Source organism: Psychrobacter sp. T6-6, assembly GCF_052258185.1.
In the GTDB taxonomy this organism is placed as follows: domain Bacteria; phylum Pseudomonadota; class Gammaproteobacteria; order Pseudomonadales; family Moraxellaceae; genus Psychrobacter.
Map to the genome: position 1 here is coordinate 399,582 of NZ_JBQQEX010000001.1, position 57,671 is coordinate 457,252.

The window sequence follows — 57,671 nt, forward strand, 5'->3', positions numbered from 1 at the left end:
TTGGTGCTCGATGAGCCAACCAATGATTTAGATATGGCAACGCTTGAGCTGCTAGAAGAGTCTGTAGCCAGCTTTGGCGGTACGATATTGCTGATCAGCCATGATCGCTCATTCATGGATAATGTTGTCACCTCTACATGGGTGTTTGGCGAAGATGAAGACGGTAAAGGTGTGGTCAATGAGTATGTTGGTGGCTACCAAGAGTATTTGGTGCAAAAAAACCGCGAAGAAGCCGCGCGTGCGGCAAAAGCACCAACCAATAATGTCACTAGCAAAAAAACAGCACATAAATCTGGCACAGATACCAAGCCAAATAAAGCTACTAAGAAGCTAAATTTTAATGAACAGCGCGAGCTGGATAACTTACCAAAAGAAATCGCGGCGCTCGAGACTGAACAAGCTCAGTTGCAAGAAAAACTGGCTGATGGGTCTTGGTTCAATACCGATGTAGATGCTGCGACTGCCGCAAGTGAGCGTTTATTAACGATCGAAGATGAGATGATGGTTAAGCTTGAACGCTGGAGCGAACTAGAAGGTTAGCAACTCGCTATCTGTCTTTGTTTAGGTGTGCCTTATTTAAGCTGCAGGCTATAATCAATAGCCTGCTGCAATAGATAGACAGGTATTTATATCTAGATAAAGATGATGACTGTCATGATAAAAACATCACCACTTCATTATATGTAGTGGTGATGTCTATTTTATAATGATTTACAAAACAGTTAGGTAGTGAAAGTTAGTGAACATTGCCTTGATTTCAAGTATCATTCGCTGTTGCTAAAAATCCTTATTAATTATAAGGTCATCGCACTCACAATCCTGATCAAAACAAAGTCGACGTTACACATTGATAATCCAGCTGTTTTGGTTTGATTGTCATATTCAACCTTATAATATGTCCTATCAAGGTTGCTTTATTTTTAACGCAATAATTTATTTTATCACCGAAATAGCTTAGAATAGCAACAATTAGCAAAATTAGGCACAGCTAAAGTGGCTTGATATTGTATATTTTCTAAGCCACAAACCCAGTGTGGGATAATCCCATTTCATTCACCTGGAGGAAGTATTAATGAGCCAAGCCGAAGGCGTTAATGTACAACGCCGTAGAGTTCTTATTGCCTCAACTGCCGCAATTGGTGCAGCTGGGGTAGCTGCCGTGGCGACACCTTTTGTCCGTTCTTGGTACCCAAGCGCTAAAGCTGAGGCTGCAGGGGCTGCAGTAACCCAAGATATTGGTTCTATCGAAGATGGACAAATGATCGTTGTCAAATATCGTGGCAAACCTATTTATGTGGTTAAACGCACAGAAGACATGGTCGCAGGACTAGAATCAGTCAAACCTTTATTATCTGATCCTGAGTCTGATGCGTCTCTACAGCCAGAATATTGCAAAAACCCTACTCGCTCTTTAGAACCAACCGTATTGGTTGTCGAAGGCGTTTGTACCCATTTAGGCTGTGCACCAAACTACCGTCCTGATGTGGGCGCGGTTGATTTAGGTGGTAATGATTGGTATGGCGGATTTTTCTGTCCGTGCCACGGGTCAAAATATGACTTAGCAGGCCGCGTATACAGTGGCGTTCCTGCACCGCTTAATTTACCCGTTCCAGAATATGGTATGGATGGTACCATTTTGACGGTTGGGGAGGCTTAACATGAGTATAGGTAAAAAGTTAATGCACTGGGTGGACGCGCGTTTTCCGGCGACTGAAACCTATGAATACCATATGTCGAAGTACTACGCACCAAAGAACTTCAACTTTTGGTACTTCTTTGGCGTGCTATCGATGATTGTATTAGTCAACCAATTGGTAACTGGTATATGGCTGACGATGATGTACAACCCAAGTGCCGAAGGGGCATTTGCGTCTGTTGAATACATCATGCGTGACGTAAAAGGCGGTTGGCTCATTCGCTATATGCACTCAACTGGCGCCTCTGCGTTTTTCGTAGTTGTATACCTGCATATGTTTAGAGCCTTGCTATACGGTTCATATCAAAAACCTCGTGAGCTTATCTGGCTCATCGGTATGGGTATTTACCTAGCATTGATGGCTGAAGGTTTCTTCGGTTACCTACTACCGTGGGGCAACATGTCATTTTGGGGTGCACAGGTTATCTTGAACCTACCTGCAGCGCTGCCAGTGATTGGTGACGGTCTTGCTGAATGGGTACGTGGTGACTATATCATCTCTGGTATCACCCTAAACCGCTTCTTTGCTCTACATGTTGTTGCTATTCCGCTAGTCCTAGTAGGTTTAGTATTTATGCACATTGTAGCGCTACATCATGTGGGTTCAAACAACCCTGATGGCATCGACATCAAGAAACTAAAAGACAAAAACGGTGTGCCACTGGACGGTATCGAATTCCATCCTTACTACACTGTGCATGACATGGTTGGTATCGTTGTATTCTTTATCTGCTTCTTTGCAGTGGTGTTCTTCTTCCCAGAAGGCGGCGGCTTCTTCCTTGAGCCACCAAACTTTGAAACGGCAAACTCACTGAAAACGCCAGCGCACATTGCACCAGTATGGTACTACACACCATTTTATGCCATCTTGCGTGCAGTTCCAGATAAGCTTGGCGGTGTGATTGCGATGGGTGCGGCTATTGCGGTATTGTTCTTAATGCCTTGGCTAGATAGATCTCCTGTTCGCTCAATGCGCTACAAAGGTATCTTGTCTAAGATTGCCCTGACTATCTTTGCTATTAGCTTTGTTGTATTGGGTTACTTGGGTGCGACACCTGCAACGCCAACAGCAACGTTGATGTCTCGTATATTCACGGTTCTATATTTCTTGTTTTTCTTACTGATGCCGTTCTACACTGCTATCGAGAAGTGTAAACAGCCACCAGAACGCGTCACCGGAGGTCACTAATGAACACGCTAATTAAATCCCTAGCTGGTCTAGGCTTAGGCGCGGCATTGACCTTAACTGCTGGTACTGCCCAAGCAGCTGGTGGTGGATGTGGTACGTTCACCAATGCTGAAGGTGTTGACGAGCATTTGGCCTGTAGCACTGCCCCTATTGATTTTACTAATAAGGGCTCGTTACAGAACGGTGCAAAGATCTTTATGAACTACTGCGCTGGGTGTCACTCAGCAAAGTATGTTCGTCATTCGCGCATTGCCAAAGATTTAGAGATACCACCTGAGTTGGTCGAAAAATATCTGATGGTTACCACTGATCAAATCGGTGACCATATCGATGCTGAGATCGATCCTGAAGTTCAAGCATCTTGGTTTGGTGCAGCGCCTCCTGATTTATCACTTGAGACGCGACTGCGCGGCGATGACTGGGTATACACATACCTACTATCGTTCTATGAAGATCCAAGTCGTCCTTGGGGCGCTAATAACTTAGTACTGGCAAATGCTGCTATGCCTCATGTATTGCACAATATGCAAGAAGAGCTAAGCCAAGAAGAATTTGAATCTGAAGTTGGTGACTTGGTCAACTTTATGGCGTGGATGGGTGAGCCTGCTCGTCATGATCGTCAAGTTATCGGTTTCTTTGTGATTTTATTCTTATTAGTGTTGCTCATCCCAGTATACTTGTTGAATAAAGAATTCTGGAAAGACGTCAAATAAGTCATCGTCGATAGATATTTTTTAGAAATAAAAAAGGCACTACTTCGGTAGTGCTTTTTTATGCCTTGATAGTGAGCCCAAATGCCAGATAAGCTGAAAAATAAGCCTCTTAGAGGTAATGTTTACGTACACTACCTTGATAAACAGAGCGAGTTTGTTTACGATGACAGCCTTCACTCTTAACATTAGGCTTTCATGATTGATGCGAATGACATTCCAAGTAGTCAGCTAATTCTGTATGCTGATGACGGCTACGACAGTCATGTGGTACGCCTGTTACTTGAAGAAAAAAAGCTCGCTTATTACTTGTCTCGTCTGCATTCTGAGCGCCCTGAAGATTTGACTGAGCTTAACCCTTATCATACCTTGCCTGTATTACAGCAGCGTGAGATCGCTCTTTATGAAACCAACGTGATCTTTGAATATCTTGAAGAGCGCTATCATACTAATAAACTGCTCCCTGATACGCCGCAAGAGCGTGCACAGTTTCGTCAGCTGGCTTGGCGCATTCAACGTGATTGGCTCGTACTTGGCAAGCGCTTATTGACACATCCAGATAGCTTTAATAAAGCGCAAGCTGGTGCTGCCAAAAAGCAACTGAGCGATTCGTTGATTACTTTATCGCCTTTGTTTGCTCATAAACCTTATTTTATGGCTGATGAGTTTGGCTGGTGTGATGTACTGTTAGCACCGTTGTTATGGCGGTTGGATGAGATGGGTATCGAGTTGCCACGTGCGATCAGCCGTCCATTGTTTGAGTATCAAACGAGAGTCTTTGAACGTAGTAGCTTTCAAAAAAGTGTTAAGTAGAATTTGTCATTTGACAAAACTCTAAGAAATATATTTTTCAATTATCAAAAATCATTATTATAGGAAATCATTAGATGAGCGAAAACACCTCTATCACACCGACCCGTCCTTATATGGTACGCGCATTGTATCAATGGATAGAAGACAACGCTTTGACGCCTTATTTAATGGTAGATGCCACTGCCGATAATGTTCAGATACCCACAGAACATGTACAGGACGGTCGCATCGTACTCAACATTGCCAGTCGCGCGACAGGTAACATGAGTATGGAAAATGATTACATACATTTTAGCGCTCGTTTTGGCGGCGTTTCTCAAGAGATTTGGGTACCACTCACTGCGGTAATGGGTATATACGCCAAAGAAAACTCACAAGGAATGTTTTTTGACCCTAAAGAGTATGATGACTATGTACCAGAAGATGACTCAGTGCCAACAGCCAGCCAAAGCCCTACAAAAGCTCCGAAACCGAAGCGTGATAATAAAGCAGGGTTAAAATTATTGAAGTAGTTGGAGCACCATATCTATTCTTTTTGACATAAGAAAAGCCAGCCATAATTAATATGACTGGCTTTTTTGTTGCCTATTTAAAGGCTTAAGCTCTTGATATGATGCATAGAATCTGACTGTCTAGGTTCTTGGCAGTGTCACGCCACGCTGACCTTGGTATTTACCGCCACGGTCTTTATAACTGGTCTCGCAGACGTCATTAGCATCGCTTTGGAAGAACAGCATCTGCGCCACCCCTTCACCGGCATAAATACGGGCTGGAAGGTTGGTCGTATTACTAAATTCGAGCGTCACATGCCCTTCCCATTCAGGCTCAAGCGGCGTGACATTGACGATAATACCGCAGCGTGCATAAGTCGACTTACCTAGGCAGATAGTCAGTACATCACGCGGAATACGGAAGTATTCCATCGTGCGCGCTAACGCAAATGAGTTTGGTGGAATAATACATTCATCACCGACGATATCGATAAAGCTTTTTTCGTCAAAGTTTTTAGGATCGACAACGACTGAGTGTACGTTAGTAAAAACTTTGAACTCAGGGGCACAGCGTACATCGTAGCCATAGCTTGAGGTGCCGTAGCTTACTAAACGCTCACCTGCATCATTAAAGCGCACTTGACCTGGCTCGTATGGCTCAATCATGCCATGCTCTTCAGCCATTTTACGAATCCAGCGGTCAGACTTGATAGACATTGTTGTTCCTTAGCAAATATTTAATAGCGACGATTATACGGAATTGACAGCTAGATTTATAGCGTGATGGCTGCTTTATCCTATATTGGTTTTAAACTGACTAAGTAACCAACACCCTATCTTATTATTACCTACTAGAAAATTCGCTTATCATCGACAGGTTTTGCAAATTTATTGATATTGGTTTCGATGTTTTTGGCGATGTCCAGATAATAACTCGCAAACTCATCATTAGCCAATACGCTTGGCTCGCCTTTATCTACTTGTGCACGGATACCACTGGCAAGCGGTAATTGACCCAATAATGGCACATGGTACTGCTCAGCGATAAACTCACCGCCGCCAATACCAAAGATCGCTTCGGTATGATTGCAATTACTACAGGTATGTAGTGCCATGTTCTCGACCACACCCAGCACAGGTATGTTGGTTTTGTTAAACATCTCCACACCTTTTTGTGCATCTAGTAATGCAACGTGCTGCGGTGTTGTCACAATCACTGCTCCCGTGACTGGGATACGCTGTGCCAATGTCAGCTGTATATCGCCTGTACCTGGTGGCATGTCAATCACCAAGTAATCTAGCTGTGGCCAGTTGGTTTGATTATACAGCTGCATCAGTGCGCCTGTGGCTTTTGGTCCACGCCATGCAACAGGCGTGCTGTCTCCATCGAGCAGACTGCCAATAGAAAGCATAGCCATGCCATGCGCATCGACTGGCACAAATTGCTCGTTCTCTAGCTGCGGCTTTACATCAGCGACGCCCAGCATCGTTGGCATACTAGGGCCATAAATATCCGCATCGAGCACACCCACGCGATTGCCGAGCTTTTGTAGTGCTAGTGCGATATTGACCGTTGTCGTTGATTTACCAACGCCGCCCTTACCTGATGCCACAACGATAATATGGCGAATACGAGGGTGCGCGGCCAATGAGGCTTGGGTAGGTGCAGCCTTAGTGATCGGCGGCTCAGCATTGTTAGCATTACTATTAGCATTAGACGTCGGCTTGGACTGTGATTCCATCGCGTTCGTTGTCTTCGGCATTTGCTTTGGCAAGCTTGAGCCTGCCCCTTTTTCTGGCGCGGGTAGACGCACATTCATATGAATCGTAGTAATACCGTGCGGATGTAACAGTTGTCCAAGCTCCTGCTGAATAGCTTCAGGGTTGCTGTCTTGCGGTAGACGCAAGTCTAAGGTGAGTGCTTCGCCATCACGCTCAAGCCCTGTAACCATCGTTGCGATACTGACGGTGCCTATCTCATATCCTAGTAGGACTTTGTCAACGGCGCTATCACGCTCTGCCTGCTGCTCAGGCGTTTCAGTTTTTGTGGGTTTTTTCTTCATAAAATTAAACATAGCTATTATTGTTGCCTATAAAAGTGGGTGGGCTTAGTGAACGGCTTATCTTATATCTTAGCGCATCTGTTGATGCGATAGCGTCGATGAGCATTTAACCAAACCTTCTATCGTGACAGTGTAGCTGAATTGGACGCATAAAAAAACCACAACGCCAGTAGGTCTGACATTGTGGTTTGTTCTATTATAATAGGCGCAATATCTGTCTATTAATTCATAAACCAGCCATGACTGACAACGATAGATTGTCCTGTAAACACATTACTGGGAAACGCCGCTAAGAATAGTGCCAACTGAGCAATATCCTCTACCGTCGTGAACTCTTTATCGACGGTATTCACCAGCATGATATCGTTGATGACCGACTCTTCACTAATGCCCTTTTCGGCGGCCTGCTCTGGAATTTGTTTTTCGACCAAAGGTGTTTTAACGAACCCGGGACAGATCACATGCGAGCGCACATTATGCTCTGCGCCTTCTTTGGCCAATACGCGGCACAGTCCTAGCAGGCCGTGCTTGGCAGTGACGTAAGTTGCTTTATAAAGTGACGCTTCATGCGAGTGTACTGAGCCCATGAAGATGACCGTGCCGCCCTTATTGCCTTTATACATGTGCTTAATCGCGGCTTTAGTGGTCAAAAAAGCGCCATCTAAGTGAATAGCGAGCATTTTTTTCCAGTCATCAAACGTCATTTTATGGATAGGATCGATAATCTGGATACCAGCATTAGACACCAAAATATCAATAGCGCCAAAGGTATCAACCAATTTCTGTACATCTTCGTTTACCGCATCTTCAGAGGTCACATCCATCGCAATCGCAAGAGCACGCCCGCCACCTGCTTCAATGGCATCAACCGTTTGCTCTGCTGCTTCAAGATTGATATCGGCAATACCGACAGCCGCGCCTGCTTTTGCATAAGTCTCAGCGATATCACGACCGATACCACTTGCAGAGCCAGTGATTAATGCCACTTTACCTGTCAAATCCTGCTGTAATTAGGTGGCCATATAGGTTCCTTATTATGATCTATAAATATTAGGAGATAAATCCTATTGAGCAATGCTAACTGGCGTTTTTTCTTGTAGCTCGTCAAAGCTAACACCATCTGCTAATTCAACCAATTTTAGGCCACTGTCAGTAACGTCTAATACGGCAAGCTCAGTGATGATACGATCAACCACGCCCTTACCCGTTAATGGTAGCTCACAGTTGGCTAAGATTTTTGGATCGCCATGCTTATTGACCTGTTCCATCAATACAATCACACGCTGTACGCCTGCGACCAAATCCATCGCACCGCCCATGCCTTTGACCATTTTTTTGGGAATCATCCAGTTAGCAAGGTCACCTTGTTCTGAGACTTCCATGGCGCCTAATATCGCCAAGTTGACATGACCACCGCGAATCATCGAAAAGGACTCTGAACTACTAAAATAACTGGCCCCTGCTTCTGCGGTCACGGTTTGCTTGCCCGCATTAATCAAGTCTGCATCGACGGCATCTAATGTAGGGAACTCACCAATACCCAGCAAGCCGTTCTCTGATTGTAGCCATACGTCTACGCCTTCAGGAATATAGTTAGCGACTAGCGTTGGTAGACCAATGCCTAAGTTGACATAATAGCCGTCTTGTAGCTCTTTTGCCGCGCGCTGCGCCATTTGTTCTCTTGTCCATGCCATGCTGGTTTCCTTATTTTTTTACGATATTCTATTGCTATTCATCTAAATCGTTAGCTATCTAAACAATTAGCTATCTAAACAATTAGCTATCTAAGTTATTATCAATCTAAAAACTGACGATAAGTCTCAACCATGATTTTATCTAAGCGCCTTCTACCGCTTTAGTCGTGGTTTTTTCGATACGTTTTTCAGGGCTAGCATTCAATACAATACGTTGCACAAAGATACCGGGCAGATGCACTTCATCTGGATCAAACGTGCCTGTCTCGACGATTTCTTCGACTTCGACGATGGTGATTTTTCCCGCCATCGCGCAGTCTGGGTTGAAGTTGCGAGCGGTCTTATTAAATATCAAGTTACCGGCTTTATCAGCCTTTTGTGCTTTGATGAGTGCCACATCCGCACGCAGTGAATGCTCTAATACATAAGTACGACCATCAAAATCACGCGTTTCTTTACCTTCGGCAACTAATGTGCCCACACCAGTCGCTGTATAGAATGCAGGAATACCCGCACCACCTGAGCGTAGCTTTTCGGCCAATGTACCTTGCGGGGTTAGCTCAACTTCTAACTCGCCTGCCAAGTACTGGCGTTCGAACTCTTTGTTTTCACCAACGTATGATGAAATCATTTTCTTGATTTGGCGGGTCTGTAGTAGCAGACCAAGTCCAAAATCATCGACGCCAGCGTTGTTGCTGATACAGGTCAACTCTTTAACGCCACTATCACGTAGTGCTTCGATCAATGCTTCTGGAATGCCGCATAGACCAAAACCACCGATAGCGAGTGTTTGCCCATCTTTAACAATACCGCTTAGTGCCTCTTCAGCACTGTTATATACTTTTGATTGACTCATGCTTATCTCCTTGCAAGTCTGTTTTTGTTATTAACGTCCATTATCTATCATGATTTATTTATTGTGCCAATCAATAGCGCATTGACTGTTTTAAGTTTAAATCAATACATTTTATATCGATATATCATGTATAAAATACTTATGCTAACTTAACATATTATTTTCGTAGCGCCTAGTTGCTTAGTGATTAGAAAATAACCCCAAGAGGACGCGAGTCAACAAAGTATTCCTTATCCTTCAGTAATATCTCAACTGGATTTATGTTTAATAAAATATAATAAATAAGATTTTTTGATTAATTTCTTACCTATATTAATAAGCGCGACATACTCGCTGTCTTAATTTTGCCAAGGAGGGCTATCATGTTTAGTACGCTAGCTATTGTCATTACCCTATTATTACTCATGTTTTTTGCTTATCGCGGTTATTCTGTGCTGATCTTAGCACCGATTATGGCGACGCTAGCAGTCTTACTATCAGGTGATTTTTTAAACACCATCCCCGCTTATACCGATGTCTTTATGGGCGCGTTAAGTGGGTTCTTACTCAAATTCTTCCCTATATTCTTGCTAGGGTCACTGTTTGGGCGTTTGATGGCAGACTCTGGTGCGGCAACTGCCATCGCCAATACCGTCGTCGAAAAGCTCGGTGCCAGCAAGGCCATTCTTGCGGTGATTTTGGTCTGTGCTATTTTGACCTATGGCGGCGTCTCGTTGTTCGTTGTGGCTTTTGCTATTTATCCAATCGCCAAGGACTTGTTCAGAGCAGCCGATATTCCAAAACGTTTGATTCCAGCAGCGATTGCCCTAGGGTCATTTACATTTACAACGACTGCACTGCCAGGCACGCCAGCCATCCAAAACGCTATTCCAATTCCTTACTACAACACCAACGTATTTGCCACGCCTATTTTGGGTATCATTGGCGGTACGATCATGTTTATCTGTGGTTGGTTGTGGCTTCAGTCACGTGCGAGGAAAGCAAATGCAGCGGGGGGAAGGTTATGGTCAGCATGATGAAGAGGATGTAGGCGGCGTTGGAGCGGCTGCAAAAGAAGCTGAGATATTAAACACTCATCACACTTCATTCACCGTTGCCATGATTCCGCTGATATTGGTCATTGGCTTGAACGCTATATTGACCTATGTGGTTTTCCCATCGATAGATTTCAGTAGCCTAAAAACTCAATTCCCAGATGGGTTTTTTATGGCTGGTTTATGACCATCAACATGCGGTGTAAACCTATCGTTCATGGCTAATAAATGCCTGCCAGATGAGAAGTAATTACCAAGGAATATCACAAAATTATCTGAATTACGGTATCATAGGCACACTTTTTGAATTTTTATTATTTTTAGAAGTTTTTAGCATTAACGATGTCGCATCTATGAGCGATGAGCCGCTTAAGATGTTCGATAACTAACCCGTTTATATAAAAATATAGGTGATTTTGTGCGTGAGATTCTAGTAACCAGTGCGCTGCCCTACGCCAATGGCTATATCCATTTGGGGCATCTTGTAGAATATATTCAGACCGACATTTGGGTACGTGCGATGAAAGCGCAAGGCCATCAGGTCACCTATGTCTGCGCGGATGACGCACACGGTACGGCAATCATGCTCAAAGCAGAAGCCAATGGCGTCACGCCAGAAGAGCAAATTGCCTCAGTCAAAGCCTCACATGAAGCAGATTTTTCAAAGTTTCTAATCGATTTTGACAACTATCACACCACCCACTCAGACGAAAACAAAGAATTCTCTGAGCTGATTTATCGTCGCCTCAATGACGCAGGTCATATCAGTACCAAAGATGTCGAGCAGCTGTTTGATCCTGAAAAGCAATTGTTTCTAGCGGATCGCTTTGTCAAAGGTATTTGTCCTGAGTGCGACTCACCAGATCAGTATGGCGATAACTGCGAAGTCTGCGGTACGACTTATGATGCTACTGAGCTAAAAGATCCCTACTCAACCTTATCTGATGCAACGCCTGTCCTCAAAACCTCCAAGCACTACTTCTTTGATTTGCCAGAATTTGAGCAGTTCCTAAAAGATTGGACACGCAGTGACAATCGCTTGCAAACCTCAGTCGCTAACAAACTGCAAGAATGGTTTGATGCAGGACTTGCCAGCTGGGACATCTCACGTGATGCGCCCTATTTTGGTTTTCAAATTCCAGATACGCCAAGCGATGAGCCAGACAAATACTTTTATGTATGGCTAGATGCGCCAGTTGGCTACATGGCAAGCTTCAAGAACTTGTGTGACAAGCGCGCAGGCACGGAGCAAGCGCTTGATTTTGACCGTTACTGGGCACAAGAAAACGAGCACAAAACCGAAGTCTATCACTTCATTGGTAAAGACATCGTTTACTTCCATGCCTTATTTTGGCCAGCGATGCTAGCGGGTAGCGAATTGCGTACGCCGACTGGCGTCTTTGCCCATGGCTTCTTGATGGTCAATGGCGAAAAAATGAGTAAGTCACGCGGTACTTTTATTAAGGCCGAAACTTACGCTGAGCACTTACATCCTGAATATCTGCGTTATTATTTCGCCAGCAAACTGTCTGATAAAGTTGAAGATATCAACTTAGATTTACAAGACTTTATGCAAAAGGTCAATTCTGATTTGGTTGGTAAAGTCGTCAATATAGCAAGCCGTAGTGCAGGATTTTTGGTTAAGAAATACGACGGTATGCTGTCAGAGGTTTGCGTCGAGTCAGCGCTGTTAGAAGACATCACCAAAACGGGCGATGAGATTGCTGCGGCTTATGAAAATCGTGAGTTCTCACGTGCTATGCGTTTAATTATGCAATGTGCGGACAAAGCAAACGAATATATCGATGCCAAAAAACCATGGTCATTAGCGAAGTTGGAGGGTACTGAGCAAGAAGTTCAAGACGTCTGCTCGGTTGCTATTAATATCTTCCGTCAATTGATGGTCTATCTTGTCCCAGTCTTGCCTGAGCTGACTAATAATGCCAAAGAGTTTTTGAACATTGATGATTTAAGCTTTGCCAGTCGTAATGAGTGGTTATTAGGTCATAAAATTAATAAGTTCAAACCGTTGATGCAACGTATCGAAGAAAAAGATATTGAAGCCATGATAGAAGACTCCAAAGCATCATTGGCTCAAACAGACGCACCTGCCGCGACTGAAAGTAGCAAGGCTGGCGCAAAAGACAAAGCGGCTGCGACAGATGCTGATACCGAGCAAACGGACTACATTGGCATCGAAGATTTCGCCAAAATTGAGATGAAAGTGGCACATGTTTTAGAATGCAACCATGTAGAAGGCGCAGACAAGTTACTACAGTTCACGCTAGACGTTGGTGAAGACAAGCCACGTAACGTATTCAGTGGTATTCGCAAGTTTTATGAGCCTGAGCAATTGATCAATAAGAAAGTCATTTGCGTGACCAACCTTGCCCCGCGTAAGATGAAATTTGGCATCTCAGAGGGCATGGTACTATCAACGGGTAATCCAAAAACTCAGCTAACGGTCGTTACGCTGCCTGATAACTGTGTCATTGGTGATGTGCTCGCATAAAACGTGCGTTTAAATAATGATGTAAGTAATCATTAAAGAACAAAAAATAAAGAACAAAAAAAACGGTCTATTTAGACCGTTTTTTTATGGCTGACTTAAAAGACTAGAGATTGTTGTTATCTATTTGAGATGCTATCTACTTAAAATCTTATCTACTTAAAATATCGATGATCTGCAACGTGTCATTGATTACGGTCACGATATTATTATCTGGCGTACGGATACGAACGTAACGATCATCATAACGATCTAAAATAACAGAACGATCATAATCTCTTCTGTCAATGTTGCCGACTACTCTATAACCGTATTTATCAAGATCACGCTTGAACGAAGCGTTTGGGCTCGCATTACGATAAGCGTTAATATTAGGCTGGGCGTTGCCGTTTTGCTTATAACCTTTACTACTATAAGTAGATTTGCCTTTGGAGTTGCCGTTACCGTGTCCACTATTGTCTTTTGCCATAGCAGGCAGGCAAACTAAAGAAGTGGCCGTAATACCAGCGATAGTCAATAGCTTGAGATTAGCGATATTCATCATGTAATCCTTAAAATAGTTATTTGAAAAATTAGTAGGTAAGCAGTAGAGCGCATCACATATCTATTATTTCAGTACAATGATGATTTGAATGTTATATGCTTTAGCGCATTAGTATTACCGTATGAAAATGAGCTTACATTAACAATGAAGCGGATACGTGATAGATGGGTTGCGTGCATGTAAGCTTTTTATTATCATTTTTTTGAGTATAAAGTTCAGTCAAAAGGCATCGCTTTATGATGACCTCTCTAAAATAAGCCTCTACACTGCTCGTCAACATGTTTACCTGTTACGCCTATGACGAACGCGCTTTAATTTTTTATTGCGATAACTTACATTGCTGTCATAATATAAACATAATAATCGATGGAACGATTACTGTATTTAATGGTTAGCCGGCTATCTTGTTATCGACGTAGCATTGACTCGACTAATCTGCATTCTCCAATATCCTTTTTCAACAATCAAAAAAAGAGCCTGACAGATGGTTTGAGCACTACTACAAGTAGTCACGACCACTCTGATAGCACTCATTTGACTTTTGTGATTGATATAACCTATGAGTTAATCTAATAATGACTATTGCTTCTACTCTACGCTTAAGCCTATATGGCGTTGCTCTTAGTGCCGTTAGCACACTTAGCCTCATCGGCTGTTCAAACTCCTCTACTGATACTGCAGCAACAACTGAAAATAGTAGCGCTACAGACAAACCCGCCAAATCCATTGCGATTACCCAGATTGTTGAGCATCCCTCATTAGATGATATGCGCCGCGGTATCATTGATGAATTGGCAGATAATGGTTATGTCGAAGGTCAAAACCTAACGGTTAATTTTCAAAGTGCGCAAGGTAATACAGCGACAGCCGGACAGATTGCCAAGCAGTTTGCAGGAGATAATCCGGATGCCATCGTGGCAATCTCTACACCATCAGCTCAGTCGATTGTAGCGGCGACCACCACGATTCCTATTATCTATACCGCGGTATCAGACCCACTAGGTGCCAAGCTCATCACCGAAGATGGCAAACCTTTTCAAAGCAATTTGACCGGACTATCAAGTCAGCTCCCTCTAGAGCCGCAGTTAGATTTGTTGCAGCAGATAAAGCCTGACCTAAAAACGATAGGCTATGTCTACAGTCCAGGCGAAGCCAATTCAGTATCATTGCGAGAGAGTCTCAAACAAGCCCTGCCAGCACGAGGTCTGTCGTTATTAGATATTCCTGCCAACCGCCCAACCGATATCGGTATGGCAACACGTAGTTTGCAGGGACGTGCAGATATTATTTATACCTCATTTGACAATAACGTCGCGTCTGCCTTTGAAGCAATGACACAAGCAGCAAATGAGCTAAAGCTACCGATTGTCGCATCTGATGAATTCAGTGTAAAACGCGGCGCCACCACTGCTTTGGGTGTCAACGATTATGACTTTGGACGTACTACAGGCAAAATGGTATATCGTGTATTAAACGGTGAAGCCGTCAATACTATCGAACCTGAAGTCATGAACGATCTGACCTTGTATGTCAGTCCTAAGCACGCTAAAACACAAGGTGCCAACTTGCCGGCAGACTTGTTAAAAAATGCCATCAATGTTGATACTGATACCAAATAAAAAGTATTCAGCTATCCATTAGCACATTCATTATTTATATAGTGTATGGACACACTATTATTTTAGGAGTAAAACCCATGTTGTCTCAAAATCGTTTTGGTCGTTTTAATTTTGGCAAAGCTATCTTATTAGGCGGCGTCTGCACCGCTATCTTGACAGGCTGTAATCAGTCACCCACAGATGATCCAGATACTATTGATGGTGCAGTAGGCGGTGATACGGTAGCGATGAAGACAGTCGCTATCACTGCTATCGTCGAACACCCAGCGCTTGATGATGTGCGTAAAGGGGTCATTGATGAACTGAACGAAGCAGGATTCAAGGACGGCGAAAACCTAACGGTTAACTTCCAAAGCGCGCAGGGTAATACGGCGACTGCAGGACAGATTGCCAAGCAATTCGTCGCTGATGCACCAGATGTTATCGTTGCCATCGCCACACCATCTGCACAATCTGTTGCCGCTTCTACTAGCAGCATTCCACTAGTATTCTCTGCTGTGACTGACCCAGTAGCGGCCAAGCTCGTACCTACTCTAGATGGTTCTGGTACCAATGTCACAGGCGCATCAGACGCCCTACCATATGAGCCACAAATCGAGTTAATGCGTCAAATCATTCCAGAGTTAAAGAACGTCGGTTATGTCTATAGCCCAGGCGAGGTCAACTCGACTATTATCCTAAAGAACCTAAAAGAGAAACTAACGCCGCTAGGTATCAATGTACTCGAAGCGCCAGCACAGCGTAGTAATGATATTGCGATGGCAGCCCGTAGTCTTGAAGGCAAGGTCGATATGATCTATACGTCGACTGATAACAATGTGGTGTCCGCGTACGAGTCACTCTATCAAATCGCAAGAGAAAGCAAAATCCCACTTATCGCATCGGATACCAGCTCAGTTGAGCGCGGTGCAGTTGCGGCATTAGGCGTAGATTACTATGAGCTTGGCCGTGAAACGGGTAAAATCGTCGTGCGTATCTTAAACGGTGAAAAAGCAGGTGCTATCCCTGTTTATACCCCGCAAGCACTGAATCTATATGTCAGCCCAAAACATGCCGAAGAAGAAGGCATCACTTTGTCACAAGCGGTTATCGATAAAGCAAAAGAAGTGGTAGAATAACGCACTTTTATATTTGGCTCAGAGCAGCGGCCGTTATAAGATAGCAATGACGCTTATTAACTGATCGTCTATCTTATGCTTCGATGTTAAATGTTAGACAAGAAACCCAGCTATGAATCAGTAGGCTGGGCTTCTTGTTTCAGTAGCGCCTATTTCAATGAGCTTGTTTCGTATATTGCGGTATTTAGCTTGTGGCTTATCTGGTACTTGTTGAGTAAAATACATTTTATCGCGTCGAATATTGCTGTTGCTTGAATCAGAGCTTTAAACCAAGGTAACTTATGATCGTTGTTAATCGTGACCTGTTTTGGTTTACCCTAACCGCAGATTGCTTAATCTGTTAAATTCACCGCTTAGCTGTTTAGCATGTAGAGGGTTTTGGCCATTGCCACTTACCTATCTTGACCATACGCTAGACACTGGGTTATGACTTACTGATCTCTTATGTCTTTAATTGCTTTTTTTGGTGCGCTTGAAAGTGGTCTGATTTACGGCCTAGTCGCACTCGGTGTGCTGATCTCATTTCGTACACTCGACTTTCCTGACTTGACCGCTGATGGTAGTTTTCCGTTAGGCGGCGCGGTCGCTGGTATCTCTATCGTCGCTGGTATCAACCCGTGGCTCGCCTGTGCTTTTGGTATGTTAGCAGGCTCAGTCGCTGGTATCGTTACCGCATGGCTGCACGTCAAGCTCGGTATTCTGCAACTGCTCGCCAGTATCTTGGTGATGGTCGCTCTATATTCTGTCAACCTACGTATTATGGGTGCGCCAAACCTACCCTTGCTTGGTGAGACGACGGTATTTAGTAGCTTGGTGACTGATGGCAATGGTTATTGGATGCGCTGTCTGATTATCGGTGTCGTCGTGGCGCTCGCGATGTTATTTTTAAACTGGTTTTATAGCACCGAAACTGGGTTATCGATGCGCGCTACTGGCTCAAACTTAAGAATGGCACAGGCGCAAGGCATCAATACCTCATGGATGACCATCATCGGTATGGCAATTTCTAACGGTTTGATTGCCCTAGCAGGTGCACTGTTTGTCCAGACTCAGGGTGGTGCAGATATCTCAATTGGTATCGGTACCATCGTTATCGGTCTAGCAGCGGTCATCATTGGTGAGACCATCATTCCTGCCAAGCGTATTTGGCTGATTACCTTTGCCGTTGTGGTCGGTGCGGTATTGTACAAGCTGTTCATTCAGGTGGCGCTATCGAGCGATACCTTACGTAGTATCGGTTTTGGTCCGCAGGATTTGAACTTGATTACTGCACTACTCGTGGTACTAGCCTTGGTATTGCCAAAAGCGAAAACGAAGTTTTTATCACGAAAGGTTCGCGCCTAATGACAGTTAAAGCAAGTATTAACAGCACTTGCAATGCTTGAAGAGACAATAAGGAATAACGATTATGATGCAAGCCACCGATTTACAGCTGACCTTTAATCCAGGCACACCTATCGAAAACCCTGCCCTACGTGGTATCAGTTTGAATATCGCTGATGGTGAGTTCGTCACTGTCATTGGTACCAATGGCGCAGGTAAATCTACCTTTTTGAACGCAGTAAGCGGTACAACGCGCGTCGATAGTGGCTCAATCTTGCTCAATGGCATTGATGTTACCAAAAAATCCGCCCATCAACGCGCGCACTGGGTTGCACGTGTTTTTCAGGATCCGATGGCTGGTACTTGTGAAGCTCTGACCATTGAAGAAAACATGGCATTGGCTTATAAGCGCGGCGGCAAACGCGGTTTGAAGTTTGCACTTAACCAAGACAACCGTGACTTGTTCCGAGAAAAGTTATCAGTATTGAAATTAGGTCTAGAGAATCGTCTGACAGACCGCATGGGACTGCTCTCTGGTGGTCAACGTCAAGCCGTAAGTTTGCTTATGGCATCATTGCAGCCCTCTAAGATTTTATTGCTTGATGAGCATACAGCAGCCCTCGATCCAAAAACCGCCGCTTTTGTTTTGGAATTGACAGATAAAATCGTCACCGACAACAAACTCACCACCATGATGGTGACGCATTCTATGCAGCAAGCCTTGGCACATGGAACACGCACCGTGATGCTGCACCAAGGGCAAGTGGTCTTAGATGTGTCTGGAGATATTCGTAAAGGTATGACCGTACACGACCTACTAGATATGTTTGAGCAAACACGCGGCGAAAAGGTCGAAGACGACAGTCTAATTTTAAGCTAAAACTTCTCAACTTATAAATTTTAAGTAACGGATATAACTGTTTTAACGCTTCCTGAAACCTTCAAGAGAATTGATTTTTCTTGAAGGTTTTTTGTTATCTATAGTTAATACTCATATGAAGTTTCTATTGACCATTATATAGTTGTTGTCTATCCATGCTTCGCTATTGTCATCTATCTATGAGGTCTGTCATGCGCAAAATTCCTATTTATTCCCACCCTGCTGCTGGTTGGCCTGCGCTGATCTCATCGACTCAAAAACTGATGGACTATCAGACGTTTTTGCGAGGCGGTCTTAGCGTGCTCAAAAGCAACCAACCTCAAGGCGGGTTTGACTGTCCAGGCTGTGCATGGCCTGATCATAAATCGCATAAAGCCATCGATGTTTGTGAAAACGGTATCAAGGTCATTGCTAGTGAGACCATGACGCACAAAGCAGACGCAGAGTTTTTTGCGAAGCATACCGTCACTGAGTTACAGGGATGGTCTGGCTACGAGCTTGAGCATAGTGGTCGTTTATCAGAGCCTGTCTATTATGATACCGCGCAAGATCGCTACGTCCCTATTCCTTGGGAAACGGCTTATAGCTTGATCGCTGAACAACTAGGACAGCTTGATTCACCCGATGAAGCCCTATTTTACACATCAGGGCGCGTGACCAACGAGCCAGCCTTTTTATATCAGTTATTTGTACGCTGTTTTGGTACCAATAATTTACCTGATTGCTCCAATATGTGTCATGAGCCCACATCGGTCATGCTCAGCAAACAGTTAGGTATTGGTAAAGCGACGGTCATGCTAGAAGACTTTGAGCAAGCCAAGCTTATTTTGATGTTTGGGCAAAACCCAGCAACAAACCATCCACGTATGCTGGAGATGCTTGCATACGCACATGAGCAAGGGTGCCGAATCATCTCAATCAATCCGATGCGTGAGCAAGGTTTAAATAAATTTAGAAATCCGCAAAAACCAACGCATATGGCAGCTGGTCAAAGTGCTGACATGGTTGATGATGTCATTCAGATTCAAATCGGCGGGGATGCCGCGCTATTGACGGGCATTGCCAAATGGCTGATTGAAAACGATAGAATCAACCATGACTTTATCACCACTCATACCTCAGGTTTTGAACCGCTAAAACAATGGCTAACAGCGCAAACTTGGGAAGATATCACGCTTGGATGCGGTATCACTCAAACAGATATTGTTAATCTCGCTAAGCTAGTTGCTGACAGTTCAGCGACGATTTGTACTTGGGGCATGGGCATCACCCAACACGTGCAAGGCGATGATAATGTCGCAATGATTACCAATTTACTGCTGCTAATGGGTATGATCGGTATTGATGGTGCAGGCGCCTCTCCCGTTCGTGGTCACTCCAACGTACAGGGCGATCGCACCATGGGTATCCACGAGCGCCCTAGCAAAAGCTTGCTGGACAGTCTTGAGCGTGTCTTCGAGCGCCCTATGCCGCAAGAACATGGCTACGACGTCGTTACAGGTGCCAAAGCGCTTATCGCGGGTAAATTAAAAGTCTTTATGGGTATGGGCGGTAATTACGCGGTAGCAGCCCCTGATACGAGCGCTATAGAACAAGCATTAACCACCACTCAGCTCAATATATTTGTCGGCACTAAGCTTAATGAGACGATGTTATATCCAGGTGCAAATAATATAATTTTGCCTTGCCTAGGTCGTACTGAGCGCATTACAACGACAAAAGGTGAGCAGTTTGCCACAATCGAAGACTCAATGTGCCAAATCGTTCCAACTCAAGGCAAGCTAAAACCCGTGAGCGACACTTTAAAATCTGAAGCACAAATTGTGGCAGATATGGCGGTTCATGTGCTCGGTGCTGATTCATCTATTCCTTGGCTTGCGATGAGTGAAGATTTTAACCTTATTCGCGACTATATTGCCCAAGCTATTAACGGTTTTGAAAACTTCAACCATCGCATTCGCACTTCTGAGCGCGGTTTTCATTTGTATCATGCGGCGCGTCATCGTGTATGGAATACCAAGAGCGGCAAAGCGCAGTTTGAAGTACCGCAGTATCCCATTACTTACGTTGCAGCCCAAATGGAAGATACGCAAAGCATTGATAATGAGAATACAATGCAAAAGGTTTGGCAATTGACCAGTGTCCGTAGTCATGACCAGTTTAATACCATGATATTCGGGTTTAAAGACCGCTATCGCCAAACCAATCGCCGCGATGTGTTGTTTATGCATCCAGATGAGATAAGCCGCTTAGGTTGGCAAAAAGGTGACCATATTATGGTGACTCGCCAACGTGTTAAAGACAGTTCAGGACAATCACGCATACTAGGTCCACTGGTTTTAACGGAGATGGATATTGCCTCTAACGCCGTTGCCGCTTACTATCCTGAATGCAATAACCTGTTCGATTTAAACACACACGCACCAGACTCTCACATCCCAGCGTATAAATCGACGACCGTTATTTTGGAGCGCGTCAATGCAGGTGCTCGAATAGCTGAGCCTGCGTAAATGACTATGATAACTGAAGATAGCGTTGAGCAAAGTGAGTTACCTAGCACCACCGATATGATAAATGGAGCTAATGTGGTTACGACAGATTTATCTGAAGATACTGCAGCGTCCGAGATGCTGCTTGCTCGCAACCACTTAGCGCATAAGCACTATTACTCATTAGATAATGATCGACTTAATAATGGGAATAATGCCTCTCAAGCTTATATCGAATCTCAGACCACCAGTTTGGCCATAGAAGCAGCGGTTTCAATTATCATCAATGGGATTCATTATGCGGTATTGATGGCCAGCCCTTACCAACTAGAGTACTTGGCTGTTGGCTTCTTATTTAGTGAAGGATTAATTCAGCACAGTCACGAGTTACTCGACTGGGAAGTGACTCATCTTACGGATATTGATAGCTACCAAAAGTTTGCTCAGGCTTCAAGAGACGAGAATTTCGAACCATCATCATTTGAGCAAAGCTTACAACAACTTCAAGATTACGATATCTATGTCGTAGAGCTGGTCTTAAGCCAGCGTTGCCATCAACGTATCCAAGCTCAGAAGCGGCAACTAGCAGGGCGTACAGGCTGCGGTATGTGCGGTATCACTGGCCTGACACAGGCATTGCCCGACTTGAGCCACTACTCACAAGCAAATATCCATGTCTCTAAGGCAACCGTGCCAAGCCTTGACTATCTATTGGCATTACGTCAGCAAGTGGATGCCGCACAGCACACACATCAACTAACAGGCGCTGTGCATGCAGCAGCAACGATATACAATGGGCAGTTATACTTGTTTGAGGATGTGGGACGCCACAATGCGCTCGACAAATTAATCGGTTGGCAATTGCGACAAAAAGCAGAGGCTGATTGCGTACTCATGACCTCACGCCTATCGATTGAATTGGTGCAAAAATCTATTCGAAGCCACATACCTTGGCTCATTGGCATGTCAGCACCGACCAGTACCGCCGTACGTGTCGCTGAACATTATGGTCTTGGGTTAGCGGGATTTTTGCGTAACAACCGAGTCACTTACTACTCACGGGTCTGATCACCCACAGATACAAGCAACACCAAAAAGACCACAAGTAATGATAAAGAGATCGCTCATCAGGTTAAGATTTGATGTTTAACACTCCTTTGTTCTTGTATTATCTAATTACAACTAAATCAATAGCAACTCAACCAATTGAAAATAAAGGGTAAATCCATATTAATTAAAAATAACCTTTGTTTGCATGAAAAATGACTTGTAATTTGGCATATTTTTGCTAATATAGTCCACCTTGATTGGCTGGATGGCAGAGTGGTCATGCAGCGGACTGCAACTCCGTTAACGCCGGTTCGATTCCGACTCCAGCCTCCAATTATTTATTAACTTTACGTTAATTTTGGCTTGCATTATTATCCCAACCGATTATAATAGCGACCACTTATCTAGTAACCAGATGGTCTATCAGCTGGTTTACACATTAGATAACACAAGTTTTGCCCGGGTGGTGAAATTGGTAGACACAAGGGATTTAAAATCCCTCGCTAGCAATAGCGTGCCGGTTCAAGTCCGGCTCCGGGTACCATTACATAGTCCTATACTATCTTATAGAACAGCTAAAGCCCCTGATATCAGGGGCTTTGTTGTATTTGGCGCTCTATACTGTCCTGCTACATAGAACTTTATTCAAAAGCTCTATATATCAATACTCCATGCGCAATTGCCATAATAACTAGAGTCGCGGCACAAGCCAAGATATTTAAAAAGCGTTTCAAATATTCTCACTTGCACCACTACACTCAGCAAAACCTATGTCATGTCATACTTGAGACTTTTAAAGTTATACTGATATCATTGTATAAGAGACCACTATCACATCTCTAGTAGTGCATCACCATAGTCGTCACGTAAGTCTTTTTTCACCATTTTTCCAGCGCCATTAAGCAAAATACTTTCTGTAAAAATAACTTTGTCAGGTATTTGCCAGCTAGCAATCTTGTCTTCATAAAAACTCAGCACTTGTGCCTCGTCGAGCTCTACATTTTCTTCTTTAACCACAATCAATACTGGACGCTCGCCCCATTTTTTGTGTTTTGCAGCAATTGCGGCTGCCATTTTTATCTGTGGATGTGCCACTGCAATGTTTTCAAGTTCTACTGAAGATATCCACTCCCCACCAGATTTGATCAAGTCTTTTGATCGGTCACGAATATTCATATAGCCATCAGCATCAATGGTTGCAATATCACCGGTGTCAAACCAGCCATCTTCCGTGATGGCATCAGGGTTTTCCGTATAGTAGTCGTTGATAATCCAGTGACCTTTGATTTGTAGGCGACCTTGAGAGATGCCATCTTCTTTCACTCTTTTGAGCGGCTCGTCAGTATCTATGAGGCGTAACTGTACGCCATAAGGCGGACGACCTTGAGAATTACGTAATTCGTTAATCTCATCCTTGCTCAGTGATTTATGCTTAGCTTTGATTTGATTCATTGTGCCAAGTGGACTGGTCTCCGTCATACCCCAGCCATGTACCGCATCGCAGTTAAAATCTTCTCTAAAGGTTTTGATTACTGATGGTGGACAGGCAGCGCCACCAACGATAGTACGTGTCATGCTGTCTAGCTTACTTCCTCTGGCTTTAGCAGCGGTCAATAGACTTTGCCAAATTGTTGGGACGCCCAAAGCGACAGTCACGTGATAATCATCAATGAGAGAAACTAGGCTGTCGCCATCAAGATTGGGGCCTGGAAGCATCAAGGAACAACCAGTTAATGCAGCAGCATAAGGAGTGCCCCACGCATTGACATGGAACATAGGTACTACAGGTAGCAAGACATCTTGAGCAGATAGCGCTGAGACATCAGGCATACACAGCGCCATCGCATGAAGTACAGACGATCGATGGGTATACAATATCCCTTTAGGGTTGCCTGTCGTACCTGAGGTGTAGCACAACGAGCTGGCAGTAGACTCATCGAACTGAGGCCACTCAAAGTCAGGAGAGTGATCTGCTAGTAATTCGTCAAAGAATAATACATCAGGCAGTTTTGCGACAACATCATCATCTCGATCACTTAGACAAATAAAGTGTTCAATACCTTTGATATCTTCTTTAATTGCCATAATTAATGGCAAAAAGGTGACATCAAAGAAAAGCACACGATCATCAGCATCATTGATAATGTAGCTTAGCTGCTCAGGGAATAAGCGTGGATTGATGGTATGACAAACCATCCCACTGCCTGAAATGGCGTACCACGCTTCTAGATGACGATGGTTATTCCACGCTAGTGTGGCAAGGCGCTCTGAAGACTTGAGTCCAAGGGCAGATAAGGCATTAGCCAGTCGTTTTGAGTTATCCGAAATACTCTGCCAATTGGTATGAGTCATCTGACCATCTACTTCTTTGGACAAAACCGCCGTATCGCCATGGTAGCGCGCGGCGTGTTCGATAAGACCGCTGATCAGCAATGGCTGATACATCATTTTTCCTAACATAGTACATTCCCTGTAGTTGTTTTAATGTCACCTTACTCTTATGAGTACATCTTCTGATGCTAAAATTAGGCCACAACTAAGAATAATCAGAATTATGGATGATGACAAGCGAATATTATGAGCTGATTAGATAACAAAAGCCTACTACCAAGCATCTAGTGCTCAATTGTTAGAACCATGCCTTTTACTTCTGAGCTCTCCAACAGAGATTCATAAGCTCCCCTGCTGTTAACGCTCTCAACGAGCAATAGTAAAACAAAAAATCCGACCACCTTAAGTGATCGGATTTTTGGTATTTAGTAGTCATGAGCAAAGACAGTAAATGAGTGCTCAACTTGTAATGCCATCAAAATTAAGTATGATGCGACATACTTTTGAGCCGGGCGCTATAGCTACTTTTTCAATTACAAAGATAACAGACGATGCCGAAATGTGTTTGCGTTATTAGCCATTACATACTCTCTTCGACTGGCTAATTTTGCTATTCTTACACACGAACTTGCCACCTTCGCAATGAGACACACCGCCCATTTTACCAGAGCATGGCTTATTCTGAGCATTCGCCTACATGGCGGGTGCCATGAGTAATAACGATACAATAAACGCTGACCACAATTTCATCATAACACCCTCAACAGTTGCGCAATATAATCGAAAATATATCACTACAAATGACTCTCATCAACAACTATCTGACTTATGTCTATTACTCAGAAACCAGCTTCATCTTGTGTCAGTTCACTTATCTCGATTGGCACAGCATAAAGCCACGTCCTATCAGCATTACAATAAAACTGTCCCTCTTCAAAATTTACAATACAAGCTGTAAAATCGTTATCCGCTTGGTCATCTAACGCATCTTCATCGCTTATGTCGCTCACTGCACACCATACTTCTTGGTGACCATTCTTAAGCATTGAACGGGTCAACTCGCTTCCTACAACTCCCCTATCCATAATGATGACTCCTACGATGAATATGATTGTTCAGTTAAACAATTGGGATAATAGGAGCAGCCACCTGAATATATCTTAGAGTTCCGATGTCCTAACTGTTTTATGCGTGCCATTGTTATTCTACATAAACATCATGACATACAATTAACCGTTAAAGAAGCGACTATAATAGTCCAAGCGCATCGTTGAATGACTATAAATGCTGATGCTCAGACCCACAAGGTCCAACTGTTTTAGACAATAACTGCTTACAGTCCTACTTCATCCTGAGTAAGCTCAACTTTTTTAATCGGTACAGCATAGCGCCATAAATTGCCTTGATCACAGACAAACTTATCTTGTTCAAAAGATACGATAGTGACCAATAATTCGTAATACCCATTATCGATAGTTGCCATCGCATGATCGTCATTAACATTGCTCACAGCACACCATACACCGGTATCGCTGCGTTCTAGGATCGCTTGTGTCAACCTACTTCCTTGTAGTTCGATAATCATCTCTAATCCTTAAAATATGACCCGTTGAGTCTCTACTTTACCTATAAATTCACTTTCTGCAATATATTTTTTAGACTCAGAAGTTTTGAATGGGCGTATTAGAGCGCAAATCTCATTACTTAAGATAGAGATTTCGTTGATTAAAATGGTACAACTGACAGGATTTATTAGACCAGAAACTATGCGATTTGATGACTGGATGGCGTGGGAGGGTCGAACTATTTTTGTTAATATTGAGCAGATTTATAATATCCTGTACTACTAGTAATACCAACATTCTATATAGAGCATCATAGGACGAGATAGAAATTAAAACCTAAAAAACAGGCAAAATAAAGGGCTGACAGTCTATGACGGTCAGCCCTTTATCAATGTTTGGTGGAGATGGCGGGAGTTGAACCCGCGTCCGCCAGCATTACGCTCATGAATCTACATGTTTAGTTTCTGTCTTTAATTTTAGTCCGCACCGATCCGACAGTCAGGATGGATTGGACGATTCTCTACTTTTGAACCCAAGCGATTGAGACAATCCCTTGTGGCGAGCCTACATGCGGACGCTTCAACTTAGTTAACCAACTGTAGGTGATCAGCAACTAAGTAAGCAGGGTTTATGCTGCTAGAGCGTAAGTTTCGTCGTTTGCGACTATAACAATATATGTTTGATTAACGAGAGGACATACACTCTCGACATGCATCATTGAGTTTCATCACCAGCGTCGAAGCCAGAACATCCCCAATAAGACTGGCTATTATATAGGAGATATCGGTTATGTTTCAACCTATAAGTAGCCTGCATTACATTACGTTACAGCTTAATAATTTACGCCAAAACAGTGTTTAACCACTGACCAATATTTTGAATCTGCGGCATACAAACTTGATGTGCCATCGGATACGTATTGTAAGACACATTATAGTCCTTTGCTGACAATAACTGCTGTGCTTGCTCACCTAGGATGACAGGCACGACTGGATCATGAGAACCATGCTCAATCAAAATGGGCATGTCTTTGTTCGCGGCACTATACTCAATATTATCATTGGTCGCTAAGTAGGTAGAGAGCGTCATCAAGCCAGCCAAACGTTCTGGATAGCCAAGTGCCACGTGATATGCCACTGCCCCGCCCTGCGAAAACCCTGCAATAACGATATGCTCTGGTAACACGCCGCGCTCTATCTCACGACTGATCAAATCTTGTATCTGCTGAGCAGACTCTTCAATCTGAGCCACATCTACTTTACGCTCCAGACTCATCTCTATGATGTCGTACCATGCTGGCATCACCATGCCGCCATTTACTGTGACTGGGCGTTTAGGTGCATGTGGGAAGATAAAACGTACTGCCATATCATCAGCCAAGCCAAGCTGCGGTACCACTGGCTCAAAATCATGACCGCTAGCACCTAAGCCATGCAGCCAAATCACTGCGCGATCTATCTTTTTTTGAGAGGGATTGTGCTCAACGACGACTGCGTCTAAATAGTTACTCATAGTTATCCTTAATAATGTAGTGAGATATGCCTTAAGCATTTCTATCTTTTTTGCCAAAATAATGTGTGTGTCATTATATGGTCAATATCATCTGTTAGTTTGAGAGTATGGTCAATAGTGCAGCATGAAACAGACCATAGCAAAAATGTGAACTCTAGAAAAAGACACATATGATCTTAAGACCGATAGGTTCAATACTATCAAGCTTGAATACTGTTAACTGTCTATTCTTTAGTACACTTGCCTACAATAGTGTCCGCATTAATGCTAATTTCTTACACGGTTAAGCTTTTACAAGAATACATTGACTTTAGTGCTTTTTAGCAAAACGTTATTTTTTTAATTCCTATCCATATAACCGATGGGATTTTTATAATTTTGCAGGAACATTTTACATGACAATTTCTAATAAATCAGCGCTTGAGCTGAGTAAGCAGACGCCGGCCAAGGTTAATAAGATTAATCTCGCCTTACCTTTAACGCTGATCAGCTCATTATTGATAGTAGGTTGCACTGCCGATAGCCGCTCAATGCTCACATCAAAAGCCCCTTCATCGACGACGCAACCGCAATCGTCTTCACCTATTGCATACACCTATGGCGTGCGTCCGTTTTATCTGATCAATGATATGGACGAGGGACCACTAAAAGAAGAGCTACAGGCCTGCAGAGGGCAACTGCCAAGTAAGACTGACTTCTCTATTGCCCATCGAGGTGCGCCATTACAACTGCCTGAACATACCTATGACAGCTACGTGGCGTCAGCGCAAATGGGTGCTGGCATCTTGGAATGTGATGTGGCGTTTACCAATGATGGGGAGCTTGTCTGTCGTCATGCCCAAAACGATTTGCACACCACTACTAATATTTTGACCACGCCGCTGGCCAAGCAATGTACCGTACCGCCCATCTTAGATGCTAAAGGCAAACTTACCAATGCCGGCAGTATCGAATGCCGCACCTCAGATATTAGCGGTGCTGAGTTTAAAACCTTGACAGGTAAAATGGACGCCGCCAATAAAGAAGCGACCAGCATTAGTGACTATATGAATGCAACCGCGCCTTGGCGAACGGATTTGTACTCACAAAACGGCAAGGTGATGACGTTAAAAGAGCATATTGCATTGGCAAGCCAGCTGGGTATGAAGCACACACCTGAGCTAAAAGCGCCTGCAGTAGCTATGCCGTTTAATGGCTATCGTTTAGATGACTATCGCCAACAGCTGATAGACACTTATAAAGCTGCCAACGTACCTGCAAGCGATGTGTTTGCTCAGTCATTCAATATAGAAGATCTTGATTACTGGATCAAAAAAGAGCCAGCTTATGGCGCCAATGCCGTCTACCTCATTGATGACAGCAACGAGACCGCTGACGATAAAACGTTTGATAAAGATGACGCAACCACTTGGAAGCACTCATTGGCTGATATCAAAGCACGTGGCATCAACACCATTGCACCAGCACTTTGGCTATTAGTCACTACTGACGGTAAGGGAAATATGCAACCATCAGAATACGCAAAACAAGCCAAAGCTAATGGTCTTAAAATCATTACGTGGTCAATAGAGCGTTCAGGACCATTAACTGATGGTGGTGATTGGTACTATAGCGGTCTTGGTGATGCTATCAACAATGATGGTGATATGATGAATTATATTGACGTACTAGCACAAGACGTTGGTGTTCAGGGTATTTTTTCAGATTGGCCTGCTACAGTGAGTTACTATGCCAACTGCAAAGGTCTGAAATAGGTTTTCGCTTAATCTGTTAATAGACAATCACGCTTAATCTTTATTATCAAGGTCAGCTGGTTCATTGAGCTGACCTTTTTTATTGAATGCATTAAGGGAGTAACGTCATAAACGGTTTACTTAGCACCTCCCTTTTCCATTAACTTTTCACATCATTTGACTCATGGCAGCAATAGCAATATACGCTTTTGTGCTACGATAATTTAATAAGCTTATAAGACGATGTAGAGACTATGACCCATATTTTACTAGTAGAAGATGATCCTGCTATTGCCATGTCACTCAAAGTGACTTGCAAGCGTGAAGGCTGGGATATGACATGGTTAGATAATGCCAGTAGTGTGTTACCCATGCTGCACAGTGATGAGGCTCGCGACCTATCAGCGATTATTATGGATGTCGGTCTGCCAGATGGTGATGGCTTGAGTCTGTGCCAACAAATACGTCATGCAACTGATATCGATACGCTAAAAGATTTACCTATCGTGTTTTTGACTGCACGTAGCGATGAGGTCGATCGTATTTTGGGGTTGGAGATGGGCGGTGATGACTATTGTGCCAAGCCCTTTAGTCCACGCGAATTGGTTGCACGCTTAAAGGCTATCTGGCGACGTGAGCAGTTACTGGTTCAGCAGTCTGAATCTTATACAACTAATGACAAAGTTGAAAACACGCCCGCAATCAACCTAACTGGGCAGGCACTGACGTTCGAGAATCAAGCTGGTGTTTGGCACTATCAGCCGCTTAATTACTCATTGAGATGGCAAGAACAAAAGCTTGAGCTTAGTAACACCGAGCGCAAAATCTTACTGTCATTATTACAAGCACCGAACCAAGTGTTTAGTCGTGAGCAACTACTTAATGCAGTAAGCGACTATCCCGATCATCGCTTGGCGCGCACGATTGACAGTCATGTTAAGTCGATTCGTAAGCAGTTGGCGACCGTCGATGCGAGTATCGATGTGATTCACACACATCGCGGACTGGGTTACGCACTATGTCCTGCTTGATAATGGCTTTGAACCTATGAATCATAAAGCCGATAACCGTAGTAATAGTAATAGTGACATCAATCGTGATCACAACATCGACGATGATCAAAGCAATTGGTATGCCAAACTACACCCTATCGGTACAGCGCAGCAAGTCTCTAAACGCAAACGACTGCTCAATCTGAGTATATTCTTTAGGATTTGGTTGGCAGTCGCTTTGGTACTCATTGTCTGCGGTGTTGTTGCCTTTACTCAGTTATTTGGTTACGTCAAGCCCACTGCACAGCAAGTCATTGAAGATACACTACTAGATACCAGTAAATTACTTGCTGCTAGTCTACAAGTGCCTCTATCTACAGGTCAGCTTTATGATGAAGCTTACCAGGCGCAGCTTGATGCTGCGTTTGTTGCTATGTCAACGACTGACGATAGTCTGGGCCCTGTCTACCAGACCAAAAACCATACCAGCTTTCGAGTATATGTGACAGACAGTAGTGGCAAGGTCATTTACGATTCGCTCCCCAAACCTGATAACAACGAAGGACAGAATTACGGACGCTGGAACGATGTCTATCTCACACTAAGAGGTCAGTACGGCGCAAGAAGTACGCTAAAAGATTACCAACAGCATGATGGTTCAGTCATGTATGTGGCTCAGCCCATCAAAAATCCGTCTGGTGACATTATGGGCGTGGTCAGTGTCGGCAAGCCTGTCGCTAGCATATTGCCCTACTTAGACGATACGCGTAATCGCATGCTCATCACCGCGCTATTTATGAGCATCGCAGCCCTTATTCTGGCAGGACTAGTAGCATGGTGGCTCAAACAAAGCATCACCTTAGTCACCCAATATACCAGTGCACTGGCAGAAGACACCAAAAAGCCCTACTTTTATCTCGGTTATGAACTAAATAGCCTAACAGACACAATCGAGTCCATGAAACATCGCTTGGAGAATCGTGCTTACGTCACTGACTATGTGCATACGTTGACGCACGAGCTTAAAAGCCCGCTGACTGCGATACGCGCCAGTGGTGAGCTATTAGAGGATGATGGCATGGATGGAAATGCCCTTGATCATGATGATCGGCAGATGCTTATCGAAACGATAGGTGAACAAAGTATAAAAATGCAGCAGCTTATCGATCGACTGCTATTACTTGCTAAAGTGGAGCAGCCTACCTTTAAGCTCAATCGTCAGCCAACGTCCCTACTGCCATTATTGCAGAGCCTGATAAAAGACAATACAGCTAAACAGCAGCAGCAGAACCTTAAACCTATTGATATCTATATTGATAATGAGCAAGTGACCAACAACATAGACTTGCCAGCAGATATCTTAGCGTCTACTAGCGTGTTCGCTGATGAGTTTTGGTTGATACAAGTGCTACAGAACGTACTAGATAATGCCATTCATTTTGCTGACAGCATTGTTGAGGTTTCTTTGCATGGTACAGCGCGGACGGTAACTATCGACATATTTAATGATGGCAAGCTATTACCGGATTATGCTATCGCAAAAGCTTTCGAGCGTTATTTTAGCTTATCGCATCAGAGCCAACCCACTTACCAAACCACTGAATCAAAACCGGCTACTAACGCTGGTAGTACGCTCAAAAAAGGTACGGGGCTTGGACTGACTTTGGTAAAACAAGTCATCGAACATCATGGTGGTCAAGTCACTATTAACAACACCCATGCCGACAAGAGTAAAGCTAGTGCTAGTAAACTCAGCACTCATCAAAAGCAACGTTATGGCGTTATCGTTAGCATCACCCTGCCATTGGCTTAAAAATAAACATGTACGGCAGTTCATCAATTTTCCATCATGACTGCATATGATTTCTATCTCTTCATTTTACGATAGCGTTATAGGCTGTTGAACAGCCAAATTCGTAAAGCAAATTAGGAGAAGATATCAAATGGCAAAATTACTCACTGACAGCCTTACTATTAGAAATTTAGTAGGTCATAGCCGTTATCATTGTATAGAGATATTATCAAACCAAGGGCTGAGTAGCATTGATTTTGGGCACTGGTTAGCAATTCCCAGTCAGCGGTTATTACTGATCTTTCGGAATCAACAATGTGTGGCTATTGATGCGTATCAATTGGCAGCCTAATACTTTGACAGTTCAAAATGTTTATTATATTTAGATATAATCAATATTATAACGAGCCATAAAAAAGCCCTTTATCGCCTCTAGTAATTAGATACTGAAAGCGATAAAGGGCTAATTACTCTACGACGGAAATACTAGGTGATTGATTGCACTGGTGGTTTCACGTCCGCGTTTTGACCGCGGTGACGCAGATAGTGATCTAGCACTACAATTGCTAGCATCGCCTCTGCGATGGGCGTCGCACGTACACCAACGCATGGGTCATGGCGACCTTTAGTCAGCATATCGACTGCCTCGCCTTGCGTATTGATACTCTTACCAGCCGTGGTAATACTAGACGTTGGTTTTAGCGCAATACTCACACGGATATCTTGCCCTGATGAGATACCGCCCAAGATACCACCTGCATGATTGGCCGCAAACCCATCTGGCGTCAGCTCATCACGAGCACTATGTCCGAATTGACCTGCCACGTCCATACCATCGCCAATCTCAACCCCTTTGACCGCATTGATACTCATCATCGCATGCGCGATATCGGCATCTAAACGATCAAACACTGGCTCACCCAAACCTGCAGGCACACCGCTTGCGATAACTTCAAGGCGCGCGCCGCAGCTGGTTCCTTCACGGCGCAAGTTATCGATCAACGTTTCAAAACGGCCAATCGCTTCTTTATCAGCACAAAAGAACGGATTGCTATTTACAAACGCCCAGTCAATTTGGCTAGGATCTAGAACGTTACTATGCTCGTTACCGATTTGGGTCACGTGACCACGGATTTGTACGCCCAAACGTTCTTGCAAATACTTCTTGGCGATAGCACCAGCCGCCACTCGCATGGCAGTCTCACGCGCTGACGAGCGACCGCCACCACGATAATCACGGAAGCCGTATTTCATACTATAAGTATAGTCAGCATGCCCAGGACGGAAGGTATCCTTGATATCGCTATAGTCTTTTGATTTTTGATTGGTATTACGAATCAATAGACCAATAGACGTCCCTGTGGTTTTGCCCTCGAAAACACCAGAGATGATTTCGACTTCATCAGACTCGCGGCGCTGGGTTGAGTACTTAGACGATCCTGGCTTGCGGCGATCCAAGTCTACTTGCAAATCTTCTGCAGATAACGCCAAACCTGGTGGCACACCGTCAACAATCGCCATAAGGCCTGCGCCATGCGACTCACCGCAAGTGGTAACCGTAAAAACCTGCCCAATACTATTGCCTGCCATAACTATCCTTAAACAAGTAAACGTTACTGATGACTATTTGATCCATCTTTTATGATTAGTGCTTATAATTCTCGAGTACAGATGTCGGTTACGGATATCAGCTGTTATTGTTTAGCGCATTCACTCATACAACCGATATCCATGCAACCTAATGGCTGACTATTGGATACTGTCCAATAGTTGAACAAAAGAGGCAAACAGTTGACGATGTGATACTAGCTCATCATAAGTGATCGCAAACACCCCATGCCCACCATGTGCAAACTTCAACCAATCGAACTGAATTTCAGGATAAGCTTGTTTTAATGCCCACTCGCTATCACCCACCTCACAGATCAACAATCCTTCTGGACTCAGATAATCTGGCGCTTCAAATAAAATGCGATGCACCAAGTCCAAACCATCTTGACCCGCGGCTAGCGCGTGCTCAGGCTCATACAAAAACTCAGGAGGCAAATCTGCCATGATAGCGGCATCGACATATGGCGGATTGGTGACGATAAGCTCATACTGGTTCTCAGCAGGTATCTTAGCAAACAGATCTGACTCAATTACGTTGACTTGATGTCCAAGGTCATGATGATCGACATTGACCATGGCTACTTCTAATGCGCCCTTATCGATATCGACTGCATCAACCAATGCATCGACGAAACGGGTCGCAAGCGCAATGGCGATACAAGCAGAACCAGTGCACAGATCCAAGATACGCTCAGGCTGTGACAACTGCTTCACTTCTAAACCATGGTCATAAAACACCGCTGACTGCTCATTTGGACTAACGCCTAGAGGCTTGGCAAGTTCAGTCACATCAAAGTATGGATGGAACTGCTGGCGAATCAACTCTGCGATTGGCGAGCGAGGGATAAGGACACGCTCATCCACATAAAAAGGCAAATCACAGAAATAAGATAAGTTAATCAGATAACTCAATGGCTTACGTTCAGCGATACGCTCTTCTAATAACCCAAGTACTGCCTGCTTCTCTGACGTGGTCAAACGGCAGTCTAAAATTTGCTCATTGGCTGACCAGTCTAACGATAGCGAATGCAATACGATGGCTGAGGCTTCTGCAAACTCATCTGTAGTGCCTTGCGCGACAACCACATCATAGTTACGCAACTGCGTGACCGAAAAACGAATAAAGTCGCGGATACTTACCAGTTGCTCACGCGCTTCATTCAGCTCTGCTTGTAGGTTAGCAAATTCATCGTGCTCACCAAGAAGTCCAGTCTCTAAATCATACTCCATCTCGCCGTCTAAGCCCTCAGACTCATCGTTAAAGTATTGGTTTTGAAACTCTTCTGCACTCATTGTTTGGTCTTCTGACATATCGCACCTTATGGATTAACTACATAGCGGATTAAATTGCTTTTTGCTAAAAACTGCTTTTTGCTAAAAGTCGGTTTATTAACCAAAAATTTAATCCTACATTATAGACGTAAACACCTAATAGCGCCAATCAGTGTCACTATTACTGCAACAAAAAACAGGGTCAGTATCAGATCATTTGCGTAAGAATCGCGCACCATGCCATACATATATTCGTTAAATTATTACCCAACTGTAGCGAATACGTCAGCAGCTGACGTTTGGCAACCGTTAAATACAAAAACATGTGTCAAAAGTTTGCGATGGCGACAAATTATGCGCATAATAGCCGCATTAGTAGCAACCACAAGTGATTCAACATGATGAAAATAAAGCCTATTATTACTGCTATATCTATTGCCACCATAAGTGCTAGCGTTGCCGCGCTAGCTGCGCCTGCTGATGCTACTCGCACATTGCCAGTACGCACATCAGATACGATGCCGAGCCTTGCCCAAAAGGTGAGCTTGGATGTACAAGAAAATCGTAGCAGCTCGTTAGACAGTCGCTTGCCAGCTGATCGTATGACTCAGCTTATTGATTCAAAGAGTGAGTCAAAGGCTGCCGACAACATGAGCGCGGCAGAATTGACACGTAAAGATGAGCAAGCTGACCGTGATGATGATATAACTGAAGGCCAAGCTGTTGCTGCTCCTAGCGATTTGTCATCTATCAATTCATCTGATCCACTTGCTTTTGAGCTGCCAGAGAGTGAGAAACGTCAAGACTTCAGTGATGATCCAACCATCAAAAGCATTGAAGACAAAGATGGTAAACGACACACCACACTAAACTTATCAAACTATGCTAAGCAAGTGAATAGTGCTGTCTGGTCACCAAACATGAACGTCAACTCAGCAATGACCATCAAAATACAAGCACTACTTGATTGGAACCATGCGTCTCCTGGTCCTATCGATGGCGGTTGGGGCATGAACAGCAAAAAAGCCTTGGTCAACTTTCAAGCGATGAGAGGCCTGCCAAAGACAGGTAAAATGGACCAAAAAACGTGGGATGCCTTAGTAAAAAATATTCCTGCAACCAAACCTGTATTGGTCACTTATACCCTGACTGAAGACGATCTTAATACCAATTTTGCAACCACGCCTTCTGGTTCAGAAGCCAAGTCAAAAATGAAAGGTTTGTATTATCAAGACATCAAAGAGATGTTAGGTGAACGTTTCCATATGGACGTACGCTACCTTGATAAATTGAATAAGAATAAAGAGTACAAAGTTGGTGAGACGATCACCGTACTGAACAATCGTGGCAAGCTCAACCAACGTATCAACCGTATCGTTGCCAACAAAGCAGATAAGACACTTTATGCATATAACGGTGATAAACTGGTTGCTACCTACCCAACGACCGTCGGTAGTGACGCCACACCGTCACCAAAAGGGTCATTTAAGATCATCAATAAAGTAAAAATGCCTTGGTATAAATCAACTGTCGGTGAAGGCGCTCAAAAGAAAGTCCATATGATAGCACCAGGACCGAACAATCCAGTGGGTGTGGTATGGATGGGCTTATCTAAGCCCTCTTATGGGTTACATGGTTCACCAGTACCTGAAGGTATCAGTCGCCAAGGATCAGCAGGTTGTGTTCGTTTGACCAACTGGGATGTGTTAGAGGTTTATGCCAATGTTGAAAATGGCGCGGTTGTCGAACTTCAGTAAATCTGACTGACTATCCCAATCCATCATAAAAATCATGACAAAAAAGACCTCCATCGTGAGGTCTTTTTGATACCTACTTGTTTTTTTCTGCTTATTTATAAAATCACTTTCCATATAGTCGCCTTATATATAGCGACCTTTTATAGAATCACTTTGTTGTAAAGCTGCCTTAGAATCAAAGCGTTTTAGCACAGCTTCTCACTTACAAAACGTAGGTCTTATTAACTACGCCTCGTAGCCCTCCTCATCACCCGTAATGTTGCCGATTTTTTTGGCAAAGAACATCGTTACAGGAATAGAAGCCAAAGCACCCACCGCGACCGCTATTTGCATATGAGCAATCTCATCGAACCCCATAATGAGCGTACCAATGATGACAACGCCTGTGGTGACCGTGCCTGCTATGATGTAAATGACAGCAAATAATGACCAATTCATGATTTAATCCTTACTTTTTTTGTGGGTATAATCTATTTATACTTCAATTCCACAATTTTATTAAGTATTTAATCTGAACGCTTATATCACCTATATCAGATGACTTTTATTCAAAACCATGTTAGCTTTAAGGTTTTAGATGAATGCTAATAAATTGCTCTTTTATCACACGCTTACCTATCTATACTCTCCTTTGCCTAATCGCAAAAAACCCCTATACCTTTGTCCGTTTATCATTACAATAGTGACTTTCTTCATTCGTTGAGAAAGTTATCTGTTATGACCTCATCTAAAAAAAACGTATCTACTGACTCAGCTCAGCAGAATAAAACTTCAGCCAATGCTGATCCTAAAAACGATCAAGATGCTTTGACTGATTCAGTAGCGGATACGGCGATAAGCGACACTGAAATGACCAACATGACTCAAGAAGCACTAGAAAATGAAGATCTAGCCTGTGCTGAAAACCCTGAAGCCAATGTTAAGATAGAGTCAATCAGTGAAGATGTAGTGGTAGCCACGCTGGAGACAACTGAACCTATGTCCCAGTCCAACTCTGAGCAGCCTAACCCTAATAAGCCCAATTCTGAGCAGTCCAATCCTAAACAGCAGAACCATGAAGATTCATCTGAATCCCAATCAGATTTCTTTCAATCAGATGCGGCTGATACATTAGAGAGGAGCGCTCAAGACAAAAAAAATGCTGACATAACGGAATCAACAGACGACGACCTAACTGTCGATGCTCAACACGCACCCTTAGACAGCTCTGATGAGCAAGCAGACAGTCAAGCGAAAACGAATAATACATTGAAAGATAAAAGTGTACATGAGCACGATAGTTTGCAAAGCGATGATCAATACAATGATCAAAGTAACGATCAGGACGAGGAACAAGACAACAGCCCCAATGTAGATGAACATAAAGAACACGAAAGCGATGAAGAAGAGGTTCAGGAAGAAAAAGAAGCCAAGCTTGAGTCTTATAAGCAGTTTGTCGCTGAGCAGTTCAATAACAAAAAAGTAGATTATCCAGAGGTGCGGGTTAGGATTGAAGCCAATGCGCTGCCCAGCAGAATGTACTTCATTATGAATATCCTCTCTGCCATCATCGCAAGCTATGGTCTAGTAACCAACTCGGCAGCGGTCGTAATTGGTGCGATGCTGGTTGCGATGATGCTAGGTCCCATCACTGGCGTCGCGTTAGCGATCATTGACTACCGTATGCCCCTACTACGTAAGTCACTAGTCACCGTGTTTCTGGGGGTGTCATTGGTATTGGTTGTTGGATTCATCGTTGGCTGGCTACACAAAGACCAACCCTTGACCGCTGAAATACTATCGCGTACCCAGCCCACCTCTATGGATCTTATGATTGCATTGGCAGGTGGTACGGCTGGTGCCTATGCGATGGTGTCTCCGCATTTATCAGTCGCGGTAGTCGGCGTTGCAGTAGCCACTGCGTTGGTGCCACCGCTTGCTGCTAGTGGTATTTTATTTGCTAACGGTGAGCTACAGCTTGGATTTGGTGCGCTTTTATTAGCAGTAACCAACATCATTGCTATTCAGTTTACTAATGCACTTGTGTTATGGGTTTTGGGTTTTCGCCGCTTGGTCGACAACGACTATAAATCAAACAACTATCTGACTTTTTTGCAGCGTAACGCGGTGACTTTGTTATTACTGGGTGGTTTGGGTACCTATTTGACCATCAACCTACAGACCAATGCCAAGCAGCAGGTGTTTGAAAGTAGTGTGAAAGAAGCTATCAACAGCTACTTTATCGATCAAGGCAACGTGCTGACCAATACTCAATTTGACACATCAGACGAGAATCAAGTCGTGCGTGCAGTCGTGCGCGGTGAGACGACACCGACCTCATCCGATGTTCGTCAAATCGAGGCGGTCATTACCCAAGATATGGCAAATAATTTTCCTGAGTATCTACCCATCAAATTGCAATTACGCTATCTACCCGTGCAAGTTATTGAGTCTGACCCCGTGACAAAAGACAAACTCGATGAGACTGATGCCGCTATTTTGACCAACTAGCTTGTTCATTGGACTGACCTGGTTGCACGATTGGCTTGTTTAAACCGTCAATCTTGATGTGCTACCAATCAAGCAGCGGTAAGCATGCGCATAATAACCTAGCAGTTATAACTCTTGTACCAAGAGCTTGGGCGTTTGTGCTAAAATCGCTTGCAAAATTATTTTATGTTATTTACTCAATTCTATCCGTCAGTAAGGAGCCGCTGTGAGCCAGCCATTTCGCTCAGCCGATATTCGCCAAGCCTTTATCGATTTTTTCATAAGCAAGCAGCACACCCAAGTTTCATCGTCTAGCTTGATTCCTCATAATGATCCGACATTACTATTTACTAATGCCGGTATGAATCAGTTCAAAGAAACCTTTTTGGGTATGGAGCCACGTGACTACACACGTGCTGTAACTTCTCAAAAGTGCGTCCGTGCTGGCGGCAAGCATAACGATCTAGATAATGTCGGCTACACTGCCCGCCATCATACGTTCTTTGAAATGCTAGGCAACTTTTCATTTGGCGATTACTTCAAACAAGCAGGTATCGAGTATATCTGGGAGTTTTTGACCTCAAAAGAGTGGCTAGCCATTGATAAGGATCGTCTGTACGTCACCATTTATGAAACCGATGATGAAGCCTTTGAGATTTGGAATAAAAACATTGGTATTCCAAGCGATCGCATCATTCGTATTGGCGATAACAAAGGTGCGCCTTACGCTTCTGATAATTTTTGGACCATGGGTGATACTGGTCCTTGTGGTCCTTGTACCGAAGTCTTTTATGACCACGGCGCCGATATCGAAGGCGGCTTGCCAGGTACTCCTGAAGAAGATGGCGACCGCTTTATTGAGATTTGGAACTGTGTCTTCATGCAGTTTAATCGTCAAAAAGACGGCACTCTATTACCGCTACCAGCACCCAGTGTCGATACAGGCATGGGACTTGAGCGTATTAGTGCCATCATGCAAGGCGTCCATGGCAACTATGAGATCGACCTATTTGTCCATTTGATGGATGCGGCGGCTGAAATCCTAGAGATTGACAATGAACAGCAGTCATCACTAAAAGTCATTGCCGACCATATTCGTGCCGTAGCGTTTTTGATTGCTGATGGCGTTACGCCAAGCAATGAAGGTCGTGGCTATGTCCTACGCCGCGTCATTCGCCGTGCCGTACGTCATGGCAACAAACTTGGTGCAGATAGTGAGTTTTTCTACAAAATGGTGGCGCCGCTCGTCGCAGAAATGGGCAGCGCTTATCCAGATCTAAAAGAAAAACAAACTGCCATCGAAAGTGCCATTCAAAAAGAAGAAGCACAGTTTGCTAAAACATTAGCCCAAGGTTTGCGTTTGCTTGCCAGCGAACTTGAAGGCTTACAAGATGGCGATACGCTATCTGGTGAAGCTGCCTTTAAGCTTTACGATACTTACGGCTTCCCACTCGATTTGACTGCCGATATCACTCGTGAGCGCGGTATTGTCATTGACGAAACAGAATTCGATGAGCATATGCAAGCGCAGCGTGAGCGTGCCCGTGATGCTGGCAAATTCGACGTTGATTACAGCAGCGTCATCCAAGTAGAAACGCCAACGACATTTATCGGCTATGAGCAGCTTGAAGAAGAAGGTGTCACTGTTGATGCGCTTTACCAAGATGGTAACCCAGCAGACAGCTTAACAGAAGGCATGGAAGGCGTTGTCGTACTTGATCGCACCCCATTCTATGCAGAAGGCGGCGGTCAAGTTGGTGAGCTTGGTGAAATTCGTACTGAATCAGGCGTCTTTAATGTACAAGACACTAAAAAGTCTGGGCAGGCGATTATTCATTATGGTGTCGTGACTATGGGTGAGATTAGCCCTAAGCAGACGGCTGACGCTCATGTACTCTCAAGCATCCGTGCCGCTAGTGCAAAAAACCATTCTGCTACTCACCTATTACATGCAGCGCTAAGAGAAGTATTAGGTGATGCGGTTACGCAAAAAGGCTCATTGGTCTCAAGCGAAGTACTACGTTTTGATTTTGCCTACGACAAGCCTGTCAGTGCCGCTGAAATTACGCGAGTAGAGCGTCTCGTCAATGAACAAATCCAAGCCAACACCCCTGCCCGCATCGAGCACATGTCGATTGATGAGGCCATGAACCAAGGCGCTATGGCACTGTTTGGCGAAAAATACGGTAGTGACGTTCGAGTCCTAACCATGGGTACAGACAGTATCGTAGATGGTCAGCGCAAGCCGTTCTCTATTGAGCTATGCGGTGGTCTACATGTGCAGCGCACGGGCGATATCGGCGTGCTAAAGATCACCAGTGAATCAGGTATCGCAGCTGGTATTCGCCGTATTGAAGCCGTCACTGGCATGAACGCGGTCAAAAACATGCAGCAAAGCGAGCAGCAACTGGGTGAGTTGGCAAGTCAGCTCAAAGTAAAACGTCCTGAAGTGGCGCAGCGTGTACGCACCATGGCAGATAAGCAGCGCGATCTTGAAAAACAACTAGAGCGTCTGCAACAAAAGATGGCCAGTGCTCAAGCAGCTAACTTACTTGATGATGTGCAGACTATCGCAGGTACACCAGTTCTTATCAGCACCCTAAGCGGCATCGATGGTAAATCTATCCGTACGCTGATGGACGATATCAAATCAAAACTACCTGATAGCGTGGTTGTACTCGTCGGTGATAAAGACGAGCAGTTGGCGCTCGCAGCGAGCGTAGCGAAGTCTGTCACTGCTAAGATAAAAGCTGGTGATATCATTCGTCATTTGGCGAGTGAGCTTGGTGGTAAAGGCGGCGGTAAGCCTGACTACGCCCAAGGTGGCGCGCCGAAGTCTGGCAACAGTGCAGCGGTTATCAGCGCTCTACCTGCTTGGATTGAAACCCGGCTTAGCTAAGCTAGTGAACATTAGACCAGCGAGTATATTGGTATAGCGCGTCATAATATACCTTATATTTATCGCATAGCTTTACTCGACTACGCACCAAATACGCGATTGGTTATAACCACTATAACCAATCGCCATATATCTAGGCGGTACTGAGACTTAAAGTTGTGCTGTAGATATGGTATAAAGGTCAACGTTTGGGCATGTTTTTCGTTCATTGAAGGTGGTAGACACAACCAGATGAACAAAAACCTAGGGCATCACTTTTATAATCTGGCTTTATGTATACAAGCATTGATAAGTCTCACATTGACACTCATCACTGATCATAAAAAGTCATTATTGAATAATAGGTAGATTTTTATGGCGTTAATAGTACAAAAATACGGCGGCACCTCGATGGGCAGTATCGACCGCATCAAAAACGTCGCCAAACGAGTCAAACGCTGGCATGACAATGGTCACCAAGTGGTCGTTGTGGTTTCAGCTATGAGCGGCGAAACCAACCGCTTAATTGATTTAGCACGCCAAATTAGCAACAATCCTGACGCACGTGAATACGACCAAATGGTCTCAACGGGTGAGCAAGTCTCTATCTCTCTACTCGCTATGGCGATTAAAGAGCTTGGTATTGGTGCTCGCTCATTTACTGGTCGTCAAGTCGCTATCAAAACTGACAACGCCCATAATAAAGCACGTATCGAAAGCATCGATGATAAAAACATACGCGAGCAACTAGATGCTGGCAATATCGTTATTGTGGCAGGCTTTCAAGGTATTGATGAAGCAGGCAACGCGACCACACTCGGACGCGGTGGCTCTGATACGACAGGTGTGGCGATTGCAGCAGCTTTGGGTGCTGATGAGTGTCAGATCTATACTGATGTCGATGGCGTCTATACCACTGATCCTCGTGTGACCTCAAAAGCCAAAAAACTTGAAAAAATTACCTTTGAAGAAATGCTAGAGATGGCGAGCCTTGGTTCAAAGATTCTACAGATTCGTTCAGTAGAGTTTGCTGGCAAGTACGGTGTACCTCTACGCGTCCTATCTAGCTTTGATGAAAACACAGATGGCAGCTTTGACCAAGAATTTCAAGACAATGTGGGCACCCTAATTACGATAGACGAAGGAGACAATATGGAACAGGCAATCATCTCAGGTATCGCGTTTAATCGAGACGAAGCAAAAATCTTAGTACGCGGTGTACCCGATCATCCTGGTATCGCCTCTGCTATCTTAAGCCCCATTGGTCGCGCCAATATCGAAATCGATATGATTGTCCAAAACCTATCAGACAATGGTACCACTGACTTTACCTTCACTGTAAACCGCACTGACTTAGACAAGACCCTAAAAGTGCTCAATGAAGAAGTCAAAGACGAGATTGGTGCCAAAGAAATCTCAGGCAATAGCGAAGTTGTCAAAGTTTCATTAGTCGGTGTTGGTATGCGTTCACACGCAGGGGTTGCAAGCCTAATGTTCCAGACATTGGCTGAAAACAACATCAATATCCAAATGATATCGACCAGCGAAATCAAAGTGTCTGTACTGATTCAAGACCAGCACTTAGAAAAAGCCGTCAAGTCACTGCATACTGCATTTGGTCTTGACCGTGAAGACGGCGAAAGCAAAATCGCTGGGCTATAACCCTCAAAAACTGTTAAAATACCGCCTGAGCATTGTCGGTAATTTGTCCAGTGCTACTGTTATATTGATATAATACTCAAATAAAATAGGATCTCTTTAGGTCCTATTTTTATTTTTTGCCCTAGCTGAAATGAGCACTTACCTAATAGTTTTGTGAAAAAACCGTGACAGTATCTGTTATGCCACCTATAATGGGGCTTTCATTTGGGCTAAATGAATCTACCTATCGTTACCGTTATGAGCACGATGTCGAGCATTGTAATTATTGATACATTGCTTGCCTAGTGCTACGGTAATGTTCTGCAATTGAGAAGTAATCTGATGAGTAATAATTTGTTGATGCGACATAAGGAGTGTGACGCATGTTAATTTTGACACGCCGCGTGGGCGAAACGCTAATGATTGGCGATGAAGTCAGTGTGACGGTTTTGGGCGTCAAAGGCAATCAAGTACGTATCGGTGTAAACGCACCAAAAGATATTGCCGTACATCGCGAAGAGATTTATCAACGTATTCAGCATGAGCGTTCTGTACAGTCGCAAATGCAGCATCTTGAGCAAGGCAACTTTTCGCCTTCATTCGATGACGAAGACTATTTCAATCGCTAATTTATAATACTTAGTGCTCAGCTGCTATCGAGTATCAATAAGTATTGTATTGTTTTTTTAATCTGCTCTGAGGTCATTTATTTATGAGTATCCGCCAATCAGATATATCGGCACTACTTAATGGTTTGAACAAAAAAGCCATTGGATTCAATGATGTCATCAGCTTTATTGATGATTTTTATCGCTATGCGCCTGCCCCTTTTGTGAATGGAATGGTACATAATGCAGCTGGTGAAAACGAAGGTAGTGCAAAAATTTTTGGTTTTGCTAAGCATCATGGTTTGAACCAGCTAGACACGCTAAAACTATTTGGCGAGCACTATGCTAAAGTACAATCAACGCCTAATGGTACTGATCACGCCAATATTCGTAACTTTTTGCATTGGGGCTGGCAGGGATTTTTGATGCAGAAAAACCCACTAACGGTTCGTCCTAGTGTCGATACGACTGCAATTTAAGCATGTGTTGTGATTAGAACACTATAAAGTAAAAAAGCCACGCTAATGAGCGTGGCTTTTTTGTGATGGCTGTATTTATGGCTATCACAGACCTACCTATTTGTAGGTCTATTTATCACAAAACTTATTTATCACGAAATTTGACAGGCTGCACGGCACCTTTAGGGTTCGGCATATTAGGATAATGATGTTCATGCTCGACATCACATTCAGCACCAGCCACTGAACCGTCGTCTTTTACTGGTTTGTGGATATAGCCAGTACGTTCAGCAGGCGGTAGGTGCTCATGCTCCCATATCATTACCGCTTGCATACAAGTGTCGCGCTGCTCAGCAGTAATTTTGCGACCATCAGGCCATTTGCCCAGCTCAATCGCCATACGAAATTTATCGACTACCTCAGGCGTTAGACTTGCTAGTATTGTTTGTTTATCCATTTTGCCTACTCCACTGCGATTTTTGGATCATACTTCTACATAAAAGACTGACTTATTCATCGTCCATAATATCATCATCGACATCAAGACTGAATTCTTCAGCGTGGACATTCCAGTGTAACTTTGTCCGGCACGCTTCATAAAAATCAAACCCAGGTGGGTGCAACAAAGTCAGTTTGTCAGGGTGCTTACGAATATGTAAGCGTTGCTCTTGTTCGAGCGGTACACTGGGCTTGCCATCTGCACTAACCATTGGCTGCGTACGGTTGTCTTCATGGATACGAATACAGACTTCACTATTACCGCTGACCACAATCGGACGACTAGATAAGGTATGAGGATGCATAGGCACGAGACAAATGGCATCCATACTCGGATGTATGATAGGACCACCACCAGATAGCGCATAGGCAGTTGAGCCTGTCGGTGTTGCTGCTATTAGCCCGTCACTATGCTGTCTATATACATCGTGTCCGTCAATTTTCATCTGAAAATCAATCATATGTACCGACTTGCCAGCATGCAACACGATATCATTGAGCGCCATATCCTCATGGACTATTTTGCGCCCTTCTCGTATTTCCATCGTAAGCAAAAACCGATGATCCAGCTGATAGTCTCCCATCAACACCTGACGCAGTTTAAACGCCGCTTCATCAGGCTTTACATCTGCCAAAAACCCTAAGCGACCACGGTTAACTCCCAATACAGGCACACGGTAACGTGCTAATGCTTCAGCAGCATGTAGTATCGAGCCGTCACCACCGACCACAATAACCAAGTCGCAAATCTCACCAATTAAGCCGCGCTTTACGATTTTGACTTTTTCTATGTCTATAAGATCCAATGTGGGCAAATTGGCAGTTTGCACATCCATGATCAATGTCAAATTCATGTCATTGATGGTTTGGGCGATCTGCACCAGACTTTGAGTGACGCTGCGTTTACCAGCGCGGCCCATCAGCCCAATGCGCCTAAAAGCAGGGTTCTTGATAGCGTGGAATAGCTCTGATTCATGTAAGTGTGGCAATCTTGCTGACTGCGCTGAGTTTTCCATAAAACGACTCGGTATAACGGTGAAGTACAGGGCAATGATAGCGATAAATGCGCGCTTAGACTAGCATGTTTCTCAATTATCGTTGTTAACTGTCGTAACTGACCCCATATAAAAGCTATCAAATGACTTACTTAGCCTTACTTGCCTGCCCAATATACGCACGAGCGTGCAGCAGTTTGATACGTGAGCTACTGACACTATTAGACAGCTAGGAAGACAGTCACAATGGCTGTCACGCAAACACAGTTGACAATAATGGCGGTTTTGCTAAAGTAGCTAACATCTCTATTTTCATATTTTATTATTAAGGATTTATGTATGGCCAATCCTATTGTCAGTCGCGCAGAACTTGCGATCGGCGGTAATCCAATGACGGTCAAGGGTGTTATTCAAAAGACCAGCCTATTACTTGGATTATCAGCTATTACTGGTGTGGGCTTTTTCTTTTATGCGCTTATGGCAGGTTTATCGCAAGGTTTTATTACCATGGCAGCCTTCGGTAGCATGATTGCTGCGTTTGTTCTTGCCCTTTTTATCACTTTTAAGCCACAAAAAGCCAAGACGTTGGCAGTGCCTTATGCATTGCTAGAAGGTATATTTCTGGGCGGTATCTCACTATTTTTTATGAGAATGTATCCGACCGTACCAGTAACTGCAATGTGTGCAACGTTCGTCACAGCGGCAGTCATGCTAGGCCTCTATCGCTCAGGTTTGGTTAAGGTCACTGAAAAATTCCGCTCTATTGTGACCTCAGCCGTTATTGCCATTATGCTTGTATACGTCGCACAATGGGTGCTTTCTCTAGCATTTGGTTCAACACTACCGTTCTTGTTTGAAGGCGGTGCTATCGCTATCGGCTTTAGCTTGTTTGTGATTGTTATCGCTTCTTTTACGCTATTATTAGACTTTGACAATATCGATCGCGGCGTTGCAATGGGTATCTCAGAAGACTACGAATGGTTATTCAGTATTGGTATTCTTGCGACTCTAGTCTGGATGTATATCGAATTCATGCGTCTATTGAGCTATTTACAAGACTAATTCGATACACTGTCTGATAGCAACTCTGTACAAAAACCGCCTTAACTACTTATATGTAGTTCAAGGCGGTTTTTTTATGGCTGAATGTTGCAGGCTGGCTTAACGTCAGTGCGTTCTGAAGTGACTAGGCACGTTTCAGACGCAGCGCATTTAACACGACAAATAATGAGCTAAGCGACATACCAATAGCAGCAAGCCATGGTGGTACATAACCTAAAGCCGCTGGTATCAGGACAATACTGTTGTAAGCGAGCGCCCAGCGAAAATTTTGCTTAATGATGCGCTCTGTTTTATCAGAAATACGTTTAGCAGCAGTGATGGCCTCTATTTGACCGTTTAGAATAATACTATCACTAGATACTTGTGCCAGATCTGCCGCACCAGCAATTGAGGTGGACACGTCTGCTGCTGCCAATACTGGCGCATCATTGATGCCATCACCAACCATCAATACGACCGCGCCTTTGGCTTGCAGCTGCTGAATATGATTGACCTTGTCCGTCGGAGATAGACCATTATAGGCAGCCTGCATTCCTAAGCTATCAGCCATCGTCAGCGCTTGCGGGCTTGGATCTCCTGTTAGCATCACAGACTCGATACCTAGCCCTTTTATAGTATTAAGCATCGTTTGAGCACTATCTCGCACTTTATCATTAAAATAAAAGCATGCCAGCGCCTGCCAGCCATTGGTATTTGCTTTTTGGCAAGACAAAACAACAGCTGAGCTTGCGCGATGAGTTAGTAAATCGATGGTCAAATCATTGTTTTTTTCAATACTATTTATATCACTGTTCAAAGCGAAACCTTCATGACCGATGCGATATCTCATACCATCAATCATTGCTTCCACACCGCCTGCCGGATAGTGCTGTACTGCCCGCGTCGTTGGTAGATGTAATTGATAAGCAGCAGTTAGCAGAGCGTGTGCAATCGGGTGACGACTGCCGACTTCTAAGGCAGCTGCAATTGCTAATAGCCTATCTTTTTGCGCTATTGACGACCCATCATCCGTTTCTGTCTGATCTATTGGTGCCACCAGTTCAATATGTAATAGATTTGGCTTACCGTAGGTCAGCGTTCCTGTTTTATCAAAAGCAATATGAGTGATTTCAGCCAGCGTCTGTAGCGTATGCCCACGAGTCGTCAAAAAACCATAGCTGGCTAAGCGATTGGTGGAAACAGTCAACGCTATTGGCGTCGCCAATGATAGCGCACAGGGACAAGTAGCGACCAATACAGCCACCGTTGCCCAAATAGCCTGACTTGGATCGACGATATACCAGCCAACAAATACTAAGACTGATAACACTAAAATACGGGCGACAAACCAACGTGCCAGCTTATCCGCTTGCTGTGCCAGTTTGGGCTTTTCACTCATCGCCCGGTTCATTAGTCTATCGATGAGACCTATCTGACTGTCTTGTGGTAGCGCTGTAACTAGCATCTCAAACGGTTGGCTATCGTTTTGTGCGCCGCCGACGATATAATCGCCTTGGGTCTTGATGATTAAGTCACCCTCGCCCGTCAGCAGGCTCTGTGACACGGTTGCCGTCGAGCTCAGCAAGATACCGTCACTAATAATCTCAGAACCTGCCTCAACCGAGATAATATCACCCACTTGCAAGCTGTGAGCCGTCACCATTTGCTTTGACGATACATCAGCTTCTAACGGTGAGATTGCATTTTTTTGATTACGAGAGTGCTGCCACTCTTGCGCAATATCTGATGTGAGCTGATGGACATCCGCATCTATCTTCTGCATAAAGTTAGGCATCACGTCAGTTGCAGAGACTGCCACCTCATGAGACTCATTTTCGATACTGTCATCTTGCTGAGCGCTATTGCCCCTAAGCTGCTGCAAGATACGCGCTGCCGCTGCTTTGTCTTCAGCCACTTTTTGGACCAATACAGGCTCGACCACGACCAAATCATTAGCCATAGTGGCAGCTTTTAGACGTGCATTGTGCTCGATATAACGCCCTGCTAATAAAAAGAATATAAACATACTGACTGAGTCGTAATACGTCTCCCCTTGTCCAGTGACGGTGGCATAGAGGCTGGCAAAAAAAGTAATAATCAGCGCCAGACTGACGGGCACATCCATATTTACTTGGCGTGCCCGAATCGCCGACCACGCTGAGGTAAAGAACGGGATACCTGCATAAAAGAAAACAGGCGTGCTCACAAATAACGATACCCAACGCAAAAAGTCGCGCTGGAATATCAACATATCGCTATATTCACCAAAATAGAGCGCAACAGCGTACATCATCGCCTGCATCGAACCCAATGCTGCAATACCGAGACGTAAGAGCATCTGGTTATTATGACGTGCCAGCATGGCTTCATGAGTATCTTGCCGGTAAGGCTTGGCTTCGTAGCCGATTTCATTAATGACCGCTAGAATGCGACTGATTGGCAGCACGTCTTCATTCCAGACGACGCGCATACGCTGATTGGTCAGATTTACCTGACACTTACTAATGCCTTGTAGCTCATCGAGACGCGACTCAATGAGCCACGTACAGGCAGCACAGCGCAAGTTATTAACAGACAATTCGGCAACTGACAGTCCATCTTGCGCATAGACGAACTGCGCCTTTATCTCATCATGATCGTATACCTCAAGGCGCGTCAGCTGGGTCGGCAAGCTTGCTGTACGATTGATCTCCGAACGGTCAAGATAGTATTGTTCAAGACCTGCCTCTACGATACTCTGCGCTGCTAGCTGACAACCCATACAGCACATCTCACGCGACTTGCCTAATATCTGGGCATGAAACGGTGGCTGCGGTACAGGATCGCCGCAATGGAAGCAGTGATCAGCCAATGGAAGCACTAACCCTTCAATAATAGAGTTATCTTCGTAGAAATGAGTTGTGGTAGATGCTACAGATGATGAGGTACTAGACATAGTCGGCGCTTACTTCCTTTGACAAGCTTACTCAAAACGTACTCACTAAAAGCAAGCTTGCTGTTATTGACTATTAATTAAATAAGAACAGTCATTTTTGACGATACTGACATTACTACTGGTTGAAACTGTTACTAATTGGAGTTGCTACTCGTTAAGATTACTATTGATTGCGACTGCTATTAATCGAGACTGCTATTAATTGATATTGATATTGCTACTGTTAGCACAAACTAAACAGCAGAAGGCTGATTGTAAAAACAAAACCCAAAGGCTGTTTCATACAAATTACATCGTTGCAGCAATAATAAATTGTTATCCTATATACGTTTATCAATGCTATACAAGTTGCTCATACCTCACTGCTCTTACCAGTGTTTCAGTTAAGATTATACTACAAGCAATCACCCTAGGCAGTAACATCAGCACTGCTCTGATACCAATGAATGCGCCCGTTGACGATGATAGATTGAAAAATTCATCAATTTGCGTCATTATGAGGCAGTTTTTTATCCAAAAATGGTGCGACGTCCGTGCAAAAATCCAATTTTAAGTTATTAAATACTAAGTCAGCTCCATCATCTAAGCCTGCTATGAGTACATTACCTTCACAGCAGCGCGGCTTGGTGTTTAGTAGCCTTCTATTAATTGTTATCATCGCAGGCATGGTGCTCTTGGCCCTGTACCTGATCAAACTTGATCGCACCATTACCCATAAGTTTGAAGGTAAGCGTTGGGATATTCCAGCCAAAGTATACTCGCAACCACTTGAGCTGTATCAAGGCGCCAACGTCGATAGAGATACGATGAAGACGTGGCTAGAATTGCTTAATTATCAGAGCAATAAAGCTTACGATCGCACTGGTACTTACCATAGATCAGGCAATACTTATTTTATCCATACACGCGGCTTTACTTATAGCTCCAGCGACAAAGATGCTGAGCAAGTCATCAAAATGACGATTGCTAATAATAAAGTGGACTCTATTCAAAGTACCGTACCTGCCAAAAGCGGCATCATACGTCTAGAGCCAGTGAATATCGGTGGCATATATCCTGATAGTAACGAAGATCGAATGGTGGTGTCGTTAGATGAAGTGCCTCAGCCATTGATTGACGCTTTGATTGCCACCGAAGATCGCGCATTTTATGAGCATAAAGGCGTCTCGATACGTGGTATCGCTCGTGCTGTTTACAATAACTTTTCTGGTGGCGCAAGACAGGGCGGCTCAACCATTACCCAGCAGCTTATCAAGAACTTTTACCTCAACTCAGATCGCACCATAAAGCGCAAAGCCAACGAAGCGTTAATGGCAGTATTGCTTGAACTGCATTACAGCAAAGATGAGATCCTACAAACATATTTGAATGAGATTTATTTGGGTCAAAACGGCAACCGCTCTATTAACGGTTTTGGATTGGCCGCACAGTTTTATTTTGACAAACCGCTCAATGAACTGCGCTTAGATCAGCAAGCCATGCTAGTCGGTATGGCAAAGGGACCAAGTATTTATAACCCTCGCCGCAACCCAAATGATTCGAAAGCACGCCGTGATGTGGTACTTAACAACATGCTCACAGTGGGCACACTGAGTCAAGAGGATTACGACAAAGCCTTAGAGCAGCCTCTTGGTATCGTGGACAAGCCTGCCGAAGGCAAAAGCCAGTTCCCTGACTTTTTGGATATCGTTAAACGCGAGCTTAATACTGTTTACTATTCAGACGATCTCAAAAACGAAGGTCTCATTATTATCAGCACCTTAGACCCTATCGCGCAATTAGCAGCAGATAAAGCAGTTGATAAGAAACTTGGTGAACTGCGCCGTAGCGGTAGCAAAACTAAAGACTTGCAAGGGGCGCTCGTCAGTGCCAACCCGGAGACTGGTGAACTGGTTTCTGTCGTCGGTAGTGGCAGTGAGTTCACAGGATTCAACCGTGCTGTTGATGCCAAACGCCAAGTTGGTTCTTTATTGAAGCCTATTATTTATATGACAGCGCTTGAGAGTGGTCGCTATAACTTGGCAAGCTCAGTGGATGACTCCCCTATCACAGTGAACCTAAGCGATGGTACCGACTGGAATCCCAAAAACTATGACAACCGTGATCATGGCTATGTACCTTTTACCACAGGATTATCGCAATCTTATAACCAATCTGCGGTACGTCTGGGTATGGAATTTGGGGTTGATACCTTTGCCAAACAACTACGCCGCATGGGAGTTGAAGAAGAGATACCACCGTACCCGTCAGCGCTGTTAGGTTCTGTCAATCTTAGCCCGATGGATATGCTGGGTATTTATCAGGTCTTTGCCACTGGTGGTTTCCGTACCCCTATTCATAGTATTCGTACGGTTATCGATGATCGTGGCCGCATTTTGCAGCGTACTGGATTGAATACTCAGCGTAGCATTCCACCTGAGACCAACTTTTTGACGAACTATGCGCTACAGCAGGTGGTTTCAAACGGTACCGCCAGACGTGCCCAGTCGCTTGGTAGCAATCTAAACCTTGCGGGTAAAACGGGAACGACGAATGATTACCGTGATGCTTGGTTTGCAGGCTACAGTGGCAACTATGTCAGTGTGGTTTGGGTTGGCCGTGATGACAATAAACCTATTGGCCTGAGCGGTGGTACTGGTGCGCTTCCTGTCTGGGTTGACTACATGAATCGTCTAAAACTCACCCCTGTAGCGTTACCAGAACCAGAAGGTATAGAATGGTTGTGGTTAGAGAACAACTCAGGCAAGCTGTCTAATGAGCGCTGTGCCAATGCGCGCTATTTACCAGTCATGTCCGCGTATCTACCAGAAGAAGCCAGTAGCTGTGCGCTGAGTTTGTACCAACAAGATCGTGCCCGTGAGCAAACGCAATTCCAGAACCAGCAAGGTGCCATCAATCAGCAGCGTCGCCGTGAAGGTTTAGAGATTCCAAATGGTGAAGCAGTTGAGAACACGGATTCAGAAAACAGCAATGAGCAAGACAATGGTAACGAAGAACGCGCTGATACTTGGTACGACCGTGCTGTTGAATGGTTCTAACGTTATTTTTGATATTTAGCTTTTAATATTTAAAAAAGGTCTCGACATGATCCCATCTTTACAGCAATTTGCCATTGTTAAAGAAGAAGTGACTCAGTGGCGCCAAAAGCTGATGTCAGCCAACACTTTGCTTGTAGGTGGTGCCTTAGCCGGCATGCTGAGTCTCAGCGCTTGTCAGACCGTACCCAGTACGTCGACGACTGCGACAAACACAGTACCGATACAGACAATCCCATCATCACAGCCGCCAGTTACAAGCACAGCAATCATCACCCAGGCGCCCATTGTTGACGTAGATGATGAAAATGAGTATCCAGTTGAGCCTTATATCCCACCTGAGCAGCTCGAGTCGCCAAACCCATTGACGCAAGAGGCGCCTGTATTTGAGCCCTCTACTCCAGTAACGACAGAGCCTGACCTAGGCGTTGCCGTACCCTCGCGTAATGACTATATAATCTCTGAGCCATCAGCACCCTCCCACAACGAGTTACTGGAGCAGGCACGAAAAAACTCGCAACAACGGGCGCAACAATCGACCAGCAGCAACAGTACATTGCCTGCATTTCGTAACTTGATGCAGGTCGGTATCAATCAGCTAAAAGCCGGCCAGCTGACCAACGCCGAAAACAGCTTTACTCGTGCACAGCGTTTGGCACCTAAATCATCCGCCGTATATTTCTATTTGGCCCAAGTCGCCCTAAAAAAGAACCAACCTCGCAAGGCAGAAGCAATGGCGCGGCGCGGTCTTAGTGTGTCACAAGATACCAATCGCAGACGGGCACTGTGGCAAATTATCTTACAATCAGGTCAAGCCCAAGGTAATTCACGCGTTATCAATGAAGCAAGGCGAGCTTTGCGCTGATAGGCAGGTAGCTAGTTAATAGACAGGTATCTAACTGTAGACAGGTATCTAACTGATAGGTATCTACTCAGAAACCTATAAAACTTCGCATTATTATTTGACAGATATTTGGCGTCCCACTTTCGACACCAAATATCTGTCTTTCATTCAAAATACACATTTATTATTTTAGCTTAAGGTTATCTTTATGGCATGGCAACAACTGCACTTACAATGTGAAAAATCAAACGTCGATTTGGCCGAAGCGCTTTTATTAGAGGCCGGCGCTCTATCAATTGCCCTAGATGATGCAGGTGATCAGCCTTTGTTTGAACCACTACCAGGCGAATCCCCACTGTGGGATGAGGTGATATTGACTGGTTTATTTGACGCGACCACTGATTCTGGTAGCCGTCAGGCTGTTGAGCAGCTCAGTCATGAAATCGCAGCACAAGTACAAGCGACCCGCATTTGGCTAACGGCCGTTGATGACAAAGACTGGGAGCGCGAATGGATGAGCAACTATCATCCTATTGAATGTGCCAATGACTTATGGATTGTGCCAGACTGGCTAACGCCGCCTAACCCTCAGGCGACAAATATCATCATGGATCCAGGATTAGCTTTTGGTACCGGTTACCATGCTACAACTCGTCTCTGCCTTGATTGGCTGACAGAGCAAGATTTGACAGATAAAGTGGTCATCGATTACGGTTGTGGCTCAGGTATTTTAGGTATCGCTGCTTTATTATTGGGTGCACGCCAAGTATATGCAGTTGATATCGACCCGCAAGCGGTGCTCGCGACCAACCAAAACGCGGTACGCAATCATGTGGGTGACCGTCTGCAAGCGTTTTTGCCAGAAGCGTTTACTGAACACTGTTCGCAAAACAATATCTTACCTGTAGAAGTCATCGTCGCAAATATCCTAGCAAAACCTTTAATTGGCTTGGCGCCTTACTTCTCAACCTTGATTGCACCAAAGGGCCGTATTGTTTTAGCAGGCTTGATTGAGTCACAAACTGAGCAAGTTATGGCCGCTTATCAGCCCTATTTTACCCTCGATCCTAAACATGCTTTTACCGCTCAAGAAGACCAACATTGGCAGCGTTTATCTGGTACATTTACTAGCTAGCAACATTTAATTACATCTGTTACGATAGAGGGCAGTCAAACGTTAGGTGTTTGACGCCACTCTGTCTTTGCTCATGATTGATATAATCTTAAGAGCACTGTAGGTAGCTGTTGGTGAGTGGCGATGCGGTATTGATAACCATACTTTTTTGGATTCGGCCCTATGACCACCCCTATAAAAACTCAGTGCCCTCATTGCCAAGCTTACTTTAATATTCAACAAACTCAGCTAAATAAAGTCAATGCTACCGTCAGCTGTGATCAGTGTCATCAAAGTTTTTTGGTCAACAAGAACCTCGTCGTAACTTCTGATACCTCAGCAATTCAAAATACCAAAGCAAAACGTCCTAATACTAAACCGTCACTCAATCAAAAACGTTCATCTGACACTCTCATTCATGATGATCTTATCTACGATGATATGGATATTGATGAGCCAGACGATAATCCTACAGAATATGCCTCTTTAGATAGTATGGATGCTTGGCTGACCCAAGTCAGCAACACACCTTCTACTACAGAAACATCAGCTACTGGGCAACACTCGCCCTCTGATATTAAACATAAAAATAACGATCCAATGGCAAAACCTGCTACGACACATGTGGTACCAGAGTCTTCCTCGATAGCACAAGAAGTCCTCAGTTCTGCAGCCGCCAATGACATTCACGCCAGTGTAGATGATACAACTGACAACTCATGGCTTGAGGCACTTCTTGACGAGCAAAGTAAACGCGACGAAAAGCCAATAAACGACACAGATTTATCACAGCTACTAATAGATATGGGTGTTCCTATTAGAGATGAAGAAATCTCTGCCGCAGAACGTGCAAAAATAGCACAGGCACATTTTGCGCCCACATCAGCAGCACTTTCGATCGCCTCTATACTTTGGATACTCGGGTGCTTGGTATTGGCGCTCTTACTTGCTGCACAATATGTTATGTTTAATTTAGAGACTTTAGTCAAGAATCCTACCAATGCCAAAAGGTTGCAAGCCGTATGCTCTGTTGCAGCGTGCAGCTTACCAAGTGCAGACTTGACTGCTTTTACTATCACTACTCCAAATCATAGAGCCAGCCAAATAAAGACAGCGGGTACATTTAGCGATATAAGTGCGACACTTAACAACCAAAGCACACAAGCTCAGCTCTATCCAAGTATAAAAGTCAGCGTTTATGGCGCCGATAGCCTTATCGGGGAGTTTATTGCAGCGCCCACCGATTACTTATTGGGTAAACAAAGCCAGCTACCCGCTAACGATAAAAAACGTCTGCTGTTTACTATACCCGTTGACGACAGACAGATCCGTGAAGTTACCATGACACCACTTTATTGATTTTTATTGGTATCAGCATAAATATTTTTCATAGGTGATATGCACCATACTTACTCTCGATGCGTATCGTTATAATCAAGATAGCCATTAATCTGTCAGCGTTAAAAGATATTAATTTGATATACTATTATTCTGACATCTTATGGTTTGACACTTTTTTCATTTCAAGGATATTATCTTATGGCACCTCATGCACAGCATAATGCCCACCATTTTGCTAAAAGCTCTGAGCATCCTGCCGACTATAATAAAGAAGACTATCACTCCTCTACTCATGATTTTTCGCGCTCTTTAGATAGTGCTGCGAGTAGCGTACAACAACCTCTGCATGTACATGTTGAGCGTGTGGTACGTCAATACTTTGCAATGCTAGGTGACGAGATGCCGACCGACCTATACGAACTGATCTTAAAACAGGTTGAGGAGCCTCTTTTATCTGTGGTTCTCGAAAAGACTCGTGGCAATCAAACCAAGTGTGCGCAAATATTGGGTCTGAATCGGGGTACTTTACGCAAAAAACTCAAAACCTACGACTTAATGTAGCACTGCTATATGAGCTTACTCATCGTCGCTAATTATCATGCATGGCAATTGAATATTCATAGCTTTATCTATCACGATAGAGTTTATGCTCATTGTCATCACCACCTTGCCAGACGTTTACGTCAGGCTTTTTTTATGGAAGATTTTTTATGAGTACAACCCCACTTGCCCTACTCTCGGTCTCTGATAAATCCAATATCGTTGAGTTTGCTAAAGGCCTTATCAAAGCAGGTTTTGGCTTACTCTCTACTGGCGGTACTTATCGCCTACTTACAGAAAACAATGTTGCTGTGACGGAAGTTTCAGACTACACCGGCTTTCCTGAAATGATGGATGGTCGTGTAAAGACACTGCACCCTAAAATCCATGGTGGTATTTTGGGTCGTCGTGGAACAGACGATGCGATTATGAGTGACCATGCCATCGAACGTATTGATTTGGTGGTCGTAAACTTATATCCATTTGCTGAGACGATTGCTCGCGCTGACGTGACTATGAACGACGCTATCGAAAACATCGATATTGGCGGCCCTACTATGGTACGTTCAGCGGCAAAGAATCACGCTCATGTCGGTATCGTAACTGACCCTGCCGACTATGATCGCGTAAT

Annotated in this window: 47 protein-coding genes, 2 tRNA genes, 1 other RNA gene and 1 pseudogene (2 of these 51 cut by a window edge); 34 read left to right on the forward strand and 17 right to left on the reverse strand. The window is 44.2% G+C overall.

Annotation, left to right across the window (positions count from 1 at the left end; genetic code table 11):
• The 6 genes from ACTXGL_RS01720 to ACTXGL_RS01745 all read left to right on the forward strand — a co-directional run.
• On the forward strand, positions 1 to 540 hold the final stretch of the coding sequence (locus ACTXGL_RS01720; RefSeq protein WP_443524431.1) for an ATP-binding cassette domain-containing protein. The gene continues 1,404 nt to the left of window position 1, outside the view; 540 of the gene's 1,944 nt are visible here — the last part of the coding sequence; the start codon falls outside the window, past its left edge; it ends in the stop codon at positions 538 to 540.
• 532 nt (positions 541 to 1,072) lie between these two features.
• Positions 1,073 to 1,657, forward strand: coding sequence for a ubiquinol-cytochrome c reductase iron-sulfur subunit (petA, locus tag ACTXGL_RS01725; protein ID WP_319050167.1), 585 nt, complete (start codon positions 1,073 to 1,075; stop codon positions 1,655 to 1,657).
• A 22-nt stretch (positions 1,658 to 1,679) separates the two neighbouring features.
• Positions 1,680 to 2,885, forward strand: a complete 1,206-nt coding sequence (locus ACTXGL_RS01730; RefSeq protein ID WP_319050424.1) for a cytochrome b — start codon at positions 1,680 to 1,682, stop codon at positions 2,883 to 2,885.
• Positions 2,885 to 3,598, forward strand: coding sequence for a cytochrome c1 (locus tag ACTXGL_RS01735; protein ID WP_319050166.1), 714 nt, complete (start codon positions 2,885 to 2,887; stop codon positions 3,596 to 3,598). Before ACTXGL_RS01730 ends, ACTXGL_RS01735 begins: the two co-directional genes overlap by 1 nt.
• 195 nt (positions 3,599 to 3,793) lie before the next feature.
• On the forward strand, positions 3,794 to 4,408 hold the full coding sequence (locus tag ACTXGL_RS01740) for a glutathione S-transferase N-terminal domain-containing protein (RefSeq protein WP_319050165.1): 615 nt from the start codon (positions 3,794 to 3,796) through the stop codon (positions 4,406 to 4,408).
• Between the two features lie 74 nt (positions 4,409 to 4,482).
• Positions 4,483 to 4,920, forward strand: coding sequence for a ClpXP protease specificity-enhancing factor (locus tag ACTXGL_RS01745; protein WP_443524433.1), 438 nt, complete (start codon positions 4,483 to 4,485; stop codon positions 4,918 to 4,920).
• Between the two features lie 120 nt (positions 4,921 to 5,040).
• Here the strand turns inward: ACTXGL_RS01745 and dcd are convergent, their stop codons facing one another.
• The 5 genes from dcd to ACTXGL_RS01770 all read right to left on the reverse strand — a co-directional run bounded on the left by dcd (position 5,041) and on the right by ACTXGL_RS01770 (position 9,512).
• Entirely contained in the window at positions 5,041 to 5,616 is a 576-nt protein-coding gene (gene dcd, locus ACTXGL_RS01750; protein ID WP_443524435.1) for a dCTP deaminase, read from the reverse strand.
• Positions 5,617 to 5,750: 134 nt separating this feature from the next.
• Positions 5,751 to 6,974 (reverse strand): iron-sulfur cluster carrier protein ApbC, encoded by a 1,224-nt coding sequence (gene apbC / locus ACTXGL_RS01755; protein WP_443524437.1) that lies wholly within the window; start codon positions 6,972 to 6,974, stop codon positions 5,751 to 5,753.
• A gap of 209 nt (positions 6,975 to 7,183) precedes the next feature.
• A complete protein-coding gene (locus tag ACTXGL_RS01760; protein WP_443524439.1) occupies positions 7,184 to 7,960 on the reverse strand; it encodes a 3-hydroxybutyrate dehydrogenase in 777 nt (258 codons plus the stop codon).
• Between the two features lie 66 nt (positions 7,961 to 8,026).
• Entirely contained in the window at positions 8,027 to 8,656 is a 630-nt protein-coding gene (locus ACTXGL_RS01765) for a 3-oxoacid CoA-transferase subunit B (RefSeq protein WP_075107396.1), read from the reverse strand.
• A 142-nt stretch (positions 8,657 to 8,798) separates the two neighbouring features.
• Positions 8,799 to 9,512: a CoA transferase subunit A gene (locus tag ACTXGL_RS01770; protein WP_443524441.1), complete on the reverse strand. Its 714-nt coding sequence runs from the start codon at positions 9,510 to 9,512 to the stop codon at positions 8,799 to 8,801.
• Between the two features lie 362 nt (positions 9,513 to 9,874).
• On the opposite strand from ACTXGL_RS01770, the gene ACTXGL_RS01775 reads away from it, so the two are divergent.
• From ACTXGL_RS01775 to metG, 3 genes are all read left to right on the forward strand, one after another.
• On the forward strand, positions 9,875 to 10,528 hold the full coding sequence (locus tag ACTXGL_RS01775; protein WP_443524443.1) for a GntP family permease: 654 nt from the start codon (positions 9,875 to 9,877) through the stop codon (positions 10,526 to 10,528).
• Positions 10,497 to 10,733, forward strand: a complete 237-nt coding sequence (locus tag ACTXGL_RS01780; protein ID WP_443524445.1) for a hypothetical protein — start codon at positions 10,497 to 10,499, stop codon at positions 10,731 to 10,733. The genes ACTXGL_RS01775 and ACTXGL_RS01780 overlap by 32 nt, the downstream gene beginning before the upstream one ends.
• A gap of 231 nt (positions 10,734 to 10,964) precedes the next feature.
• Complete coding sequence (gene metG, locus ACTXGL_RS01785) at positions 10,965 to 13,058, forward strand: methionine--tRNA ligase (protein WP_443524446.1); 2,094 nt, start codon at positions 10,965 to 10,967, stop codon at positions 13,056 to 13,058.
• Between the two features lie 148 nt (positions 13,059 to 13,206).
• Here metG and ACTXGL_RS01790 read toward each other — a convergent pair whose 3' ends face one another.
• Positions 13,207 to 13,596 (reverse strand): hypothetical protein, encoded by a 390-nt coding sequence (locus tag ACTXGL_RS01790; protein ID WP_443524447.1) that lies wholly within the window; start codon positions 13,594 to 13,596, stop codon positions 13,207 to 13,209.
• Between the two features lie 578 nt (positions 13,597 to 14,174).
• Between ACTXGL_RS01790 and ACTXGL_RS01795 the strand changes: the two genes are divergently transcribed.
• The 8 genes from ACTXGL_RS01795 to ACTXGL_RS01830 all read left to right on the forward strand — a co-directional run bounded on the left by ACTXGL_RS01795 (position 14,175) and on the right by ACTXGL_RS01830 (position 22,622).
• Entirely contained in the window at positions 14,175 to 15,218 is a 1,044-nt protein-coding gene (locus ACTXGL_RS01795; RefSeq protein ID WP_443524449.1) for an ABC transporter substrate-binding protein, read from the forward strand.
• Positions 15,219 to 15,295: 77 nt separating this feature from the next.
• Positions 15,296 to 16,336, forward strand: coding sequence for an ABC transporter substrate-binding protein (locus tag ACTXGL_RS01800; protein ID WP_443524451.1), 1,041 nt, complete (start codon positions 15,296 to 15,298; stop codon positions 16,334 to 16,336).
• Between the two features lie 444 nt (positions 16,337 to 16,780).
• Positions 16,781 to 17,680 carry an ABC transporter permease gene (locus tag ACTXGL_RS01805; RefSeq protein WP_443524453.1) on the forward strand — a complete coding sequence of 300 codons (900 nt, stop codon included), beginning with the start codon at positions 16,781 to 16,783 and terminating at the stop codon, positions 17,678 to 17,680.
• Positions 17,681 to 17,744: 64 nt separating this feature from the next.
• On the forward strand, positions 17,745 to 18,539 hold the full coding sequence (locus ACTXGL_RS01810) for an ABC transporter ATP-binding protein (protein ID WP_443524455.1): 795 nt from the start codon (positions 17,745 to 17,747) through the stop codon (positions 18,537 to 18,539).
• 191 nt (positions 18,540 to 18,730) lie between these two features.
• Positions 18,731 to 21,049, forward strand: a complete 2,319-nt coding sequence (locus tag ACTXGL_RS01815; protein ID WP_443524457.1) for an FdhF/YdeP family oxidoreductase — start codon at positions 18,731 to 18,733, stop codon at positions 21,047 to 21,049.
• Between the two features lie 6 nt (positions 21,050 to 21,055).
• Positions 21,056 to 22,096 (forward strand): formate dehydrogenase accessory sulfurtransferase FdhD, encoded by a 1,041-nt coding sequence (locus ACTXGL_RS01820; protein WP_443524835.1) that lies wholly within the window; start codon positions 21,056 to 21,058, stop codon positions 22,094 to 22,096.
• Between the two features lie 241 nt (positions 22,097 to 22,337).
• Positions 22,338 to 22,411, forward strand: a tRNA-Cys gene (locus ACTXGL_RS01825).
• A 124-nt stretch (positions 22,412 to 22,535) separates the two neighbouring features.
• A tRNA-Leu gene (locus ACTXGL_RS01830) sits at positions 22,536 to 22,622 on the forward strand.
• Positions 22,623 to 22,909: 287 nt separating this feature from the next.
• On the opposite strand, the gene ACTXGL_RS01835 is transcribed toward ACTXGL_RS01830, so the two are convergent.
• From ACTXGL_RS01835 to ACTXGL_RS01855, 5 genes are all read right to left on the reverse strand, one after another.
• Positions 22,910 to 24,538, reverse strand: coding sequence for a long-chain-fatty-acid--CoA ligase (locus ACTXGL_RS01835; RefSeq protein ID WP_443524459.1), 1,629 nt, complete (start codon positions 24,536 to 24,538; stop codon positions 22,910 to 22,912).
• A 710-nt stretch (positions 24,539 to 25,248) separates the two neighbouring features.
• Complete coding sequence (locus ACTXGL_RS01840; RefSeq protein WP_443524460.1) at positions 25,249 to 25,494, reverse strand: hypothetical protein; 246 nt, start codon at positions 25,492 to 25,494, stop codon at positions 25,249 to 25,251.
• 248 nt (positions 25,495 to 25,742) lie between these two features.
• Positions 25,743 to 25,994, reverse strand: coding sequence for a hypothetical protein (locus ACTXGL_RS01845; RefSeq protein WP_443524461.1), 252 nt, complete (start codon positions 25,992 to 25,994; stop codon positions 25,743 to 25,745).
• Between the two features lie 376 nt (positions 25,995 to 26,370).
• Positions 26,371 to 26,729: a transfer-messenger RNA gene (gene ssrA / locus ACTXGL_RS01850) on the reverse strand.
• A gap of 85 nt (positions 26,730 to 26,814) precedes the next feature.
• Entirely contained in the window at positions 26,815 to 27,486 is a 672-nt protein-coding gene (locus ACTXGL_RS01855) for an alpha/beta hydrolase (protein WP_443524463.1), read from the reverse strand.
• A gap of 395 nt (positions 27,487 to 27,881) precedes the next feature.
• Between ACTXGL_RS01855 and ACTXGL_RS01860 the strand changes: the two genes are divergently transcribed.
• The 4 genes from ACTXGL_RS01860 to ACTXGL_RS01875 all read left to right on the forward strand — a co-directional run bounded on the left by ACTXGL_RS01860 (position 27,882) and on the right by ACTXGL_RS01875 (position 32,355).
• Positions 27,882 to 29,240 carry a glycerophosphodiester phosphodiesterase family protein gene (locus tag ACTXGL_RS01860; protein ID WP_443524465.1) on the forward strand — a complete coding sequence of 453 codons (1,359 nt, stop codon included), beginning with the start codon at positions 27,882 to 27,884 and terminating at the stop codon, positions 29,238 to 29,240.
• A 233-nt stretch (positions 29,241 to 29,473) separates the two neighbouring features.
• Positions 29,474 to 30,250 (forward strand): response regulator, encoded by a 777-nt coding sequence (locus ACTXGL_RS01865; RefSeq protein ID WP_443524466.1) that lies wholly within the window; start codon positions 29,474 to 29,476, stop codon positions 30,248 to 30,250.
• Positions 30,251 to 30,266: 16 nt separating this feature from the next.
• Positions 30,267 to 32,024: a two-component system sensor histidine kinase CreC gene (gene creC / locus ACTXGL_RS01870; RefSeq protein WP_443524468.1), complete on the forward strand. Its 1,758-nt coding sequence runs from the start codon at positions 30,267 to 30,269 to the stop codon at positions 32,022 to 32,024.
• A gap of 130 nt (positions 32,025 to 32,154) precedes the next feature.
• On the forward strand, positions 32,155 to 32,355 hold the full coding sequence (locus ACTXGL_RS01875) for a hypothetical protein (RefSeq protein ID WP_443524469.1): 201 nt from the start codon (positions 32,155 to 32,157) through the stop codon (positions 32,353 to 32,355).
• A gap of 134 nt (positions 32,356 to 32,489) precedes the next feature.
• On the opposite strand, the gene aroC is transcribed toward ACTXGL_RS01875, so the two are convergent.
• Both aroC and prmB read right to left on the reverse strand, forming a co-directional pair.
• Entirely contained in the window at positions 32,490 to 33,593 is a 1,104-nt protein-coding gene (gene aroC / locus ACTXGL_RS01880; protein WP_443524471.1) for a chorismate synthase, read from the reverse strand.
• A gap of 159 nt (positions 33,594 to 33,752) precedes the next feature.
• The gene (gene prmB / locus ACTXGL_RS01885) at positions 33,753 to 34,925 is read right to left on the reverse strand and encodes a 50S ribosomal protein L3 N(5)-glutamine methyltransferase (protein ID WP_443524473.1); all 1,173 of its coding nucleotides are present in this window, start codon (positions 34,923 to 34,925) and stop codon (positions 33,753 to 33,755) included.
• Positions 34,926 to 35,284: 359 nt separating this feature from the next.
• Between prmB and ACTXGL_RS01890 the strand changes: the two genes are divergently transcribed.
• Complete coding sequence (locus tag ACTXGL_RS01890; protein ID WP_443524474.1) at positions 35,285 to 36,643, forward strand: L,D-transpeptidase family protein; 1,359 nt, start codon at positions 35,285 to 35,287, stop codon at positions 36,641 to 36,643.
• A gap of 225 nt (positions 36,644 to 36,868) precedes the next feature.
• On the opposite strand, the gene ACTXGL_RS01895 is transcribed toward ACTXGL_RS01890, so the two are convergent.
• Positions 36,869 to 37,081 (reverse strand): hypothetical protein, encoded by a 213-nt coding sequence (locus ACTXGL_RS01895; protein WP_443524476.1) that lies wholly within the window; start codon positions 37,079 to 37,081, stop codon positions 36,869 to 36,871.
• 279 nt (positions 37,082 to 37,360) lie between these two features.
• Between ACTXGL_RS01895 and ACTXGL_RS01900 the strand changes: the two genes are divergently transcribed.
• The 5 genes and pseudogenes from ACTXGL_RS01900 (at position 37,361) to ACTXGL_RS01920 (ending at position 44,718) form a co-directional block, all read left to right on the forward strand.
• Positions 37,361 to 39,133: a TIGR00341 family protein gene (locus tag ACTXGL_RS01900; protein WP_443524477.1), complete on the forward strand. Its 1,773-nt coding sequence runs from the start codon at positions 37,361 to 37,363 to the stop codon at positions 39,131 to 39,133.
• Positions 39,134 to 39,338: 205 nt separating this feature from the next.
• Complete coding sequence (alaS, locus tag ACTXGL_RS01905) at positions 39,339 to 42,011, forward strand: alanine--tRNA ligase (protein WP_443524479.1); 2,673 nt, start codon at positions 39,339 to 39,341, stop codon at positions 42,009 to 42,011.
• A gap of 354 nt (positions 42,012 to 42,365) precedes the next feature.
• Positions 42,366 to 43,652: an aspartate kinase gene (locus ACTXGL_RS01910; RefSeq protein ID WP_319050114.1), complete on the forward strand. Its 1,287-nt coding sequence runs from the start codon at positions 42,366 to 42,368 to the stop codon at positions 43,650 to 43,652.
• Positions 43,653 to 44,014: 362 nt separating this feature from the next.
• A pseudogene (gene csrA, locus ACTXGL_RS01915) lies at positions 44,015 to 44,182 on the forward strand (carbon storage regulator CsrA); the annotation flags it as partial.
• Between the two features lie 161 nt (positions 44,183 to 44,343).
• Positions 44,344 to 44,718 (forward strand): HopJ type III effector protein, encoded by a 375-nt coding sequence (locus tag ACTXGL_RS01920; protein WP_443524480.1) that lies wholly within the window; start codon positions 44,344 to 44,346, stop codon positions 44,716 to 44,718.
• A 124-nt stretch (positions 44,719 to 44,842) separates the two neighbouring features.
• Here ACTXGL_RS01920 and ACTXGL_RS01925 read toward each other — a convergent pair whose 3' ends face one another.
• Both ACTXGL_RS01925 and ACTXGL_RS01930 read right to left on the reverse strand, forming a co-directional pair.
• Positions 44,843 to 45,154 (reverse strand): YeaC family protein, encoded by a 312-nt coding sequence (locus ACTXGL_RS01925; RefSeq protein WP_443524482.1) that lies wholly within the window; start codon positions 45,152 to 45,154, stop codon positions 44,843 to 44,845.
• A gap of 52 nt (positions 45,155 to 45,206) precedes the next feature.
• Complete coding sequence (locus ACTXGL_RS01930) at positions 45,207 to 46,211, reverse strand: NAD(+) kinase (RefSeq protein WP_443524483.1); 1,005 nt, start codon at positions 46,209 to 46,211, stop codon at positions 45,207 to 45,209.
• Between the two features lie 318 nt (positions 46,212 to 46,529).
• Here ACTXGL_RS01930 and ACTXGL_RS01935 point away from each other — a divergent pair, with 318 nt between their 5' ends.
• Positions 46,530 to 47,252, forward strand: a complete 723-nt coding sequence (locus ACTXGL_RS01935) for a Bax inhibitor-1/YccA family protein (protein WP_058024171.1) — start codon at positions 46,530 to 46,532, stop codon at positions 47,250 to 47,252.
• 124 nt (positions 47,253 to 47,376) lie between these two features.
• On the opposite strand, the gene ACTXGL_RS01940 is transcribed toward ACTXGL_RS01935, so the two are convergent.
• Positions 47,377 to 50,166 carry a heavy metal translocating P-type ATPase gene (locus ACTXGL_RS01940; protein ID WP_443524485.1) on the reverse strand — a complete coding sequence of 930 codons (2,790 nt, stop codon included), beginning with the start codon at positions 50,164 to 50,166 and terminating at the stop codon, positions 47,377 to 47,379.
• A 593-nt stretch (positions 50,167 to 50,759) separates the two neighbouring features.
• Here ACTXGL_RS01940 and mrcB point away from each other — a divergent pair.
• The 6 genes from mrcB to purH all read left to right on the forward strand — a co-directional run.
• Complete coding sequence (gene mrcB / locus ACTXGL_RS01945; protein WP_443524487.1) at positions 50,760 to 53,204, forward strand: penicillin-binding protein 1B; 2,445 nt, start codon at positions 50,760 to 50,762, stop codon at positions 53,202 to 53,204.
• A gap of 46 nt (positions 53,205 to 53,250) precedes the next feature.
• Complete coding sequence (locus ACTXGL_RS01950) at positions 53,251 to 54,066, forward strand: tetratricopeptide repeat protein (protein ID WP_443524488.1); 816 nt, start codon at positions 53,251 to 53,253, stop codon at positions 54,064 to 54,066.
• A gap of 187 nt (positions 54,067 to 54,253) precedes the next feature.
• Positions 54,254 to 55,180: a 50S ribosomal protein L11 methyltransferase gene (prmA, locus tag ACTXGL_RS01955; protein ID WP_443524489.1), complete on the forward strand. Its 927-nt coding sequence runs from the start codon at positions 54,254 to 54,256 to the stop codon at positions 55,178 to 55,180.
• Positions 55,181 to 55,342: 162 nt separating this feature from the next.
• Positions 55,343 to 56,518 (forward strand): DUF3426 domain-containing protein, encoded by a 1,176-nt coding sequence (locus ACTXGL_RS01960; protein WP_443524490.1) that lies wholly within the window; start codon positions 55,343 to 55,345, stop codon positions 56,516 to 56,518.
• 180 nt (positions 56,519 to 56,698) lie between these two features.
• On the forward strand, positions 56,699 to 57,061 hold the full coding sequence (gene fis, locus ACTXGL_RS01965) for a DNA-binding transcriptional regulator Fis (protein WP_443524491.1): 363 nt from the start codon (positions 56,699 to 56,701) through the stop codon (positions 57,059 to 57,061).
• A gap of 149 nt (positions 57,062 to 57,210) precedes the next feature.
• Positions 57,211 to 57,671, forward strand: partial view of a bifunctional phosphoribosylaminoimidazolecarboxamide formyltransferase/IMP cyclohydrolase gene (purH, locus tag ACTXGL_RS01970; RefSeq protein ID WP_443524493.1) — the 5' end (the start) only. 1,120 nt of this gene lie beyond the right edge of the window; the window shows 461 of its 1,581 coding nt (coding positions 1-461); the start codon lies at positions 57,211 to 57,213; its stop codon lies beyond the right edge, outside the window.

Excerpts from the sequence above, each read along its gene's own strand:
- petA (WP_319050167.1), top strand. The coding sequence starts at position 1,073 with ATGAGCCAAGCCGAAGGCGTTAATGTACAACGCCGTAGAGTTCTTATT.
- ACTXGL_RS01730 (WP_319050424.1), top strand. The coding sequence starts at position 1,680 with ATGCACTGGGTGGACGCGCGTTTTCCGGCGACTGAAACCTATGAATAC.
- ACTXGL_RS01735 (WP_319050166.1), top strand. The coding sequence starts at position 2,885 with ATGAACACGCTAATTAAATCCCTAGCTGGTCTAGGCTTAGGCGCGGCA.
- ACTXGL_RS01740 (WP_319050165.1), top strand. The coding sequence starts at position 3,794 with ATGATTGATGCGAATGACATTCCAAGTAGTCAGCTAATTCTGTATGCT.
- ACTXGL_RS01745 (WP_443524433.1), top strand. The coding sequence starts at position 4,483 with ATGAGCGAAAACACCTCTATCACACCGACCCGTCCTTATATGGTACGC.
- dcd (WP_443524435.1), bottom strand. The coding sequence starts at position 5,616 with ATGTCTATCAAGTCTGACCGCTGGATTCGTAAAATGGCTGAAGAGCAT.
- apbC (WP_443524437.1), bottom strand. The coding sequence starts at position 6,974 with ATGTTTAATTTTATGAAGAAAAAACCCACAAAAACTGAAACGCCTGAG.
- ACTXGL_RS01765 (WP_075107396.1), bottom strand. The coding sequence starts at position 8,656 with ATGGCATGGACAAGAGAACAAATGGCGCAGCGCGCGGCAAAAGAGCTA.
- ACTXGL_RS01770 (WP_443524441.1), bottom strand. The coding sequence starts at position 9,512 with ATGAGTCAATCAAAAGTATATAACAGTGCTGAAGAGGCACTAAGCGGT.
- ACTXGL_RS01775 (WP_443524443.1), top strand. The coding sequence starts at position 9,875 with ATGTTTAGTACGCTAGCTATTGTCATTACCCTATTATTACTCATGTTT.
- ACTXGL_RS01780 (WP_443524445.1), top strand. The coding sequence starts at position 10,497 with ATGCAGCGGGGGGAAGGTTATGGTCAGCATGATGAAGAGGATGTAGGC.
- ACTXGL_RS01790 (WP_443524447.1), bottom strand. The coding sequence starts at position 13,596 with ATGAATATCGCTAATCTCAAGCTATTGACTATCGCTGGTATTACGGCC.
- ACTXGL_RS01795 (WP_443524449.1), top strand. The coding sequence starts at position 14,175 with ATGACTATTGCTTCTACTCTACGCTTAAGCCTATATGGCGTTGCTCTT.
- ACTXGL_RS01800 (WP_443524451.1), top strand. The coding sequence starts at position 15,296 with ATGTTGTCTCAAAATCGTTTTGGTCGTTTTAATTTTGGCAAAGCTATC.
- ACTXGL_RS01805 (WP_443524453.1), top strand. The coding sequence starts at position 16,781 with ATGTCTTTAATTGCTTTTTTTGGTGCGCTTGAAAGTGGTCTGATTTAC.
- ACTXGL_RS01810 (WP_443524455.1), top strand. The coding sequence starts at position 17,745 with ATGATGCAAGCCACCGATTTACAGCTGACCTTTAATCCAGGCACACCT.
- ACTXGL_RS01815 (WP_443524457.1), top strand. The coding sequence starts at position 18,731 with ATGCGCAAAATTCCTATTTATTCCCACCCTGCTGCTGGTTGGCCTGCG.
- ACTXGL_RS01820 (WP_443524835.1), top strand. The coding sequence starts at position 21,056 with ATGATAACTGAAGATAGCGTTGAGCAAAGTGAGTTACCTAGCACCACC.
- ACTXGL_RS01835 (WP_443524459.1), bottom strand. The coding sequence starts at position 24,538 with ATGTTAGGAAAAATGATGTATCAGCCATTGCTGATCAGCGGTCTTATC.
- ACTXGL_RS01840 (WP_443524460.1), bottom strand. The coding sequence starts at position 25,494 with ATGGATAGGGGAGTTGTAGGAAGCGAGTTGACCCGTTCAATGCTTAAG.
- ACTXGL_RS01845 (WP_443524461.1), bottom strand. The coding sequence starts at position 25,994 with ATGATTATCGAACTACAAGGAAGTAGGTTGACACAAGCGATCCTAGAA.
- ACTXGL_RS01855 (WP_443524463.1), bottom strand. The coding sequence starts at position 27,486 with ATGAGTAACTATTTAGACGCAGTCGTCGTTGAGCACAATCCCTCTCAA.
- ACTXGL_RS01860 (WP_443524465.1), top strand. The coding sequence starts at position 27,882 with ATGACAATTTCTAATAAATCAGCGCTTGAGCTGAGTAAGCAGACGCCG.
- ACTXGL_RS01865 (WP_443524466.1), top strand. The coding sequence starts at position 29,474 with ATGACCCATATTTTACTAGTAGAAGATGATCCTGCTATTGCCATGTCA.
- creC (WP_443524468.1), top strand. The coding sequence starts at position 30,267 with ATGAATCATAAAGCCGATAACCGTAGTAATAGTAATAGTGACATCAAT.
- ACTXGL_RS01875 (WP_443524469.1), top strand. The coding sequence starts at position 32,155 with ATGGCAAAATTACTCACTGACAGCCTTACTATTAGAAATTTAGTAGGT.
- aroC (WP_443524471.1), bottom strand. The coding sequence starts at position 33,593 with ATGGCAGGCAATAGTATTGGGCAGGTTTTTACGGTTACCACTTGCGGT.
- prmB (WP_443524473.1), bottom strand. The coding sequence starts at position 34,925 with ATGTCAGAAGACCAAACAATGAGTGCAGAAGAGTTTCAAAACCAATAC.
- ACTXGL_RS01890 (WP_443524474.1), top strand. The coding sequence starts at position 35,285 with ATGATGAAAATAAAGCCTATTATTACTGCTATATCTATTGCCACCATA.
- ACTXGL_RS01895 (WP_443524476.1), bottom strand. The coding sequence starts at position 37,081 with ATGAATTGGTCATTATTTGCTGTCATTTACATCATAGCAGGCACGGTC.
- ACTXGL_RS01900 (WP_443524477.1), top strand. The coding sequence starts at position 37,361 with ATGACCTCATCTAAAAAAAACGTATCTACTGACTCAGCTCAGCAGAAT.
- ACTXGL_RS01910 (WP_319050114.1), top strand. The coding sequence starts at position 42,366 with ATGGCGTTAATAGTACAAAAATACGGCGGCACCTCGATGGGCAGTATC.
- ACTXGL_RS01920 (WP_443524480.1), top strand. The coding sequence starts at position 44,344 with ATGAGTATCCGCCAATCAGATATATCGGCACTACTTAATGGTTTGAAC.
- ACTXGL_RS01925 (WP_443524482.1), bottom strand. The coding sequence starts at position 45,154 with ATGGATAAACAAACAATACTAGCAAGTCTAACGCCTGAGGTAGTCGAT.
- ACTXGL_RS01930 (WP_443524483.1), bottom strand. The coding sequence starts at position 46,211 with ATGGAAAACTCAGCGCAGTCAGCAAGATTGCCACACTTACATGAATCA.
- ACTXGL_RS01935 (WP_058024171.1), top strand. The coding sequence starts at position 46,530 with ATGGCCAATCCTATTGTCAGTCGCGCAGAACTTGCGATCGGCGGTAAT.
- ACTXGL_RS01940 (WP_443524485.1), bottom strand. The coding sequence starts at position 50,166 with ATGTCTAGTACCTCATCATCTGTAGCATCTACCACAACTCATTTCTAC.
- mrcB (WP_443524487.1), top strand. The coding sequence starts at position 50,760 with ATGAGTACATTACCTTCACAGCAGCGCGGCTTGGTGTTTAGTAGCCTT.
- ACTXGL_RS01950 (WP_443524488.1), top strand. The coding sequence starts at position 53,251 with ATGATCCCATCTTTACAGCAATTTGCCATTGTTAAAGAAGAAGTGACT.
- prmA (WP_443524489.1), top strand. The coding sequence starts at position 54,254 with ATGGCATGGCAACAACTGCACTTACAATGTGAAAAATCAAACGTCGAT.
- ACTXGL_RS01960 (WP_443524490.1), top strand. The coding sequence starts at position 55,343 with ATGACCACCCCTATAAAAACTCAGTGCCCTCATTGCCAAGCTTACTTT.
- fis (WP_443524491.1), top strand. The coding sequence starts at position 56,699 with ATGGCACCTCATGCACAGCATAATGCCCACCATTTTGCTAAAAGCTCT.